This is a genomic window from Stenotrophomonas sp. ZAC14D2_NAIMI4_7 (genome assembly GCF_003086675.1).
Lineage (GTDB): Bacteria > Pseudomonadota > Gammaproteobacteria > Xanthomonadales > Xanthomonadaceae > Stenotrophomonas.
The window spans coordinates 1607258-1660975 of sequence record NZ_CP025995.1; the positions used below are offsets into that span (position 1 = coordinate 1607258).

At 67.4% G+C, this 53718-nt stretch carries 60 protein-coding genes, 6 tRNA genes, 1 pseudogene and 1 riboswitch (2 of these 68 only partly in view); of the genes and pseudogenes, 45 read left to right on the forward strand and 22 right to left on the reverse strand.

Translation table 11 applies throughout. The features are described 5' to 3' along the window. The 7 genes from lpxK to C1922_RS07480 all read left to right on the forward strand — a co-directional run. Positions 1–874, forward strand: the 3' portion of a protein-coding gene (gene lpxK / locus C1922_RS07450) for a tetraacyldisaccharide 4'-kinase (protein ID WP_108749185.1). Its footprint begins 146 nt before the window's first position; only the last 874 of its 1020 coding nucleotides appear in the window; its start codon lies off the left edge, out of view; its stop codon occupies positions 872–874. A 75-nt stretch (positions 875–949) separates the two neighbouring features. Beyond that, positions 950–1723, forward strand: coding sequence for a 3-deoxy-manno-octulosonate cytidylyltransferase (gene kdsB / locus C1922_RS07455; protein WP_108751516.1), 774 nt, complete (start codon positions 950–952; stop codon positions 1721–1723). Then, positions 1720–2205, forward strand: a complete 486-nt coding sequence (locus C1922_RS07460; protein ID WP_108749186.1) for a low molecular weight protein-tyrosine-phosphatase — start codon at positions 1720–1722, stop codon at positions 2203–2205. Before kdsB ends, C1922_RS07460 begins: the two co-directional genes overlap by 4 nt. After that, positions 2202–3614, forward strand: a complete 1413-nt coding sequence (locus tag C1922_RS07465; RefSeq protein WP_108749187.1) for a hypothetical protein — start codon at positions 2202–2204, stop codon at positions 3612–3614. Before C1922_RS07460 ends, C1922_RS07465 begins: the two co-directional genes overlap by 4 nt. Further along, positions 3611–5455 carry an excinuclease ABC subunit UvrC gene (uvrC, locus tag C1922_RS07470; protein WP_108749188.1) on the forward strand — a complete coding sequence of 615 codons (1845 nt, stop codon included), beginning with the start codon at positions 3611–3613 and terminating at the stop codon, positions 5453–5455. The genes C1922_RS07465 and uvrC overlap by 4 nt, the downstream gene beginning before the upstream one ends. Before the next feature lie 17 nt (positions 5456–5472). Beyond that, the gene (gene pgsA, locus C1922_RS07475) at positions 5473–6099 is read left to right on the forward strand and encodes a CDP-diacylglycerol--glycerol-3-phosphate 3-phosphatidyltransferase (RefSeq protein WP_108749189.1); all 627 of its coding nucleotides are present in this window, start codon (positions 5473–5475) and stop codon (positions 6097–6099) included. A 237-nt stretch (positions 6100–6336) separates the two neighbouring features. After that, positions 6337–6412: transfer RNA gene (locus tag C1922_RS07480), tRNA-Gly, on the forward strand. Positions 6413–6817: 405 nt separating this feature from the next. Here the strand turns inward: C1922_RS07480 and C1922_RS07485 are convergent. Next, complete coding sequence (locus C1922_RS07485; RefSeq protein WP_108749190.1) at positions 6818–7249, reverse strand: hypothetical protein; 432 nt, start codon at positions 7247–7249, stop codon at positions 6818–6820. 196 nt (positions 7250–7445) lie between these two features. Here C1922_RS07485 and C1922_RS07490 point away from each other — a divergent pair, with 196 nt between their 5' ends. Together C1922_RS07490 and C1922_RS07495 are read left to right on the forward strand one after the other, a co-directional pair. Continuing rightward, positions 7446–8552 carry an NAD(P)/FAD-dependent oxidoreductase gene (locus tag C1922_RS07490; protein ID WP_108749191.1) on the forward strand — a complete coding sequence of 369 codons (1107 nt, stop codon included), beginning with the start codon at positions 7446–7448 and terminating at the stop codon, positions 8550–8552. Positions 8553–8657: 105 nt separating this feature from the next. Further along, a tRNA-Gly gene (locus tag C1922_RS07495) sits at positions 8658–8733 on the forward strand. Between the two features lie 142 nt (positions 8734–8875). Here the strand turns inward: C1922_RS07495 and C1922_RS07500 are convergent. Next, entirely contained in the window at positions 8876–9328 is a 453-nt protein-coding gene (locus C1922_RS07500) for a hypothetical protein (RefSeq protein WP_108749192.1), read from the reverse strand. Next, complete coding sequence (locus tag C1922_RS07505; RefSeq protein ID WP_108749193.1) at positions 9321–9728, reverse strand: hypothetical protein; 408 nt, start codon at positions 9726–9728, stop codon at positions 9321–9323. Before C1922_RS07505 ends, C1922_RS07500 begins: the two co-directional genes overlap by 8 nt. A 130-nt stretch (positions 9729–9858) precedes the next feature. On the opposite strand from C1922_RS07505, the gene C1922_RS07510 reads away from it, so the two are divergent. The 5 genes from C1922_RS07510 (at position 9859) to C1922_RS07530 (ending at position 11756) form a co-directional block, all read left to right on the forward strand. Continuing rightward, positions 9859–9934 (forward strand) — tRNA-Gly (locus C1922_RS07510). Positions 9935–10076: 142 nt separating this feature from the next. After that, positions 10077–10152: transfer RNA gene (locus C1922_RS07515), tRNA-Gly, on the forward strand. Positions 10153–10217: 65 nt separating this feature from the next. Further along, positions 10218–10291, forward strand: a tRNA-Cys gene (locus tag C1922_RS07520). Between the two features lie 116 nt (positions 10292–10407). After that, the gene (locus C1922_RS07525) at positions 10408–11325 is read left to right on the forward strand and encodes an ADP-ribosylglycohydrolase family protein (RefSeq protein ID WP_108749194.1); all 918 of its coding nucleotides are present in this window, start codon (positions 10408–10410) and stop codon (positions 11323–11325) included. Positions 11326–11486: 161 nt separating this feature from the next. Further along, entirely contained in the window at positions 11487–11756 is a 270-nt protein-coding gene (locus tag C1922_RS07530) for a hypothetical protein (RefSeq protein ID WP_108749195.1), read from the forward strand. 12 nt (positions 11757–11768) lie between these two features. Here C1922_RS07530 and C1922_RS07535 read toward each other — a convergent pair whose 3' ends face one another. From C1922_RS07535 to C1922_RS20795, 3 genes and pseudogenes are all read right to left on the reverse strand, one after another. After that, positions 11769–12533, reverse strand: coding sequence for a thioesterase family protein (locus C1922_RS07535; protein WP_108749196.1), 765 nt, complete (start codon positions 12531–12533; stop codon positions 11769–11771). Between the two features lie 25 nt (positions 12534–12558). Then, positions 12559–13641, reverse strand: coding sequence for a hypothetical protein (locus C1922_RS07540; RefSeq protein WP_108751517.1), 1083 nt, complete (start codon positions 13639–13641; stop codon positions 12559–12561). A 51-nt stretch (positions 13642–13692) separates the two neighbouring features. Then, positions 13693–14349, reverse strand: a pseudogene (locus C1922_RS20795) (DUF6265 family protein); the annotation flags it as partial. Here C1922_RS20795 and C1922_RS07545 point away from each other — a divergent pair. Then, entirely contained in the window at positions 14230–15057 is an 828-nt protein-coding gene (locus C1922_RS07545) for an AraC family transcriptional regulator (RefSeq protein ID WP_108749197.1), read from the forward strand. The pseudogene C1922_RS20795 and the gene C1922_RS07545 sit on opposite strands and share 120 nt — an antisense overlap. A gap of 3 nt (positions 15058–15060) precedes the next feature. On the opposite strand, the gene crcB is transcribed toward C1922_RS07545, so the two are convergent. Then, complete coding sequence (crcB, locus tag C1922_RS07550; RefSeq protein WP_108749198.1) at positions 15061–15453, reverse strand: fluoride efflux transporter CrcB; 393 nt, start codon at positions 15451–15453, stop codon at positions 15061–15063. A gap of 73 nt (positions 15454–15526) precedes the next feature. Beyond that, a riboswitch (Fluoride riboswitch) is annotated at positions 15527–15587 on the reverse strand. 22 nt (positions 15588–15609) lie between these two features. Continuing rightward, on the reverse strand, positions 15610–16050 hold the full coding sequence (locus tag C1922_RS07555) for a helix-turn-helix domain-containing protein (protein ID WP_233614986.1): 441 nt from the start codon (positions 16048–16050) through the stop codon (positions 15610–15612). A gap of 78 nt (positions 16051–16128) precedes the next feature. On the opposite strand from C1922_RS07555, the gene C1922_RS07560 reads away from it, so the two are divergent. Beyond that, a complete protein-coding gene (locus C1922_RS07560) occupies positions 16129–16338 on the forward strand; it encodes a hypothetical protein (RefSeq protein WP_108751518.1) in 210 nt (69 codons plus the stop codon). Positions 16339–16664: 326 nt separating this feature from the next. After that, complete coding sequence (locus C1922_RS07565; RefSeq protein WP_108749200.1) at positions 16665–16901, forward strand: hypothetical protein; 237 nt, start codon at positions 16665–16667, stop codon at positions 16899–16901. Position 16902: 1 nt separating this feature from the next. On the opposite strand, the gene C1922_RS07570 is transcribed toward C1922_RS07565, so the two are convergent. Both C1922_RS07570 and C1922_RS07575 read right to left on the reverse strand, forming a co-directional pair. Further along, the gene (locus tag C1922_RS07570; RefSeq protein ID WP_108749201.1) at positions 16903–17946 is read right to left on the reverse strand and encodes a 4Fe-4S dicluster domain-containing protein; all 1044 of its coding nucleotides are present in this window, start codon (positions 17944–17946) and stop codon (positions 16903–16905) included. Next, positions 17943–18227 (reverse strand): hypothetical protein, encoded by a 285-nt coding sequence (locus tag C1922_RS07575; RefSeq protein ID WP_108749202.1) that lies wholly within the window; start codon positions 18225–18227, stop codon positions 17943–17945. Before C1922_RS07575 ends, C1922_RS07570 begins: the two co-directional genes overlap by 4 nt. Before the next feature lie 182 nt (positions 18228–18409). Here C1922_RS07575 and C1922_RS07580 point away from each other — a divergent pair, with 182 nt between their 5' ends. Together C1922_RS07580 and hemN are read left to right on the forward strand one after the other, a co-directional pair. Next, positions 18410–18850, forward strand: a complete 441-nt coding sequence (locus C1922_RS07580; protein ID WP_108751519.1) for a group III truncated hemoglobin — start codon at positions 18410–18412, stop codon at positions 18848–18850. A 44-nt stretch (positions 18851–18894) separates the two neighbouring features. Further along, positions 18895–20301, forward strand: coding sequence for an oxygen-independent coproporphyrinogen III oxidase (gene hemN / locus C1922_RS07585; RefSeq protein ID WP_108749203.1), 1407 nt, complete (start codon positions 18895–18897; stop codon positions 20299–20301). 9 nt (positions 20302–20310) lie between these two features. On the opposite strand, the gene C1922_RS07590 is transcribed toward hemN, so the two are convergent. After that, a complete protein-coding gene (locus C1922_RS07590) occupies positions 20311–21399 on the reverse strand; it encodes a DUF1176 domain-containing protein (protein WP_108749204.1) in 1089 nt (362 codons plus the stop codon). Between the two features lie 22 nt (positions 21400–21421). Continuing rightward, a tRNA-Leu gene (locus C1922_RS07595) sits at positions 21422–21508 on the reverse strand. Positions 21509–21638: 130 nt separating this feature from the next. Here C1922_RS07595 and C1922_RS07600 point away from each other — a divergent pair. From C1922_RS07600 to C1922_RS07620, 5 genes are all read left to right on the forward strand, one after another. Further along, a complete protein-coding gene (locus C1922_RS07600; RefSeq protein WP_159091886.1) occupies positions 21639–22643 on the forward strand; it encodes a TraB/GumN family protein in 1005 nt (334 codons plus the stop codon). Positions 22644–22706: 63 nt separating this feature from the next. Further along, positions 22707–23150, forward strand: a complete 444-nt coding sequence (locus tag C1922_RS07605; RefSeq protein WP_108749206.1) for a BLUF domain-containing protein — start codon at positions 22707–22709, stop codon at positions 23148–23150. A gap of 123 nt (positions 23151–23273) precedes the next feature. Then, positions 23274–24560, forward strand: a complete 1287-nt coding sequence (locus C1922_RS07610) for a nucleotide sugar dehydrogenase (protein ID WP_108749207.1) — start codon at positions 23274–23276, stop codon at positions 24558–24560. 55 nt (positions 24561–24615) lie between these two features. Next, positions 24616–26238, forward strand: coding sequence for an FMN-binding glutamate synthase family protein (locus C1922_RS07615; RefSeq protein ID WP_108749208.1), 1623 nt, complete (start codon positions 24616–24618; stop codon positions 26236–26238). Between the two features lie 85 nt (positions 26239–26323). Continuing rightward, positions 26324–26785 (forward strand): GNAT family N-acetyltransferase, encoded by a 462-nt coding sequence (locus C1922_RS07620; RefSeq protein WP_108749209.1) that lies wholly within the window; start codon positions 26324–26326, stop codon positions 26783–26785. A gap of 105 nt (positions 26786–26890) precedes the next feature. On the opposite strand, the gene C1922_RS07625 is transcribed toward C1922_RS07620, so the two are convergent. Together C1922_RS07625 and C1922_RS07630 are read right to left on the reverse strand one after the other, a co-directional pair. Beyond that, positions 26891–28138 (reverse strand): TIGR03862 family flavoprotein, encoded by a 1248-nt coding sequence (locus tag C1922_RS07625; RefSeq protein WP_108749210.1) that lies wholly within the window; start codon positions 28136–28138, stop codon positions 26891–26893. Continuing rightward, positions 28125–28559: an FKBP-type peptidyl-prolyl cis-trans isomerase gene (locus tag C1922_RS07630; protein ID WP_108749211.1), complete on the reverse strand. Its 435-nt coding sequence runs from the start codon at positions 28557–28559 to the stop codon at positions 28125–28127. The genes C1922_RS07625 and C1922_RS07630 overlap by 14 nt, the downstream gene beginning before the upstream one ends. 66 nt (positions 28560–28625) lie before the next feature. Between C1922_RS07630 and C1922_RS07635 the strand changes: the two genes are divergently transcribed. From C1922_RS07635 to C1922_RS07650, 4 genes are all read left to right on the forward strand, one after another. Next, complete coding sequence (locus tag C1922_RS07635) at positions 28626–28991, forward strand: DUF6164 family protein (RefSeq protein WP_108749212.1); 366 nt, start codon at positions 28626–28628, stop codon at positions 28989–28991. 313 nt (positions 28992–29304) lie between these two features. Beyond that, positions 29305–30072 (forward strand): sulfurtransferase, encoded by a 768-nt coding sequence (locus C1922_RS07640; RefSeq protein WP_108749213.1) that lies wholly within the window; start codon positions 29305–29307, stop codon positions 30070–30072. A gap of 158 nt (positions 30073–30230) precedes the next feature. Then, the gene (locus tag C1922_RS07645) at positions 30231–31226 is read left to right on the forward strand and encodes an LLM class flavin-dependent oxidoreductase (RefSeq protein WP_108749214.1); all 996 of its coding nucleotides are present in this window, start codon (positions 30231–30233) and stop codon (positions 31224–31226) included. Positions 31227–31295: 69 nt separating this feature from the next. After that, positions 31296–31793 carry a pyridoxamine 5'-phosphate oxidase family protein gene (locus C1922_RS07650; protein WP_108749215.1) on the forward strand — a complete coding sequence of 166 codons (498 nt, stop codon included), beginning with the start codon at positions 31296–31298 and terminating at the stop codon, positions 31791–31793. 87 nt (positions 31794–31880) lie between these two features. Here the strand turns inward: C1922_RS07650 and C1922_RS07655 are convergent, their stop codons facing one another. Both C1922_RS07655 and C1922_RS07660 read right to left on the reverse strand, forming a co-directional pair. Then, positions 31881–32540, reverse strand: a complete 660-nt coding sequence (locus C1922_RS07655) for an exopolysaccharide biosynthesis protein (protein WP_108749216.1) — start codon at positions 32538–32540, stop codon at positions 31881–31883. Continuing rightward, positions 32524–33828, reverse strand: a complete 1305-nt coding sequence (locus tag C1922_RS07660; RefSeq protein WP_108749217.1) for a hemolysin family protein — start codon at positions 33826–33828, stop codon at positions 32524–32526. The genes C1922_RS07655 and C1922_RS07660 overlap by 17 nt, the downstream gene beginning before the upstream one ends. A gap of 292 nt (positions 33829–34120) precedes the next feature. Here C1922_RS07660 and C1922_RS07665 point away from each other — a divergent pair, with 292 nt between their 5' ends. Continuing rightward, positions 34121–34747 (forward strand): DUF47 family protein, encoded by a 627-nt coding sequence (locus tag C1922_RS07665; RefSeq protein WP_079221423.1) that lies wholly within the window; start codon positions 34121–34123, stop codon positions 34745–34747. 13 nt (positions 34748–34760) lie between these two features. Continuing rightward, entirely contained in the window at positions 34761–35882 is a 1122-nt protein-coding gene (locus tag C1922_RS07670) for an inorganic phosphate transporter (RefSeq protein WP_108749218.1), read from the forward strand. Between the two features lie 494 nt (positions 35883–36376). Here C1922_RS07670 and C1922_RS07675 read toward each other — a convergent pair whose 3' ends face one another. The 3 genes from C1922_RS07675 to parE all read right to left on the reverse strand — a co-directional run bounded on the left by C1922_RS07675 (position 36377) and on the right by parE (position 40624). Beyond that, the gene (locus C1922_RS07675; RefSeq protein WP_108749219.1) at positions 36377–37870 is read right to left on the reverse strand and encodes a S10 family peptidase; all 1494 of its coding nucleotides are present in this window, start codon (positions 37868–37870) and stop codon (positions 36377–36379) included. Positions 37871–37991: 121 nt separating this feature from the next. Then, positions 37992–38567: a GNAT family protein gene (locus tag C1922_RS07680; RefSeq protein ID WP_108749220.1), complete on the reverse strand. Its 576-nt coding sequence runs from the start codon at positions 38565–38567 to the stop codon at positions 37992–37994. 167 nt (positions 38568–38734) lie between these two features. Further along, positions 38735–40624 (reverse strand): DNA topoisomerase IV subunit B, encoded by a 1890-nt coding sequence (gene parE / locus C1922_RS07685; protein WP_108749221.1) that lies wholly within the window; start codon positions 40622–40624, stop codon positions 38735–38737. Between the two features lie 160 nt (positions 40625–40784). Here parE and C1922_RS07690 point away from each other — a divergent pair, with 160 nt between their 5' ends. The 10 genes from C1922_RS07690 (at position 40785) to truD (ending at position 48760) form a co-directional block, all read left to right on the forward strand. After that, complete coding sequence (locus tag C1922_RS07690; RefSeq protein ID WP_108751520.1) at positions 40785–41021, forward strand: hypothetical protein; 237 nt, start codon at positions 40785–40787, stop codon at positions 41019–41021. Between the two features lie 399 nt (positions 41022–41420). Further along, on the forward strand, positions 41421–43085 hold the full coding sequence (locus C1922_RS07695; RefSeq protein ID WP_108749222.1) for a CTP synthase: 1665 nt from the start codon (positions 41421–41423) through the stop codon (positions 43083–43085). Between the two features lie 88 nt (positions 43086–43173). Beyond that, positions 43174–44004, forward strand: a complete 831-nt coding sequence (gene kdsA / locus C1922_RS07700; protein ID WP_108749223.1) for a 3-deoxy-8-phosphooctulonate synthase — start codon at positions 43174–43176, stop codon at positions 44002–44004. Continuing rightward, positions 44001–44357 (forward strand): hypothetical protein, encoded by a 357-nt coding sequence (locus tag C1922_RS07705; protein ID WP_108749224.1) that lies wholly within the window; start codon positions 44001–44003, stop codon positions 44355–44357. The genes kdsA and C1922_RS07705 overlap by 4 nt, the downstream gene beginning before the upstream one ends. Before the next feature lie 46 nt (positions 44358–44403). Then, entirely contained in the window at positions 44404–44799 is a 396-nt protein-coding gene (locus C1922_RS07710; protein ID WP_159091888.1) for a hypothetical protein, read from the forward strand. A 58-nt stretch (positions 44800–44857) separates the two neighbouring features. After that, a complete protein-coding gene (eno, locus tag C1922_RS07715) occupies positions 44858–46150 on the forward strand; it encodes a phosphopyruvate hydratase (RefSeq protein ID WP_108749226.1) in 1293 nt (430 codons plus the stop codon). Between the two features lie 4 nt (positions 46151–46154). After that, positions 46155–46505 (forward strand): cell division protein FtsB, encoded by a 351-nt coding sequence (ftsB, locus tag C1922_RS07720; protein WP_108749227.1) that lies wholly within the window; start codon positions 46155–46157, stop codon positions 46503–46505. Further along, complete coding sequence (gene ispD / locus C1922_RS07725; protein WP_108749228.1) at positions 46502–47200, forward strand: 2-C-methyl-D-erythritol 4-phosphate cytidylyltransferase; 699 nt, start codon at positions 46502–46504, stop codon at positions 47198–47200. The genes ftsB and ispD overlap by 4 nt, the downstream gene beginning before the upstream one ends. Before the next feature lie 34 nt (positions 47201–47234). Then, entirely contained in the window at positions 47235–47732 is a 498-nt protein-coding gene (ispF, locus tag C1922_RS07730; RefSeq protein WP_108749229.1) for a 2-C-methyl-D-erythritol 2,4-cyclodiphosphate synthase, read from the forward strand. After that, positions 47729–48760, forward strand: coding sequence for a tRNA pseudouridine(13) synthase TruD (truD, locus tag C1922_RS07735; RefSeq protein ID WP_108749230.1), 1032 nt, complete (start codon positions 47729–47731; stop codon positions 48758–48760). The genes ispF and truD overlap by 4 nt, the downstream gene beginning before the upstream one ends. A gap of 4 nt (positions 48761–48764) precedes the next feature. Here truD and C1922_RS07740 read toward each other — a convergent pair whose 3' ends face one another. Further along, on the reverse strand, positions 48765–49304 hold the full coding sequence (locus tag C1922_RS07740) for a Smr/MutS family protein (RefSeq protein ID WP_108749231.1): 540 nt from the start codon (positions 49302–49304) through the stop codon (positions 48765–48767). 209 nt (positions 49305–49513) lie between these two features. Here C1922_RS07740 and surE point away from each other — a divergent pair, with 209 nt between their 5' ends. From surE to C1922_RS07760, 4 genes are read left to right on the forward strand one after another with little or no spacing between them, the layout of a single operon-like run. Beyond that, complete coding sequence (surE, locus tag C1922_RS07745) at positions 49514–50293, forward strand: 5'/3'-nucleotidase SurE (protein ID WP_108749232.1); 780 nt, start codon at positions 49514–49516, stop codon at positions 50291–50293. Further along, on the forward strand, positions 50290–50967 hold the full coding sequence (locus C1922_RS07750; RefSeq protein ID WP_108749233.1) for a protein-L-isoaspartate(D-aspartate) O-methyltransferase: 678 nt from the start codon (positions 50290–50292) through the stop codon (positions 50965–50967). Before surE ends, C1922_RS07750 begins: the two co-directional genes overlap by 4 nt. A 19-nt stretch (positions 50968–50986) precedes the next feature. Next, entirely contained in the window at positions 50987–51601 is a 615-nt protein-coding gene (locus C1922_RS07755; RefSeq protein ID WP_108749234.1) for a YqaA family protein, read from the forward strand. Continuing rightward, positions 51598–52383: a peptidoglycan DD-metalloendopeptidase family protein gene (locus tag C1922_RS07760; protein ID WP_108749235.1), complete on the forward strand. Its 786-nt coding sequence runs from the start codon at positions 51598–51600 to the stop codon at positions 52381–52383. The genes C1922_RS07755 and C1922_RS07760 overlap by 4 nt, the downstream gene beginning before the upstream one ends. Before the next feature lie 47 nt (positions 52384–52430). Here C1922_RS07760 and C1922_RS07765 read toward each other — a convergent pair whose 3' ends face one another. Both C1922_RS07765 and yhbY read right to left on the reverse strand, forming a co-directional pair. Beyond that, positions 52431–52805, reverse strand: coding sequence for an Mth938-like domain-containing protein (locus C1922_RS07765; protein WP_108749236.1), 375 nt, complete (start codon positions 52803–52805; stop codon positions 52431–52433). A gap of 12 nt (positions 52806–52817) precedes the next feature. Beyond that, positions 52818–53123, reverse strand: coding sequence for a ribosome assembly RNA-binding protein YhbY (gene yhbY, locus C1922_RS07770; protein WP_108749237.1), 306 nt, complete (start codon positions 53121–53123; stop codon positions 52818–52820). Positions 53124–53187: 64 nt separating this feature from the next. Here yhbY and rlmE point away from each other — a divergent pair, with 64 nt between their 5' ends. Further along, on the forward strand, positions 53188–53718 hold the 5' portion of the coding sequence (gene rlmE / locus C1922_RS07775) for a 23S rRNA (uridine(2552)-2'-O)-methyltransferase RlmE (protein ID WP_008265654.1). 102 nt of this gene lie beyond the right edge of the window; 531 of the gene's 633 nt are visible here — the first part of the coding sequence; it begins with the start codon at positions 53188–53190; the stop codon falls past the right edge of the window.

The window sequence follows — 53718 nt, forward strand, 5'->3', positions numbered from 1 at the left end:
GCTGCCGGTCCCGGTGATCGTGGTCGGCAATATCACCGCGGGCGGCACCGGCAAGACGCCGCTGACGATCGAACTGGTCAACCGCCTGCGCGAGGCTGGCTGGAAGCCTGGCGTGGCCAGCCGTGGCTATGGCCGCGACGACGCCGGTACGGCGCGCTGGGTGGACGCCGATACGTCCACCGCACTGGGCGGTGACGAACCGGTGTTGATCGCCTGGAAGACCGGTGTTGCCGTGCGCGTGGACAGCGACCGCGTGGCCGCGGGCAAGGCGCTGGTGGACGCCGGCTGCAACGTGATCGTCTGTGACGACGGCCTGCAGCATTACCGCTTGGCCCGCGACATCGAGATCGAAGTCGTGGACGCACAGCGCCGCTACGGCAACGGTCGGATGATCCCGGCCGGGCCGTTGCGCGAGCCGGTCAGCCGCGCCGAGCACTGCGATTTCCGCGTGGTCAACCTGGGCCAGGCCGATGCGGCCGCGGCCGCGCAGGCCTGTGGGTTCGGCCAGTGGCCGATGGCCCTGCAGATCGACAGCGCGCAGCCGCTGCCGGGTGGGCGCAGCCGGCCACTGTCCTCGTTCGCCGGGCAGCGCGTGCACGCCGTGGCCGGCATCGCGCACCCGCAGCGCTTCTTCGACATGCTGCGCGCGCGCGGCATCGGCGTAGTGCCGCACGCGTTCGCCGACCACCAGGTGTACCAACCGCAGGACCTGTCCTTCGGCAGCCAGTTGCCGGTGCTGATGACCGAAAAAGACGCAGTGAAGTGCCGTGCCTTCGGCAACGACTGGCACTTCGCGGTGCCGCTGCGCGCCGATCTGCCTGCCGCGTTCTGGGTGGCCCTGACCGACCGCCTGGACAAGCTGCGCCCGAACTGAGCGGCCGCCGGGCACTTGCATCTGCGCGTTGCCGGCCGCATTCCTGCTGTATCGCGCCTGCCGAGTACTGCCTGCATGAATGATTTCGTCGTCGCCATTCCCGCCCGCTACGCTGCTTCGCGGCTGCCCGGCAAGCCGCTGCGGCTGCTGGGCGGCGAACCGCTGGTGCTGCACGTGGCGCACCGCGCGCTGCAGGCCGGTGCGCGCGAGGTCTGGGTCGCCACCGATGACACCCGCATTGCCGACGCGCTTGCCGGGCTGGGTGAGGTGAAGGTGGCCATGACCGCCAGCAGCCACGCCTCCGGTACCGACCGCCTGGCCGAGTGCGCGCGCATGGCCGGCTGGGCCGATGACACCGTGGTGGTCAACCTGCAGGGCGACGAACCGTTTGCGCCGGCCGCGGGCATCCGTGCCGTGGCCCAGGCGCTGGTCGAAGGTAATGCGCCGATGTCGACCCTGGCCACGGCCGTGGAAGACGCCCATACCCTGTTCGATCCGAACGTGGTGAAGCTGGTGCGCAACGTGCGCAACGAAGCGTTGTACTTCAGCCGCGCGCCCATCGCCTGGCATCGCGACGGCTTCGCGCGCAACCGCGACGTACTGCCGGAAGGCCATCGCTGGCTGCGCCATATCGGTATCTATGGCTACCGCGCCGGCTTCCTGCAGCAGTTCGCGGCAATGCCGCCGGGCCAGCTGGAGCAGGTGGAAGCGCTGGAGCAGCTGCGTGTGCTGGAGGCCGGCCATGCGATCAGCGTGGCAATCTCGCCCGAAGCGTTCCCGCCGGGCATCGATACGCCGGAAGACCTGGAACGCGCCGAGGCACGCCTGCAGGCCATGGGCGGCCGATGAAGCTGCTGCTGGTCTGCCTGGGCAACATCTGCCGCTCGCCGATGGCCGAAGGGGCGCTGCGCGCGCGCCTGCAGGCCTCGCCCCTGGCGGGGCGGGTGCAGGTGGATTCGGCCGGCACCGGCGACTGGCATGTTGGCGAGCCGCCGGATCGGCGTGCGATCGCCTGCGCGGCACGCCATGGCGTGGACATCAGCGCCCTGCGCGCACGCCAGCTGCAGGCCGTCGATTTCGGCCGCTTCGATTGGGTGCTGTGCGCGGACGAGGCCAATCTGCGCGACGCGACTCGGCTGGCCGGTACAGAGGCTGGCGACCGCCTTGCGCTGTACCTGCCGTGGGCCGGGCTGCGCGGTGGCGCCATTCCCGACCCCTACACTGGCGGCCAGGATCACTTCGAGCAGGTCTGGGCGATGGTGGATGACGCGGCGAAATCTGTCGTGGCACGACTGTTGCATGACGCCGACTCCGGCATAATCGAGCCATGAACGTCCAGCCCGTCCCGGACCTGCCGGAATTCGCCACGTGGCTCAACGCCGCGCCCTGCACCCTGACGGAGCTGCGGGGCCGGCCGGTCGCGTTGTTGTTCGTCAACGCCGCCTCGGCGTGGAGTGCGCAGCGCCTGGCCGAGTTCGGCCAATGGCTGTCGCGCAATCCCGGCAAGCTGCAGCCGCTGGTGCTGCAGGTGCCGCGCTTCGATTTCGAGCGTGAAGCGCCTGCCGCATTGAAGCTGCTGCGCCGGCAGGGGCTGGTGATGCCGGCCCTGCTGGACGCCGACTGGGACGGCTGGCGCCGCTTCGGCGTGACCGCGTGGCCGACCCTGGTGCTGCTGGACGCGCAGGGGCGCGAGCAGCAGCGACTGGTGGGCATGGGCGCACCCGGCGAGCTGGAGCGGGCGCTGAACGCGCTGTGCGAAGGCGCGCCGGCCGCACCACCACGTGGCGGCAGCGAACTGCAGCCCGAGCCCCGACACCCGCTGCGCTTCCCGCTGGGGCTGGCGGTCAGCCAGGAGCGGCTGTACATCGCCGACAGCGGCCACCACCGCATCCTCGAATGCAGCCATGGTGGGCGCGTGCTGCGCCAGTTCGGCCTGGGCACCGCCGATTTCATGGACGGCAACCTGGCCGAGGCGGCCTTCCACCGCCCGCAGGGCCTGGCCCTGGAGCGCGAATCGCTCTACGTGGCCGACACCGGCAACCACGCCGTGCGCCGCATCAACCTGATGACCGGCCAGGTCGACACGGTGTGTGGCAACGGCCGCCCCGGCGCCCCGGTGGAGGGGCCGGTGGCGCAGGCCCGCCAGGTCTCACTGGACCACCCGGTGGGGCTGGCCATCGCCGACAACCAGCTGCACATCGCCATGGCTGGCGACAACCGCCTGTGGAGCTTCCACCTGGGCCTGCGCAGCCTGCAGTGGCGCGCAGGCAGCGGTGCCATCGACGAGCGCGATGGCAGCGGCCACCTGGCGGCATTTGCCCAGCCCACGGCGGTGGCGGTGGTGCAGCAGGTGCTGTACGTGGCCGACGCGCTGGGCTCGTCGATCCGTGCGCTGCAGCTGCGCGGCGACCTGGTGCAGACCCTGATCGGCCAGGGCAATTGGCGCTTCGGCGATGACGATGGCCCGCGCGCGCAGGCCAGCCTGCAGTTCCCGCAGGCGATCGCGCTCAGCCCCGATGCGCCGCTGCTGTGGATTGCCGATACCGGCAACGGCCGCCTGCGCACGCTGCGCCTGGGCGGTGGCGAACTGGTGACCCAGCCGCTGCCGCGTCGCCTGCAGGGTCCCGCCGGGCTGGCGGTGGGTGCTGGCGCAGTATGGATTGCCGAAACCGACGGCCACGCCGTGCTGCGCTTCGATCCCGACAGCGGCGTGCTGAGCGAAGTGCCCATCAGCGAATGAGTTCCGCATCTGCCCCGGCCTTCGACGGCAAGGCCTTCGCGGGCCAGTTGAGTACTGCGCCCGGCGTCTACCGCATGTACGCCGCCGACGACACCCTGCTGTACGTGGGCAAGGCGCGTGCGCTGCGCAATCGCGTCGGCAGCTACTTCAACGGCAGTCCGAAGAATGCGCGCATCATGTCGATGCTGTCGCAGATCGCGCGCATGGACGTCACGGTCACGCGGTCGGAAGCCGAAGCGCTGCTGCTGGAAAACCAGCTGATCAAATCGCTGTCGCCGCGCTACAACGTGTCCCTGCGCGACGACAAGACCTACCCGCACGTGCTGCTGACCCGCGAAGACTGGCCGCGCATCGCCCTGCATCGCGGACCGCGCGCCATTCCCGGGCGCTACTTCGGTCCGTACCCGGGGGTCACCGCGGTGCGCGAAACGCTGAACCTGATGCACAAGCTGTTCAAGTTGCGAAGCTGCGAAGACAGCGTGTTCCGCAACCGCTCCCGGCCCTGCCTGCAGTACCAGATCGGTCGCTGCAGCGCGCCGTGCGTGGACCTGGTGCCGGCCAATGAATATGCCGAATCGGTGCGTCGCGCGGCACTGTTCCTGGAAGGCAAGAGCGATGAGCTGACCCGCGAGCTGGGGGAACAGATGCAGCAGGCCAGCGAGGCGCTGGAGTTCGAGCAGGCTGCGCGCCTGCGCGATCTGATCGCCTCGCTGCGCAGCATGCAGATCCGCCAGTACGTGGACGGCCGCGCCGCCGACCTGGATGTGCTGGCCGTGGCCATGCAGGGTTCGCAGGCCTGCGTGCTGCTGCTGGCGTTCCGTGATGGCCGCAACCTGGGCACACGCCCGTTCTTCCCGCGCACCAACGGCGAAGAGAGCCCGGAAGAAGTGCTGGCGGCCTTCGTGTCGCAGTACTACATCGAGTTCGAACCGCCGCGCGAGATCCTGCTCGACCGCGAGATTCCCGATGCCGATCTGCTGGTGGCGGCGCTGTCCGCCTCGGCCGAGCGCAAGGTGCAGTTGAAGTGGAACGTGCGCGGCGAGCGCGCCGGCTATCTGGAGCTGGCCAGCCGCAACGCCCAGCTGACCCTGGCCACCGAACTCAACAGCCGCAATGCGCAGCACGCGCGCAGCGAAGCTCTGCGCGAAATGCTGGGCCTGGCCGAACCGGTCAAGCGGGTGGAATGCTTCGACATCAGCCACACCATGGGCGAAGCCACCGTGGCGTCGTGCGTGGTGTTCGATGCCGCCGGCCCGGTGCGTGCGCAGTACCGCCGCTACAACATCAGCGGCATCGAACCCGGCGATGATTACGCGGCCATGCGCCAGGCCATCGACCGCCGCTTCCGCCGCGCGGTGGAAGAGCAGGGCGTGCTGCCCGACGTGCTGCTGATCGACGGTGGCGCCGGCCAGCTGGCCCAGGCACAGGCCGCGCTGGCCGACCTGGGCGTGGAGGGCGTGCTGCTGGTGGGCGTGGCCAAGGGTGTGGAGCGCCGTGCCGGCCACGAAGCGCTGGTGATGCCTGATGGCCGCGAGCTGCGCCCGGGCGCGGCCAATCCTGCACTGCAGTTCATCCAGCAGGTGCGCGACGAAGCGCACCGCTTCGCCATCACCGGACATCGGGGCCGCCGTCAGAAGGCCCGGATGACCAGCAAGCTGGAAGACATCCCCGGTATCGGCCCGCGTCGGCGCGCCAGCCTGCTCAAGCATTTCGGCGGGCTGGTCGGGCTGAAAGCCGCCGGTGAAGCGGAAATCGCCAAGGTTGAAGGCATCAATGACGCCCTCGCGGCGCGCATCTACGCTAACCTGCACGGGTTGGCCACGCCTGACCCGGCCGAGTAGAGAGAGAAGCAAGCCGCATGAAGTTGACCCTGCCCACCTGGCTGACGTTGTTGCGGATCGTGATGATCCCGGTGCTGGTGCTGGTGTTCTACCTGCCCTACACCTGGACCAATTTCGCGTCCGCGGCGATCTTCGGCCTGGCCGCGATCACCGACTGGCTGGATGGCTGGATTGCGCGCCGCTATGGCCTGGAATCGGCGTTCGGCGCCTTTCTCGATCCGGTGGCAGACAAGCTGATGGTGGCCGTGGCGCTGTTCCTGATCGTGCAGGGCCACCCGACGCCGTGGATGGCGTTCTGGGCGGCGGTGATCGTCGGCCGCGAAATCGCGGTGTCGGCGCTGCGGGAGTGGATGGCCGAGCTGGGCCAGCGCGCCAAGGTACGTGTGGCCATGATCGGCAAGGTCAAGACCACCGCACAGATGGTCGCGCTGCTGTGCCTGCTGTATTCGGTGGCACCGAACGTGCCGGTCAATGACATCTGGATGGGCCCGCCGGTGTTCCATATCGGCGACTGGACCCTGGCCATCGCCGCCGTGCTGACCCTGTGGTCGGGCCTGCAGTACCTGCACGCCGCGTGGCCCAGCCTGCGCGAAGACGAACGTGCCGCACGCGAGCGCTCGCGGCAGAAGAAGCTGGGCAACTGAGCCCCAGGGTCGGATCCCTTTCGCAGGAAAGGGCTCTGACCCCAAGCGTGGCTCCATCCGCGCATGGCGTGGATCTACTGGCCGATGCATCTCCGTTTGGCCTGTGGATCAACTGATGCATCGCGCGGCGTAGTAGATCCACGCCATGCGTGGATACGCGATGCCGAAGTGCAGAGACATCCGCTTGAAAAAATCGCTTGACGCCATTCCCAGAACAGGTAGAATTTCGCCTCCCAAGCGGGAATAGCTCAGTTGGTAGAGCGCAACCTTGCCAAGGTTGAGGTCGCGAGTTCGAGTCTCGTTTCCCGCTCCAGATTCAAGAGAAACGCTCCCGGAAGGGGGCGTTTTTCGTTGTGGGCAGCGTGCGCTTCATCCCCACTTCACCGCCACCCCATCGCACCGCCACGCGCGCCGGCGAAGCTGCAACACCGTTCCAACCGGTGATGCCGCGATGCCCCACATGCCCTCTGCCTACGACCACGATCTGGTCATCGTCGGCGCAAGCTTCGCCGGTGCGGCCTGCGCATCGGCCGCCGCGCAGTACGGCCTCCGTGGCGGCGTGCTCGAACACTGAACCGACCCCGGCGGGCGGCTGCACACCACCGGTATCGTGAGGGGTGAAGGAGATGCAGCAGGATTTTCTTGGCGTCGTGCAGGAATATGCCGCTGAGCGTGATCCGTTGCTGGACAGCTTCGCTTCGTGGTGCGCTTGCATTGATCATGCTGATTTGGTTTCTTTGAATATTGATTCAATATCCATTGTGTACTTTTCTGGGTCGGGCATTCGAATCTTCCTCATGTACTGCAGTAGTGCCATTCTTCCGTGCAGAAGCAGGTGGTACTCAATGATGTGGCCAATCGGAAAATTTTTCTTCGGTGCGTGACTGATCATGTTGTCCCTGCCGCCGTTCGGCTTGCTGTATGCAGCTTGCTTCTCTACGATGTAGGCAACCAGATGCTCTTGGTGGTTCAGTGCGGTGTGTAGTAATTCATCGCAGGAGAGCGATGCGTGCTGCATCCACTTCTCCATCAGGTTGATAATGGAGCCGTGAACTTCTGACCTTCTGTCAATTTTCTCTGGAATGTGCCTGTCTAGTTTGTCGAGCAGGATTGCGTAGGTGTCGGACTGCATGAATTCGGGGATTTTCATTGCTGCAGTGGGGCGATAGAGTCGGCTGGAAGCAAAGGACTGTCAGTCCAGATCCGATCAAAATCCATGCAATTTGTCTGAAACCAGCGATTTTCATCCGGGTGGGCAATCGCTTCATCCTCACTTCACCACCACCCCATCGCCCCGCCACGCGCGCCGGCGAAGCTGCAACACCGTTCCAACCGGTGATGCCGCGATGCCCCACATGTCCCCTGCCTACGACCACGATCTGGTCATCGTCGGCGCAAGCTTCGCCGGTGCTGCCTGCGCATTGGCCGCCGCGCAGTACGGCCTGCGCGTCTGCGTGCTGGAGCGCAAGGCAGATCCCGGCGAACGCCTGCACACCACCGGCATCGTGGTGAAGGAAGCGATGGAGCAGACCTGGCTGGGGCGCATGCCTGAAGATCTGCTGCAGCGTGTCGCGCGCGTGCGCCTATACGCGCCGAACCTGCGCAGCGTGCAGCTGGCCGCGCCCGGGTATTACTTCCTCACCACCGACACCCCGAACCTGATGCGCTGGCTGGCCGACGAACTGCGTGCCAGCGGCGTGGATCTGCGCCTGCAGCAGTCCTTCAGCAATGCCGAGGTCGATGGCGATGGCTGGCAGGTGGACGGGGCAGGGCGCTGCGCCTATCTGGTGGGTGCCGATGGCGCGCGATCACGCGTGGCCCGGCGTGCCGGCCTGGGCCAGGTGCGTGACAACCTCTACGGCGTCGAGCGCGAGTTCGATGGCCTGCAGTTGCCGCAGGGCGATGCGCTGCACTGCTTCGTCAGCAAGCGCTATGCGCCGGGCTACATCGGCTGGGTCGCGCAGAATCCTACGGGCGTGCAGGTCGGGCTCGCCCTGCGTCATGATGCGATGCAGGCGAGGGTGCCGGACATCGATGGCTTCATCGAGCACGTGCGCGACATCGTCGGCATCGCACCCTCATTGCAGCCGTCATCCACCCGCGCCGGGCTGGTTCCCTGCGGCCTGCCGGATGGACCGATCATCGGCCAGCGCCTGATCCTGACCGGTGATGCGGCCGGCATCGTCTCGCCGCTGTCGGCTGGCGGCATCCACTCGTCGTGGCGGCACGGCTGGGCGGTCGGCGATGCCATCGGCCTGCACCTGCGTGGCCACGGCCCCGCCGCCGAGCAGGTGGCGAGGCGGGTGGCACCGACCTTCCGCCGCAAGCGCCTGCTGCGCTGGGCGATGGACCATCTGCAGCAGGACTGGCCACTCAATGCGCTGCTGCGCACCGCCGCGACGCGGCGCGTGGCCGAGCAGATCTACTTCCACCGGCGCGGGGTGCGGGCCTGACCGCCAAGCTGAACGACGCGGCGCAGGCGACCCGAAAAATCCGGTTGACGCCGTGCAGCAATATCGACACAATAGCGCTCCTTCGACGCAGGTCGAACGGAATCTGCGGGAATAGCTCAGTTGGTAGAGCGCAACCTTGCCAAGGTTGAGGTCGCGAGTTCGAGTCTCGTTTCCCGCTCCAGATTGCAGAAAAACGCTCCCGGAAGGGGGCGTTTTTCGTTTGCGTCAGTCCCTCGATACCAGCTGGGTCGAAAGGCAGACTGAGAGCGCGCATGCTGCGAGCATCAGGCCCGTGGCGATGTCGGCATGGCGTAGCGCTGCGCTCACGGTGAAGGGTGTCCGCGTGCGGCGGAAGCGCGGCGGCGAAACGCCTGCCACGCACTGATGACGGACACCGCGCACAGGGCCAGGAACAAGCCCAGATCCAGCAACAGCAACCACAGCAGGTGCGTGCCGTAGACCGGCGATTGGTGCATCGCGCCCATTGCGAACGGTACCGACCACGTCAGCAGCAGCGCGAAGGCGATCAGCAGGCGCAGCCAGAGCCGACGCCATCGCCATGGGCGCACGATCAGTAGGGCAACCGCGATTTCGACCGTGCTCATCAAAGCGAACGTGACAACCATGCCGGTGGCATAGGGCTGGGGCGCGTCTGCATCGAGACTGCGCTGCAGCCAGTAGTCATGCTGCGCGCCGGCATGAATCAGCGCGGCCATCACCGCCAGCCAGATCACGGCTGCCGCCAGGCAATACAAGCGAGGGCTGCGGTCACTCATGCGCGGGCTCCTTGCGCGTGCTGCGGGTGGTTGTGGTGCGCGCAGCGAAGCGCATGCTCGCGGCGATCGCGGCCAGTGCAAGCACGCCCGGGCCGACAGTGAAGTACAGCATGCGCAGCGGGTTGTTGTGCATCAGCGTCCAGGTCGCGAATGCGAGCGGGATGGCCAGCACCAGCAGTTTCGCTGCCAACGGTCGTAGTACGGCGATCAGCGGCTGCGCGCCAATGAACAGCACGAACGCGTAGTACTGCGCGAGGCCCAGGCCGATGTTGCCGTGCGAGCTGAAACCGACATGGTCGCGATACCAGTTCATGCCCAGCGGCATCAGCGTCCAGTAGAGCGCGCCCACCAGCAGGTGCAGCAGCAGGGAGACCAGCAGGGATTTGCCGTGCAGGAACATGGGTCAAGGCGTCCGGGCGGGGCAGGGTACCCCACCGCGCAGGGCCCGGATCGCGGTGCGTGAAGACTGTTGACGGCGTGAAGGAATTTGGACACAATAGCGCTCCTTCGACGCAGGTCGAACGGAATCTGCGGGAATAGCTCAGTTGGTAGAGCGCAACCTTGCCAAGGTTGAGGTCGCGAGTTCGAGTCTCGTTTCCCGCTCCAGATTCTACAGGGCCCCGGTAGGGGCCTTGTTTTTCTCCCGCCTCGGCAAGGCGGGGCGTGTTGGGCCCCAAGGCTTTGCGCGCAGTCAGAAAGGTGAAATCGCTGGTGTGTGTTCCGGATTTCCGGTACCATGGCGGCTTACGCGGGAATAGCTCAGTTGGTAGAGCGCAACCTTGCCAAGGTTGAGGTCGCGAGTTCGAGTCTCGTTTCCCGCTCCATGTTCCGACAGAGCCCCATCACGGGGTTTTGTCATATCAGGGCCACCCCCTGGTAGCAGTACGTTGGCCTCATGGCAGAGTGGCTATGCACCGGATTGCAAATCCGTTTACAGCGGTTCGATTCCGCTTGAGGCCTCCAGATAAAAAGCCCTGACTACGGTCCGGGCTTTTTTTTTGCGTTGCGCGTGTTCACCACGCGCAGCAGTGTGTCGCAGCGCTCAGTGCCGCCGCACCACCGCGGCGTACACTGAGCCGATGAACCCGATCGACAACTTCCGCGGCGCGCTGCTGGGCCTTGCCTGCGGTGATGCCGTTGGCACCACCGTGGAATTCAAGCCACGCGGCAGCTTCACGCCGCTCACCGACATGGTGGGCGGCGGTCCGTTCAACCTGCAGCGCGGGCAATGGACCGACGACACCTCGATGGCCATGTGCCTGGCAGAAAGCCTGCTGCGCTGTGATGACTTCGATGCACGCGACCAGATGAACCGCTATGCGAACTGGTATCGGCACGGCTACTGGAGCGCCACCGGCGAATGCTTCGATATCGGCATGGCCACGCGTTCGGCGCTCGATCAGTTCCTGCTGACCGGTCAGCCGCTGGCCGGCAACGACGATCCGCGCAGTGCCGGCAATGGTTCGATCATGCGTCTGGCACCGGTGGTGCTGCGCTACGCCGGCCTGCCGGAACTGCCGGTCATGGCCGAACAGAGTTCGCGCACCACCCACGCTGCGCGCGAATGCCCGGATGCGTGCCGCCTGTTGGCCGCCGCGCTGCAGCGGGCACTGGCCGGTGCCAGCAAGGCGCAGGTGCTGGATCTGCGCGACGTGGCCGTGGAGAGCAAACGCCTGCGCGACATCGCCGCCGGTGGCTACGGTGCGCGCAGTCGCGAGCAGATCCGTGGCAGCGGTTACGTGGTGGACAGTCTGGAAGCAGCGTTGTGGTGCTTCGCGCAGCACGATGATTTTGCTGCGGTGGTTCTGGAAGCCGCCAATCTGGGTGACGACGCCGACACCACCGCCGCAGTGGCGGGGCAGCTGGCCGGCGCCTTCCATGGCATGGCCGGCATTCCGCCGCAGTGGCTGCAGTGGCTGGCGCTGCGCGCGCAGATCCAGACGCTGGCCGATGGTCTGTTCCAGCGCAACGTCGTGGCGAACGCGGCAACGGTGTGATCGGGCTGCATCGTTCACATTTGCCGCCGGCCCGTGGGGCGCCGTCCCAGTCTCAAACCGCCAAGACATGCCATGGCGCTATGGTCGGGGTCCAGGTAGTCAGGAGCGGCGATGGCAGGCAAGCACATGAACACCGAAGGGCTCCGCGCGGGGGACTGCGCATGAAACAGCCGATTGCCGATGTCCGCTGGCTCACGTTCCGGCTGAAGAACGGGCAATCCATCGGGCCCGACCAGTTGAAGGATGGCTGGGTAACGGCTGCGGGAACCCGCCACTGCGGGGTGCGGCGCGAACGCAACGAAGGCCACGGCACGGTCTATGCGCTGTACGCGCCGGCAGACCTGGCATCGCCGCGCACCGCCGAACTGCGCATGCGCGATTTCCTGATGCGGTCCGGCTACATTTTCACCATGGGGACGCTGGGCGGCTGAGTACCGCGGGGATTACGGCCGCACGGTCAGCACCTGGCCGATGCTGCCGATCGGGCCGTGCATGTCGTGCAGCACGGTACTGGTCAAACCGACACCCTGCGGGCCGAACGATACCGAGGTATCGAAGCCCAGCCACTCGCCCTGCGGCAGCGTGAACAGATGCGCGGTCAGGTCCAGGTTGGGGAAAGCGACGTCCTTCGGGTCGGCGCGCACGGCCATGCCGTTGGACAGATCGAACAGGGTGGCCGCGCGCGCCAGCGCACTGACCGGCTCGTCGGCCAACAGCGGCTGCAGCGCCCGCGCCCAATACTGTGCGCGGCCGGGCCCGTGCTCCAGGCGGCGTACCTGCACGTTCTGGATGAAACCGCCCGGCCACACGCTGGCCGGATCCCACGCCGGCATGCTCTCGGCCGAGGGCAGGGGCGCAATCGGCGTTCCGGCGATGGCGCCGGTCGCGTTCGGGCGCAGCAGCCAGGCGCGCGCGCGCAGTGCAGCCCGACCGTCGTGCAGCAGCGTGGCCTCCACCAGTTCGATGGTGCGACCGCCGCGCAGGACCTCGACGCGCGCATCCATCGCGTCGATCGGAATCGTGCCAAGGATGTCGTAGGACAGACGCCCGATCACGAAGCCATGCCCGCGCGCGGCCGCGTCGCGCTCGATGTGGTGGGCCAGCAGGCCGATCGCAGGTGCGATGTGCTGTTCGTGGATGTTCCACGCGCCGCTGGTGTGGGCGGTGGGCAGGTAGCGGGTATCGCTCAGTCGTTCGAAAAAGGCCATCACTGCAGCAGCATGAGGAAACGCTCTATCGTAGCGCGGCGCCTTCGCTGTGCAGGGCGGCGGGTACGACCGCGGCGCGTACGGTCTGCAGGGCATGCAGCACCTGTGCATCGCTGAAGCCGCAGTGGCCTTCCCCTGCCGCCGGCAACTGCCGCAGTCGCGCAGCCGCGCCGACGCGCGTTGCCAGCTGCGGATACACCGCCTGCATGTGCGGCACGATGGTCGGATCGCCTGCGTTGAACTGCAGTACCACCGGTCGTTGCAGCGCGCCGGTCAGGGCCAGCGGTCCGCGCATGTAGCGCTGTGCGGCCGGCGCGGCACGCACGCGTGCGACGCCGGCATTGAACGCGGCGTCATCGCCGAAGCCGCTGTAGCGCATGCCGATGTTGCCCACCGGCATGCCGCCGGCACGTTCGATCAGCTCGTGCAGCACCAGCGCATGCAGGCTGATTGTGCCCGCCAGCGCATCGGGCCGCACCTGCAGGCGCGTGGCCAACACTGCGGCGGCGTCCGCATCGCGCTGCAACGCGGTGGCGATGCCCTGGTACAGCGTCGCCTGTGGCAGAGCGGCGGTTTCGGCAGCCAGCAATCCGCCACGCGGCAGGCCGTCGGGCTGGCGGAAGAAATAGTCGAACGCGACGAGGGTGGTCAGCAGATCGTTGGCCAGTACCTCACCCGGCAGGTTGGCGCCGCACAGCGCCACACCGCCGTTGTAGCCTTGCGGCGTGCGTTCAAGGGTGGCCAGGGTCACCGCGCCGCCCATGGAAAGGCCCAGCAGCCACGTGTGCCGCAGCCCCGGCAACTGCGCCAGCACATGGCGGCGCAGGCGTTCGGTATCGGCGATCGCATCGGCAACGGCCCAGCCCTGCGAGGCATAGGCACTCTGGGCCACGGCAAACCCCGCGCCGGTCAAGGCGGCGGTGGCATCGTTGGCGGGCATTGGTGTCGGCCGCGCCCCCCCCTTGGGCTCATAGCCGTGGGCGAGCATCACCAGCTCGCCGTTCCAGGCGGCAGGAACGTCCAGCCGCCAGGGGGCGCTCTGCAGCACGCCGTCCAGAGTGCGTGCGGTGCCTGCGGTCGCGCCGTCGGCGCAGGCCACGCGCTGCATCGGGAAGTCGATGGCCCTGCCGGGTTCGTCACGGGCGATGTCGATCCGTGCCAGCAGGTGCTGCGCGTCCACGCGGCGGTAGTGGATGCGCTGCGGAAAATCGTTGTCGCGGTTCTCGAACACCGCGTTGTCGGCATCCACGCGTGTGGCGGTGAAGTCGGTTGCATCACGGCCGTTGGGCAGGGCGGTGAACACCAGGCGTCCGTTGTCGTGCTGGCGCAGCTGCATGAATTCAAACCCCACCGTCTGCCCGTCGCGCAGCGTGCGGCTGCTGCCCAGCAGGGTGCCCCCGGCCAGGCTTGACCACTGCTCGCCCGATCCGCTGGGCGCACCCTGCAGTTGCCAGCAGCCACTCAGCCACTGCAGCTGGGTGATCGATGGCAGGTCTGCGGCCTGGCTGACCGTCGTGGCCAGTAGCAGCGGCAGGCTGGCCAGCAGGGTCCGGATCGACATCGGTGCCTCCGTGCGAGATGGGGTGATGCCTGTATAGCGTCGCCCCTGCGCGCGGACCAGTGCCCAGCGCGGACAGGCCGTTTCCGATACGATTTGTTGTATATAGCACCGCAGTGCTTGATCCGGAGTCTGTCCATGGTCGATCGTCTTGCCATCCTGCTCGACCGCTTCGCGGTCACCGCCTCGGTCTTCCACGCCGGCGCACTGTGTGGCATCAACAGTCTGCAGGGCGAGGATGAGCTGGGTCAGCTGCATCTGGTCCGGCGCGGGCCGCTGCAGGTCAGCCACGGCCAGCAGACGTTGCAGATCGACGCGCCCAGCCTGCTGCTGTACCCGCGACCGATGCCGCATCGCTTCCACACCGACCCGCAGCAGGGGGCGGACATGGCCTGCGCCAACCTGTCCTTCGAGGGCGGGCGGTTGAACCCGATCAGTGCCGCGCTGCCGGACTTCCTGTGCATGCCGCTGGCCGATCTGCACGGCGGTGGGACCGCGCTGGAGCTGCTGTTCGAGGAGGCCTTCGAGCAGCGCTGCGGCCGCACGGCAATGGTCAACCGCTTGTTCGAGGTGGTGATGATCCAGGTGCTGCGCCAGCTGATGGAAGGCGGCGAGATGCGCGGTGGTCTGTTCGCCGGCCTGGGCCATCCACGGCTGCGGCTGGCGCTGGTGGCGATGCACGAGGCGCCGGCCCAGGCCTGGACGCTGGAAACCCTGGCCGACGTGGCCGGCATGTCGCGCAGCGTGTTCGCGGCCAGTTTCCGCCAGGCGATGGGCACCACGCCGGGCCACTACCTGCAGGGGTGGCGGGTGGGCCTTGCGCAGCAGGCGCTGCGCCAGGGGCGGCCGTTGAAGATCATTGCCGACGAAGTGGGCTACGGCAGCGAGGCGGCCCTGTCGCGCGCCTTCAAGGCGCACACCGGCCAGTCGCCCCGCCAGTGGCGCGGGCAGGCACGCGCGGCCTAGGCCTCAGCCCAACAGCAGCCGGCTCAGCTTCATGCCGACGAACAGGCCAGCCACGCCCAGCGCCACCGAACCGCCCGCATACAGGGCGGCCAAGCCGTGTTGTCCGCGCTGAAGCAGCAGGCCGATTTCCAGCGCATAGGTCGAAAACGTCGTATACCCGCCCAGCACCCCGGTGGCCAGCAGCAGCCGCAGCTGCGGTGAAGCGCCGTGGCGCAGTGCGAAGGCTTCCACCACCGCGCCCATCAGCACGGCGCCGCTCAGGTTCACCAGGAACGTGGACCAGGGCCAGCCGCTGCTGGCCGCCACCCGCGCGCCCAGCAGGTTGCACGCATGGCGCAGGCAGGCGCCGGCGCCGCCGCCCAGGAAAACCAGGAAATAATTGTTCATTGTCTGCATGGCAGGCCTCGTCTGTGCGCGGAGGCGTGGGCGATGGCGGGCACAGGCCTGCCATCAACGAACGCCGGTTCGTTGTACGGCAGGAGCCATCAGCCATCCGGCGGTTGTCGGGGAGCCCCATCCCCATCACCCCGCATGCTACCAGTGCCGATGGCGTCAGGGCAGCGAGGTCATCACCACCCGTGCCACCTTCGTGCGGTGCAGGCCTTCCATCAGCAGATCGTGTGCCATCAGTTCCAGCGCGGCGCGGCGCCGGTAATCAACAGTCAAACCACGCTGCTCCAGCAGGCGCGCGACGATCTCGCAGGCCGTCTGCCACACATCCAGATAGGCCTCGCTGGGCATGTACATGTACGCCGTGCCGTGCTCGCCCACGCCGCGGCCTTCCGGGCCCAGCAGCAGTTCGCGCGGGTCGAGCTTCACCGCATCAGCAATGCGGAACAGCTGCTCGGCCTTCACGTGGCCGGGTTTGACGTGGTCGTTGAGCCAGTTGCTGATCGTGGCCGTGGTGGTATCGGCGGCGCGGGCCAGGTCGGCCGGGCGGGGGTGCCCGGCGTCCTTCATGGCGGCGGCGAGTCGTTGTCCAAGAGTATTCATCTATGCAAGCCAGCTTAACGCGTGGATGCAGAAGGATCCTTGGCGCACCATCGGGCCGATTGATGAATGGAGCAGCGCATGCCCGACTTCTGGAACAAGCGACAAGTCCGCAACCGGTTGGGGTTCCGCACCGACGCCGAGCTGGCCCGATTCTTCGGTGTCAGCCGTTCTGCGGTGTCCCAATGGCCCCGGGACTTCCCCATACCGCCGCTGCGGCGCTACATCCTGCAGCAGCGCTACCCGCATCTTTTCCCGGCCAATCGAAGCCCTGAGGGCGAAACGATCTGATTAGCGACAGGGTTTGACGCGTTCAACTCGGTTTGCAGAAAACGCTAAGTACGCTTAACAAAATAGGGAAATTCAATCGAACCATGGCTTGTGATTGGCCGCCCGACCCACCGCGCGGGCGATCTGTCGTCTATGGACCGCTCGGCGCGAGCGCCCAGCAGCATGAACCATTAATAATTTCAATCGAAAAACGTGCAGGCTGTAATTGACCTGTCGTGAAAATTGTGACTAATTGGCATCAACCGGTTGTGAAGGCCGGGAGTGGCAGCAGCAGGATCACAAGTGGTCGTCCGTCACTGATGCAGAACAAGTCCAACGGAGGTCGTATGGAATACGGCATGCATGGCTTGGCTGAACGGGTACGCCGCGAACTGGAAGCCAGCTACCACAGACACGGATGCGGCCCCGCGTTCTGGGATACCTACCAGCAGGTGCTCAACCGTCTGGTACCGCAGGGCACTGCGCGCACCGAAGTGACCAATGAAATGGCGCTGATCATCGAGCAGCTCGGCATCGTCCGCCGCGCCCAGCTGGTGCCGCCGGACGCCGATCGTACGCGCTGATTCACAGCAGCCGCCAGGCTCCACATCCCAGCAGCGCCAGCAGCAGGGCCAGCAGCCCCAGGGTGCGGGGTCGCCACCATCGCCGTGGCTGGCCTGCCATGGTCTGCGGGCTGCAGTAGCGCACCAGGGCGGCACCGAAACCCGTGTCCTGCTGCCGCGCGGCACAGGCATCCAGGCAGGCGCCACAGGCCAGGCAGTCGGCCTGCGGGCCATGGCGGATGTCCAGCTGCATCGGGCAGGCGGCCACGCAGGCCGCGCAGTCCAGGCAGTCGCCCAGGCGATCGTCCGGGAACGACGGCAGCGGACCGGCCAGCAGCGGATGCGCGGCACGAAACACGTAGTCCTGTGCCGTGGTCGCATCCAGCAAGCCGCGACCGCGTTCCAGCACGCCGCCCAGCCCGGCCGGCCGCCGGCCGCGGGGTTCGCCGCGCGGCGCGTCGTACAGCATGCGCGGGGTATGCGGATCGGTCAGCAGCGGCTGCATCCGCGCGAACGGGCACAGCAAACGACACACCTGCTCGCGCAGGAAGCCCGCATTGCCCCAGGTGGCGGCCGCGTAGAACAGCACCCAGAACGTTTCCCAGCCGCTCCAGCCGGCGTGCGGGGCGGCCGCCAGCAGCGCGCGGATCGGGCTGAACAGACCCACGAAGGTCAGCCCGGTCCACAATGACAACAGCAGCCACGCCGTCTGTGTGGCGGCAGGCGCAAGCGATGCCGGCAGGGCGCTCCTGGCCGCCCGCGCCAGCGTGTCGAAGGCCGCCGACCACAGCGTCTGCGGGCAGGCATGGCCACACCAGACCCGCCCGGCCAGATGGGTCAACAGGGCCAACGCAACGGCCGCCACCGCCAGCAGGCCCAGCAACACCCCCACGTCATCGGGCCACAGGGTCCAGCCGAACAGGTCGAAGCGGCGCGCGGCCAGATCCAGCAGCAGCGCCTGGCGTCCATTCCACTGCAGCCACGGCAGGGCGTAGAACAGCGCCAGCAGGCCCACCCGCAGGGGGCCGCGCCAGCGCCAGTGGCGGGAGCGGACGGGCGCGCTCATCCCAGCGGCAGCTCGTCGTCGTCCTCAGCCATGGGACGCAGCAGGTATCCGGTCACCGCGCTGGCCAGCGCGGTGACCGACCAGAACATGAAAAAGCCCACGCTGTAGCCCAGCTCACGGCTGATCGGCGTGCCTGGGAAGCTGATCGCCTGCAGCCGGATCGGGTCGACGAAGGCGAAGAAGATCACGCTGGCCAGGCCGGCGGCGACGAAGCTGGGCCACAGGATCGCGCCCCAGTGCTGGATCAACCGCTGGCGGCGGCTGGAATGCGGTGTGTTCATGTGGCGCGGGCTCGAGGTGGTGGGCGGCGCGTATACTTCGCCGTGGCGGGCGCGGCATGCGCGGGGCGTGGGTCCTGCAAGCGCGTCAGCCTATGCGCGGTGCCCGGCGCCGACATTGATCTGGATCAACGGTGGCGGTGAAGGCTGGCACCACACTGCTGCAACGCTTCTGGTGCCCCTGCATGAACGCAACGTCCCCGCCTGAACTTCCCACCGCGTCGCTGGAGCTGTGCAGCGAAGCCGAGGTGACCCGACTCGTGCACGATTTCTACGCGCGGGTGCGCCAGGAAGACCGCCTGGGCCCGGTGTTCGGTGGGCACGTGCACGACTGGCCTGCACACCTGGAGCAGCTGGTCGATTTCTGGTCGGCCATGCTGCGCGGTACGCGCCGTTTCAAGGGCTCGCCGATGTCCAAACACATGGCCATCGCCCTGGACAAGGACCTGTTCGACCGCTGGCTGGTGCTGTTCCGGCAGACCACGGCCGAATGCGGGAACCCGCCGATGCAGGCGCTGGCCGACGACGTGGCCGCGCGCATTGCCGATACCTTCTGGCGCCGCTACCAGATGCTGCGCTGGCCGCAGGTGGGCCTGCCGGTCCTGGGTGTTCCCGGCCGCGATTGATCTGGGTCAAGGCGTGCGGCCCGGGGCAGGGCGATGCTGGGCCCATGGACACGTTCTCTCCCACCGCCGGCGGCCTGGCCTGGACCTTCGACCCCGACCTGCTGCGCCGGCATGACCGGCCCGGGCCGCGCTATACCTCGTACCCTACCGCGCCGCACTTCCACGACGGCTTCGATGCGTCCGCGCTGCGCCAGGCCATCGCCGACAGCAACCCGCTGGCGCGCGCGCTGTCGCTGTACGTGCACGTGCCGTACTGCAGCAGCCCCTGCTTCTACTGTGGCTGCAACCGGATCATCACGCGTGACCGCAGCCGCGGCCACAGCTACGTGGCGCGCGTGCTGGCCGAGGCGGACCTGCTGGCGCCGCAGTTCGCCGACGGTCGCGAGGTGATCCAGCTGCACCTGGGCGGGGGAACCCCTAACTTCCTCGATGCCGAGGCCATGACCACGCTGGTGGAAGGGCTGCGCAGACGCTTCGACTTCAGCGAATCGGCCCACCGCGATTTCTCCATCGAGCTGGACCCGCGCTTCATCGATGTGGGCGACGTGGCTTTGTTGGCCAGGCTGGGCTTCAACCGCGCCAGCCTGGGCGTGCAGGATTTCGATCCGCAGGTGCAGGAATCGATCAACCGCGTGCAGGGCGTGCGGCAGACCCTGGACATCCTGCGGGCCTGCCGTGACAACGGCATGCGCTCGGTGAACGTGGACCTGATCTATGGCCTGCCCGGGCAGAGTCTGGAGGGCTTCGGGCGCACGCTGGAACTGGTGCTGGCACTGCGCCCGGATCGGCTGGCGGTATATGGATACGCGCACCTGCCGCATCTGTTCCGCGCGCAGCGGCAGATCGACGAAACCCGGTTGCCGTCGCCGGAGGACAAGCTGGCATTGTTGGGCCTGGCCGTGGAGCGCCTGTCCGCTGCCGGCTACCAGTACATCGGCATGGACCATTTCGCCCTGCCCGAAGAAGACCTGTCGCGCGCCCAGCGTGCCGGGCAGCTGCACCGCAATTTCATGGGCTACACCACCCACGCCGATATCGATCTGCTGGGCCTGGGCGTGAGTGCGATCAGCCACGTGGGCGCCACCTACAGCCAGAATCCGCGCGAACTGCCGGCGTGGGAAGCGGCTGTGGACCAGGGCCAGCTGCCGGTCTGGCGCGGCGTGGCCCTGAGCGCCGATGACCAGCTGCGCGCCGAACTGATCCAGCAGCTGATGTGCCAGGGCGAAGTGGATGGGGCAGTGCTGGGGCAGCGCCACGCTGTGGATTTCGAGCAGTACTTCGCCGAGGACCTGCAGGCCGTGCAGCGGCTGCAGGGTGACGGACTGGCCGAGTACCGCGATGGCGTGGTGCGCGCCACCGAGCCGGGCCGGCCACTGCTGCGGTTGCTGGCGATGTGTTTCGACCCGTACCTGCGCGCGCAGCAGCAACCGCGTTACTCGCGGGCGATCTGAGCGGCTACGTCATTTGGCCCGCAGCGGGCCGTACTGGCGGGCGACATTGGTCGGGCCGCCCACGCTGCGCCACAGCAGCGGCCAGTCACCGGGCTCGCCGCCGATGCAGTTGCGCTGCAGCTGCAGGGTCTCGATCTGGAACTGCCTGCCATCCCAGCGCCAGCTGGCTGCGTGGCCGCAATCGGCGGCGCCGCGGAACAGGGTGGTTTCGGCCAGGCGGCCCTGTGCGGCATCAAAGCGTGGCCAGCCCAGCTGCGGCAGCACGAAGTGGGATTCATCGTCGCTGACCGCCGGGGCGTCGGCCACCTCCAGCTGTAGTGGTTGTGTTTGCGGCAACTGACCGTCGGCGACCACGAAGGCCACCACGTTGGCGTTGTACATGCCGGCCTGGCAGCCGATGAACACCAGATCGTGGGTGGCGTCGATCGCCCAGGCGTCGTCGTACGCGCGGGACAGGCTGTCGTCGTCCGCATCGCAGTGCAGCTGAGCCAATGCAGGTGCCTGCAGCCTGCGCAGATCGGCGATGACGTTCGCGCGCGCGGTCGCCGACAGCACGCGCCGGTCAAGCGCCGGCGTCGACAGGGTGGGCAGGGCGTCGCGCGGGTGTGCCTGCGCCGCAGCGCTTCCGGGCAGCAGCCCATCGTCGGTGCCGCTGCGCCCCTGCGCACGGTCGAAGGCCTGCAGCAGCGCGTCCACCCCGCTCAGGGAAATCGATTCAATGTTCTGCATGCCGTAATTCAATACGCGGCCGCCGTGCAGGCTCTGCAGGCGGGCGCGTACGGCTGCCATGCCGGTCCACTGCTGGTGGCCGGGCGCCAGGACACGGCCGGGATCGTCGAAGGTGGGTGTCTCATCATCGACCCGCCAGTGCGGCGCGGAAACGCCCGGCGCGATCAGTTCAAGCTGCGGCACGCTGCGCAGGCCGCCCGCGCGGCTGATGCGCAGATGCCCGGCATAGCCCACCGCGCGGGCCACGGCCACGCAGTCATTGCGGTTGTCGCAGGTCAGTTGCCAGTCGCCCAGGTCGCTGTAGACCGGCGTGGCGGCGCGCGCGCTGGGGGCAAGCACCAGCAACAGCAGCAGGCACGTCCTGTGCATGGGAATCCTTGGTTGACCTGGGTGGTGCCCGGAGCCGGAATCGAACCGGCATGGGGTTGCCCCCGGCGGATTTTAAGTCCGATGCGTCTACCAGTTTCGCCATCCGGGCCTGCAGCGCGCGCCGATTGTAGCCGAATCGACACGGCCGGCAGCGGCTAACGCGGCTTTTACGCAGCGCCGTGCGCGCCCCGCTACAGTCCGCCAACGCACACAGGAAGGGCGACATGGCACGACGGCGCATGCGAGGGATGGTTCTGGGGCTGTCGGTGCTGTTGCTGGCTGCGGACCCATTGGGCGCGCAGCAGCGCCCGCTGCCGGCCGATGGGGTGGTGGACATGGCCACCGTGCAGGTGACCGGCGAGCAACCCGGCCCCGGGCTGTGGAAAGTGACCGCGCCGCAGGGGCATGTGCTGTGGATACTGGGCACGGTTTCGCCCTTGCCGGCGGGCGTGGAATGGCGACCGGACGAGGTCGAGCGCACCATCGCCGGGGTCGATCATGTGCTGGGCGAGCCGGGCTTCAAGGTCGATGCGCAGGTGGGGCTGCTGAAGGGCCTGACCCTGCTGCCGCTGGCACGCCGCAGTGCGCGCGATCCGCAGGGACGCACGCTGCAGCAGGTATTGTCGGCACCGGCTTACGCGCGCTGGCTGCAGCTCAAGCAGACCTACCTGGGCAGTGATCGCGGCGTCGAGAAGGAGCGCCCGCTGGTGGCGTCCGGTCGCCTGTACCAGGCCTTCCTGAAACGCAACGGGTTGCGCGACGGCAAGCAGGTGGACAAGGCGCTGCAGCGGCTCTACAAGGCGCGCGACCTGCAGCCGGAGGCGCTGAAGGTCACCCTGAAGATCGACGATGCGCGGGCCACGCTGAAGGAACTGCAGGTGACCGAAGTGGATGACCGCGCGTGTTTCGAGCGCACGCTCGATACCGTCGAGTTCCAGGCCCCAGTGCTGCGTGAGCGTGCCAATGCGTGGGCACTGGGCGATGTGGCAGCGTTGCGGCGTCTGTCCGGCTCGGCCATGGCGCAGACGTGCCGCGAGGTGCTGCAGGAGTCGGACTTCGTGCGCCGTCGCGGCTGGAGCAACCTGCCCGAGCAGGTACGCCAGCGCTGGTTGCAGGGCGTGGACAACGCGCTGCAGAAGCATGCGGCCACCTTCGCCACCGTGCCGGTCAGCCTGCTGCTGGGCGAGGGCTACCTGCAGGCGCTGCAGCAGCGTGGCTATCAGGTGGAAGCGCCGCTGGAATAGCGGCCGTAGGCAGTGCGTCCGCTTCGTGGCATAGTCCCATTCATCCAGCAGGGGGGATGGGCCATGTCGTTGCACGCGTTCGCCTACGTCAGTACGGCCTGCGAAGGGCTGGACCTGCCTGCGCTGGACGCCTTGCTGGCCGATGCCACCGCCTTCAACCGCATGGCCGGGGTGACCGGTGTGCTGATGTACGACGGCACCCGTTTCCTGCAGTACGCCGAAGGTCCGCGCGATGGCCTGGCGTCGGTCCATGCCCGCATCGTCAACGCGCGCCGCCATGCCTGCCTGACCGAACTGGCCGCAGGCCCGCTGCGGGCGCGCTGGTTCCCGCGCTGGACCATGGCCAACCGCATGATCGAACCCGGTGCGCTGGCCAGCATCGTGGCAGCGCCGTGGCAGGGCTTCGACAACGATCCGCATTGGCCGGGAAACGGCTTCCCGCTGCTGCTGCGTTCCTGGATGGGCGGGCACGGCGAACTGGAGCCGGCCGCCGTCAGCCTGGGCTAGGGCCGGGACTCGCGCGGGCGTGACCTGCAGCGCCCATGGCCGTTACTCTTGTATGCATGTTTGAACGCCTGCGGATGCCCGGATGAGCCCTTGCACCTTGATGATGCCCATGGGGTATTGCGCTTGAGCGCGCCGATCAGTGCGGCGCTGGCGCCTGCGCCGGCCGTAATCGGCCTGGGTTATGTCGGCCTGCCACTGGCGGTGGCCTTCGGCCAGCATCTGCCCACGCTGGGCTATGACATCGATCACGCGCGGATCGCCGAGCTTCGTGGCGGCCAGGACCATACCCTGGAAATGGAGCCCGACGAGCTGGCCACGGCCACGCTGCTGCGTTACAGCAGTGACCCGGCGCAGCTTGACGCCTGCAATGTGTACATCGTGACTGTGCCGACCCCGATCGATGCCTACGAGCAGCCGGACCTGGAGCCGCTGCGCTCGGCCACGCGCCTGATTGCCAGCCATCTGCGCCGTGGCGACGTGGTGGTCTACGAATCCACCGTTTACCCCGGCACCACCGAGGAAGTGTGCGTACCCCTGCTGGAGCAGGGCTCGGGCCTGCGCTTCAACGAAGATTTCTACTGCGGCTACAGCCCGGAACGGGTCAGCCCCGGCGATCGCGCGCGGCGGCTGGCGGACATCCGCAAAATCACCTCCGGTTCGACGCCCGACGTGGCGGCGGTGATCGATGGGCTGTACCGGCAGATCATCCGCGCGGGCACCTTCCCGGCGCCCTCGATGCGCGTGGCCGAGGCGGCCAAGGTGGTGGAGAACATCCAGCGCGACGTCAACATCGCGCTGGTGAACGAGCTGGCATTGATCTTCGACCGCCTGGGCATCGATACCCAGGATGTGCTCGACGCGGCAGGCAGCAAGTGGAATTTCCTGCCGTTCCGGCCGGGCCTGGTCGGTGGCCATTGCATCGGCGTGGACCCGTACTACCTGCTGCATAAATCCGAGAGCGTGGGCTACCACCCCGATCTGATCCACACCGCCCGCCAGGTCAACAACCGGGTGGGCGAACATGTGGCCGCGCGGGTGCTGGCGATGCTGGACGAGCGGGGGCGCAGCCCGGCGCAGTCGCGCATCCTGGTGCTGGGCGTGACCTTCAAGGAAGAATGCCCGGACCTGCGCAACAGTCGTGCGCTGGAGCTGGCGCAGCGGTTGCAGGAGAGTGGCGCGCAGGTGGATGTGAGCGATCCCTGGGTGGGGCCGGCGGCGCTGGCCGGCACCGGCGTGCAGTGGTTGCAGCAACCTCAGCAGGGCGTCTATGACGCCGTGGTGCTGGCCGTGGCGCATGCCGCCTTCACCGCGCTGGACGAGGGGCAGATCCGCGCGCTGCTTGTGCCGGGCGGGCTGGTGTACGACGTGAAGTCTGCCTGGCCGCGCAGCGTGGTCGATGATCGCCTGTAGCGGGCGTACACCCGTGGCGGGGTAGACTCGGGGGCAGTTGCAACCGAGGAACGCCATGCACCGCTACATTGTCTTCGTGCTCGCCATCCTGATGCTGCCGGTCAGTCTGTGGCTGGCGACACTCTGGCCCGCCTGGTACTGGGGCGTTGGCCTGTCCGCGGCGATGGTGGTGCTGGGCTGCTGGGACCTGCTGCAGAAGCGCAGCACGCTGCGCCGCAATTACCCGGTCATGGCCCATTTCCGTTACGGGCTCGAATCGATCGGCCCGGAGATCCGCCAGTACTTCGTGCAGAGTGACCTGGAGGACGTACCGTTCTCGCGCCAGCAGCGCGCGCTGATCTACCAGCGCGCCAAGAATGAAATGGACACGGTGCCGTTCGGTACCCTGCGCAGCACCTACGCGGTGGATTACGAGTGGATCAACCACTCGCTGGCGCCGACCACGATCGGCAAGCACGACTTCCGTGTGCTGATCGGACCGACCTGTGCGAAGCCTTATTCGGCCAGTGTGTTCAATATTTCGGCGATGAGTTTCGGTTCGCTGTCGGCCAATGCGATCCGCGCGCTGAACGACGGTGCGCGCCGCGGTGGCTTCTACCACGACACCGGCGAAGGCTCGATCTCGCCTTACCACCGCGAAATGGGCGGGGACCTGGTCTGGGAGATCGGCTCGGGCTATTTCGGTTGCCGCGACGACAAGGGCGGCTTCAGCGAAGAGCGCTTCGTCGCCAACGCCACCCACGATCAGGTGAAGATGATCGAGATCAAGCTGTCCCAGGGTGCCAAGCCCGGCCACGGCGGCGTGTTGCCGGCACCGAAGGTCACCGCTGAGATTTCCGCCACCCGCGGTGTGCCGATGGGCGTGGACTGTGTGTCACCGTCGCGCCATTCGGCATTTTCCACACCGGTGGAACTGCTGCAGTTCGTTGCCCGCCTGCGCGAACTGTCCGGCGGCAAGCCGGTGGGCTTCAAGCTGGCCATCGGACACCCCTGGGAATGGTTCGGCATCGCCAAGGCCATGCACGAAACCGGCCTGCGCCCTGATTTCATCGTGGTGGATGGCGCCGAGGGCGGCACCGGCGCGGCACCGGCCGAGTTCGTCGATCACGTGGGCGTGCCCATGCACGAAGCGCTGCTGCTGGTGCACAACACGTTGGTTGGGCTGGACCTGCGCGAACACATCCGCATTGGTGCGGCCGGCAAGATCACCAGTGCGTTCGACATCGCGCGCACCATCGCGCTGGGCGCGGACTGGTGCAATGCCGGCCGTGGCTTCATGTTCGCGCTGGGCTGCATCCAGTCGCTGAGCTGCCACACCGACAAATGCCCGACCGGCATCGCCACCCAGAACCCGGCCCGCTGGAAGCACCTGGACGCACCGGACAAGGCCACGCGCGTGTACAGCTACCACGAGCACACGCTGCACGCGTTGAAGGAACTGCTGTGTGCCGCCGGGTTGAACGACCCGGCAGAGTTGGGGCCGGAACACATCCTGCGTCGCGTTTCGCCGGTCGAGATCCGTTCGCTGGCCACGCTGTACCGCTATCTGGAACCGGGCGAGCTGCTGCACAAAGTGCCCGATCACGCGGTATTCCATGCGTTCTGGGCCGATGCACGCAGCGATTCGTTCCAGCCGCCGGCGCGCATCCAGGCGCTGCGCGCCAGCAAATCGCGGTAACCGCTGTTGCAGGGTCGAGCCATGCTCGACTGCTTTTGTTGATCGAAATGCAGTCGAGCATGGCTCGACTCTACAAGGACATGCCATGCAGTTCAGGACCGGCACCACCGACGATGTAGCCACGCTGTGGGCATTGCGCACCCGTTGCGTGCGTGAGACCTGCAGCAGCCACTATCCGCCCGAGGTGATCGCACCGTGGTCGGCCTCGGCGCCACCGTCGCAGTACGCGCGGCTGCTGGGGCAGGGCGGCTGCGTGGTGGCTGAGGATGCGCAGGGCGCACTGCTGGGGTTTGGCGTGTTCGACAGCGATGCCAACGAAGTCGACGCGTTGTTCGTGGACCCCGACCGCGGCGGGCAGGGTATTGGCCAGGCGCTGATGCAGCGGTTGCTGGTGATGGCCGATCCCACCCGCGAGGTGGTGCTGTCGGCCTCGCTGAACGCCGTAGCGTTCTACCAGCGCCAGGGCTTCGTGGCCGTCCGGGAGGAGCAGTACCCGCACCCCAGTGGCGTAGCTCTGGCCTCGGTGCGCATGCACCGCCCGCTGTAGAGTCGAGCCATGCTCGACTGTTTTCCGCTCTTGTAGAGTCGAGCCATGCTCGACTGTTTTTCTCTACCGATGCAGTCGAGCAAGCTTGACTCTACAAACGCCGGGTCAGCGCGCCGCCAGCCACGCCATCACGCCTTCAGCGGCGCGCAGCCCGCTGGCATAGCACGCAGTCAGCAGATAGCCGCCGGTCGGCGCTTCCCAATCCAGCATTTCGCCGGCGCAGAACACGCCCGGCACGGCATTGAGCATCAGCTGGCAGTCCATGGCCTGCAGCCGCACACCGCCGGCGGTACTGATTACTTCGGCCATCGGCCGCGGCCGCAGCAGCCGCAGCGGCAGGCGCTTGAGCGTTGCTGCCACGGCCGGCAGATCGTTGCCTGCGTCCTTGCCCAGGTGCTCGAACACCAGCGCGGCCTTCACCGCATCCAGCCCGGCCTGGCGGCGCAGGTGCTCACCGAAGCTGCGGCCCTTGCGTGGCCGTGACAGGTCGGCCAGCAGGCGCGCCTCGTCGCGGCCGGGTACAAGATCCAGTGCCAGCACGGCGTGGCCATCGCGGTTGATCGTGTCACGCAGATCGGCAGCCAGCGCGTAGACCAGGCTGCCTTCAATGCCATAGCGGCTGGCCACGCACTCACCCTGCAGCGATTGCGGCCGACCCTGCAGGTCGGTCCAGTGGGCCACCACCGGCCTGAGCGGGGCGCCGGCATGGCGTTGGGCGAAATGCGCGCTCCAGTCCACGTCGAACCCGCAGTTGGCCGACTGCAGCGGCGCGACATCCACGCCGCGCGCCTGCAGCGGCGCCACCCAGGCACCATCGCTGCCCAGCTGCGGCCAGCTGCCGCCGCCCAGGGCCAGCACCGTGGCATCGGCATGCACGCGCACGTCGCCGTGTTCGCTGGCAAACTGCAGGGCACCGTCATCGGCCCAACCGGTCCAGCGATGATTGACGTGCAGGCGCACGCCCTGTTCCTTCAGGCGTCGTACCCAGCCGCGCAGCAGCGGGGCCGCCTTGCGGTCCACTGGGAACACCCGGCCGGAACTGCCGACGTAGGTGTCCACGCCGAACCCTGCGGCCCAGTCACGCAGTGCCTGGGCATCGAAGCCGTCCAGCCAGTCACCCACGGCGGCGCTGCGTTCGCGGTAACGGCTGTCGAACAACGGCCGCGCGTCGGAATGGGTCAGGTTCAGCCCGCCCTTGCCGGCAATCAGGAACTTGCGGCCGGGCGAGCCCTTCGCCTCGTACAGATCGACCTCCAGACCGGCGGCGCGCAGGCGCTCGGCGGCGAACAGGCCAGCCGGGCCGCCGCCGACCACGGCGACGCGGCGCGGCGGTTGCAGATCAGGGTTGGACATCGAGCAGCTCGACGTCGAACACCAGCGAGGAGCCGGCCGGGATCGGGCCGACGCCACGATCGCCATAACCATACTCCGGCGGGATCATCAGGGTGCGCTTGCCGCCCACCTTCATGCCGGCCACGCCTTCGTCCCAGCCACGGATGACCTGACCGGCGCCGAGCGCGAAGACGAAGGGCTGGCCGCGGCCGACCGAGCTGTCGAAGGTCTTGCCGTGCTTGTTCTCGGTGCGGTTGTCGTAGATCCAACCGGTGTAGTGCACGGTCACTTTCTGACCAGGCACGGCTTCGGCGCCGGTTCCCACCTGGGTATCGATGCGTTCGAAGGTGGTGAGGGTGCCGCCCGGCGGCGGGCCGGCGGGTTCGGACGAACAACCGGCGGCAACAAGGGACAGCAGCAGGGGAAGCAGCAGGCGGCGCATCGGGCGTCTCCGTAGGGTGTTCGCGGGCGGCAAGGGTAGCGCATCGGCGCCGGGTATCATGGTGGCATGGCCAAACTTCTGCTCAACCTGCGCAATGTCGGCGACGACGAGTACGCCGATGTGTGCACCCTGCTGGACCAGCACGGCATCGCCTGGTATCGCACCGAACCCAGCCCTTGGGGCATTTCCAATGGCGGCCTGTGGCTGCGCGATGACGCGGACCAGCCGCGGGCCAAGGCCCTGATGGCCGATTACCAGGCCGAGCGGGCGCCGCGCATCCGCGCCGAGCGCGAGCAGGCGCTGCGCGATGGTACGGCTGAAACGTTCGGCAGCCTGCTGCGGCGGCGGCCGCTGTTCGTGGTGCTGGTACTGCTGGGGATGGCGGGTGCGGCGGCGCTGGTGCTGCTGCCGTTCTTGCTGTTGCGGGGGTAGGGGGCTGTTGCGGCCGGGTTGCACCCGGCACCCGCCGAAGCAACGTCAACGTCAACGTCAAAAGCGGGTTTTCCGTGAACGGGCAGGGCGCTGGGGGCAGGCGGGGGACGGCAAGAGCTGCTCCTGCGTGCCTCGTAGAGCGCCATCCATGGCGCTCTGCGCCCCCGCCTGCCCCCACCGCCCCGCCTCTGACAGTGCCCCGCGGCTGTTGGTAGGTGTCGACCTTGGTCGACACAGGGAACCGCACGGGGTCGGATCCCTCTGTTGCGCAGAGGGCTCTGACCCCGATGCCTGAAGGCGGTAAAATGGCGGAATGATCGCCAATACCGCTGCCTACCATTTCGCCGTCATCGACACCCCCCAGGCCCTGTGCGACCAGCTGCTGGCGCGTGCCGAGGCGGCGGCGCTGCGCGGCACGATCCTGGTGGCGGGCGAGGGGCTGAACCTGTTCCTGGCCGGGGCGCCGCAGGCGGTGCAGGGCTTCTACGCGGAACTGCATGCCGATGCGCGGTTTGCCGACATGCGGGTCAAGACCAGCTTCAGCGAACACCAGCCGTTCGCGCGGCTGAAGGGCAAGGTGAAGGACGAGATCATCAGCTTCCGGCGCGACGATGGCCAGCCGCTGGCGTACCCGCGTGCGCCGGCGGTCGACCCGGCCACGGTGCAGCGCTGGCTGCGCCAGGGCCACGACGATGCGGGCAAGCCGGTGGTGATGCTCGATACGCGCAACCTGCAGGAGGTGGCCCATGGCACCTTCAAGGATGCGCTGGTGCTGCCCATCGAGAAGTTCACCGATCTGCCTGAAGCCTTGGCGCCGCATCGGCAGGCGCTGCAGGACAGCACCGTGGTCAGTTTCTGCACCGGGGGCATCCGTTGCGAAAAGGCGGCGCTGTGGATGGTCAACGATGGCATGGACAATGTCCTGCAGCTCGATGGCGGCATCCTGGGCTATTTCGAGGCGGTCGGTGGCGAAGGCTACGAGGGTCGCTGCTTCGTCTTCGACGAACGGGTGGCGCTGGATGCCGAGCTGAAGCCGCTGGTCGACCAGCCGCTGCCCGAGCCGCGCCCCAGCGCGTTCTGAGCTGCCCTTGAGGTCGCGCCGGGACCTGTCCGGCGCGCCCTGAACCGGTCCGGCGCGCCCTGAACCGGTCCGGCAGGAATCAGCATTCCGCCACCGTCACTGGCCGTGGCGCCGTCGCGACCCCATGCATGGGGAATCCTGTGACGGAAAACCCCCTGATGATCCCGTTGTCGATCCTCGACCTGGCCCCGGTCTGCGAGGGCAGCGATACCACCGCCGCCTTCGCCAACATGCTGGAACTGGCCCAGCACGCCGATGCGCTGGGCTACCGCCGCTACTGGCTGGCCGAACACCACAACATGCCCGGCATCGCCAGCGCCGCCACCGCGGTGCTGATCGGCCACGTGGCCGGGGGCACCCGCCGCATCCGCGTCGGCGCCGGCGGCATCATGCTGCCCAACCACGCGCCGCTGCAGGTGGCCGAGCAGTTCGGCACGCTGGCGTCGCTGTACCCGGACCGCATCGATCTGGGCCTGGGCCGTGCGCCCGGCACCGACCAGCCCACGGCGCGTGCGCTGCGCCGCTATTTCGACAGTGCCGACCAGTTCCCGCAGGATGTGCGCGAGGTGCTGCATTACTTCGAGCCGGTGCAGGCCGGGCAGGCGGTGCAGGCGGTCCCCGGCGGCGGCCTGCGGGTGCCGACCTGGATCCTCGGTTCCAGCCTGTTCGGTGCGCGCCTCGCCGCCTCGATGGGGCTGCCGTACGCGTTCGCCTCGCACTTCGCTCCCGATGCGATGGATGAAGCGCTTGCGGTCTACCGCCGTGAGTTCCGGCCCTCGGCCACGCTGAAGCAGCCGCACGCCATGCTGGCGCTGAACGTCGTGGCCAGCGACAGCGAAGCCGAATCGCGCCGACTGTTCACCAGCCAGCAGCAGAGCTTCGTCAACCTGCGCCGTGGCCGCCCCGGTCGCATCCCCGCGCCGATCGATGACATCGACAGCTTCTGGGAGCCGCATGAAAAGCTGGGCGTGGAACGCGCACTGGCCTGCACCGTGTTGGGCGATGCGCAGCAGGTGGGCGAGGGCATCGCTGCGTTCGTCGACCGCCACGCGCCGGACGAACTGCTGCTGACCGCCAACCTGTATGACCACCGCGCGCGCCTGCGTTCGTTCGAGCTGGCCATGCAGGCCTGGCACGCCCGCCACGCCGGCTGAACGTTTGCGTCACGGCGCATTGCAGGGCGACGCGTTCTGATGGGGGCTCCTGATTCCGGAGCCCCTTCCATGACCGATACCCGTGCCGAGCACATCGCCCAGTTGTCCGAACTGATCAAGGACGTGGAGGTGGCCATGTTCACCACCACCGGCGTGGACGGTCGGCTGTACAGCCGGCCGCTGGGCACCCAGCAGGTCGATTTCGACGGCGACCTGTGGTTTGCCACCGCCGCCGACAGCCCGAAGGTGGCCGAGATCGCCTTGAACCCGCAGGTCAACGTGGCCTATGCCTCCCCATCGAAGAACACCTATGTGTCGGTGTCCGGGCGGGCGCGCATCGTCGATGACCGTACGCGGATCGAGGCGCTGTGGTCGCCGGCGATGAAGCTGTTCTTCCCCGGTGGCAAGGATGATCCGAGCCTGCGCCTGATCCAGGTACGTGCGGAGACCGCCGAATACTGGGAAGGCCCGGGCACGCTGCTGGGCAAGGCACTGAGTTTCGTGTTGTCGGCGGTGCAGGATGATCCGTCGCAGTTGGGCGATAACGGATTCATTGATCTGCGGTGAAGCACCCCGCCGGGCATGGCCCGGCGCTACCGATCGGGTCGTGGTGGGTAGCGCCGGGCCATGCCCGGCGAACCCAGCGGCCAACGCTCAGAACCAGCGCTGGAACAGGTCGGCGGTGTAACCGACCAGCTGGCCGGAGCTGAAACCGAAGAAGGCCACCGCCACCACGCCGCCGATCCAGTTGAACAGCATCAGTGCGCCATCGCGTTCCAGCAAGGCCAGCGAGAACAGCAGCAGCTGGAACCCGAACAGGTAGTTGGTGAAGGGAATTGGCAGCGACAGCAGCAGCCCCAGCAGGACCAGCAGCAGACCGGTGAAGGCGTGCGCCGGCGCTGGCGCCACACACTGCGGCATGCGCGGCTTCAGCATGCGGTCCAGCCGCCGCAGCGGCCGGTCGATGCGGTCCAGGAACCGGTGCATGGTGCCGCGGCGGGGCCCACGGCGGGCGATGAAGCCCGGCAGCCAGGGCTTGCGCATGCAGAACAGCATCTGCAGCCCGATCAGGATGACCAGCGGACCGCTGACCGCGCCGCCCAGCCCCGGAATGGGGATGAAGGCGGGCAGGATGGCCACGAACAGGAACACGCCGAACGCGCTCTGCTGCAGGTCCTGCAGGATCTGGCCCAGCTTCATGTGCTGGGCCGGATCACCGAATTCGAACATCGCCAACAGGGTGCGGATGCCCTCGTTGCGATAGCTCGGGCGCTCTTCGCCCGCGCCGTGGCCTGGATCAGGCGGTGAGCTCATCGGCCTGCTCGTCCGACAGGGTGCGCAGCAGCAGCTTGTCCACGCGGGCGCCGTCCAGGTCGACGACTTCAAAGCGCCAGCCGGCCCAGTCGAAGTACTCGCCCGCATGCGGGATGCGGCCGAAGTAGTGGATGCACATGCCGGCCAGCGTGTAGTAATCGCCTTCCTCGGCATCGGGCAGCTCGTTGCTGCCGATCAGTTCGCGCAGGTCTTCGATCGGCAACGAACCATCCACCAGCAGCGAGCCGTCTTCGCGGGTCACCACCAGCGCATCCTCGTCGGCGTTCTCCACCGCCTGCAGGCGGCCGACCACCGCGCCCATCAGGTCGCTGATGGTCACCAGGCCCTGGATTTCACCGTATTCGTCCACCACCAGCGCCATCGACTGCTGTTCCTCGCGGAAGATTTCCAGCAGCTTCATCGCATGGGTCGATTCGGACACATACAGCGCTTCGCGCAGGGTCTGGAACAGGGCGTTGTCGCCACGTGCCATGCGGGTGGCCAGCGATTTCAGTTCCAGCACGCCGACCACGTCCTGGTCGTTGTCGCGGAACACCGGATAGCGCGAGAACTCGTGCTCGGCCATGATTTCCAGATTGCGCTCCAGGCCGGCCTGGGTGTCCAGCCAGGCAATGCGGTTGCGCGGGGTCATCAGGCTGTCGGCGGTGCGGTCGCCCAGGCGCATCACGCGGTTCATCATGTCGCGCTCGTGGGCGTCGATCACGCCGGCCTCGTGGCTCTCGGCCACCAGCATGCGGATTTCTTCTTCGGTGACCGAGGCAGCTTCGTCATTGCCCAGCCCCAGCACCTTCAGCACCAGCTGGGTGGTCTTGGACAGCAGCCAGACGAAGGGGAGTGCCAGCTTGGCCAGCCAGCTCATCGGCATGGCCACCAGGCCGGCGATGGTCTCCGAACGGGTAAGGGCCAGGCGCTTGGGCACCAGTTCGCCAAAGATCAGCGTGATGAAGGTGATCAGGCTGACCGCCAGCACCGTGCCGATCTTGCCGGCGTAGGCAAAACCGGGCATCAGGCCCTGGATCCAGCCGGCGAACGCCTCGCCCAGCGCCTCACCGCCCAGGTAGCCGGTCAGCACGCCGATCACGGTGATGCCGATCTGCACGGTGGACAGGAAGCTTTCCGGCTTTTCGGACAGTTCCAGCGCCTTGGCCGCGCGCTTGGAGGTGCTGGCCATCTGCTTCAGGCGGCTCTTGCGCGAGGTCATGACCGACATCTCGGACATGGCGAAGAAGCCGTTCAGCAGAACAAGCGCGAACACAATCAGGATCATTTCAAACACGGGCGTCGTCCCCGGTTGGTGGCAGGGAGGGCGGGTGCTTGCGGTGGCGGCTGGCGCTCAGGAACGGGGTCCGGCGCGGCGCGGGGGGATAAGGGTCGTCGTCCATAAGGTGCGCCCGGGGGCGCGCTGGCATCTTAGCAAAGGGGCGTGGCGGGATGGCAACTGCCTGTTCAGGTTGGGGGTTTTCCACCCCCGGAAGCGGGCGGGTATACCCGTGATGGTCATCTAGCCGTCATAATTCCCTCTGGTGCCGTCCTTCCCGCGACGGCTGACAGGTTTCTCAATGTTCTCTCTGCAGACCATTTTCGGTTCCGGCAAACAGTTCTACACCCTGCTTGATGAGGCTGCCGTCGCGGCCAACGATGCCGCCAAGGCGCTGCATTCCATGCTGCGCGAGGCCGACCGCCAGCCGGCACTGGACGCCTTCAAGCTGGCCCGCCTGCGCGAGCGCGCGGCGTCGGACAAGATCAGCCAGGCGCTGGTGGACAGCTTCATGACCCCGATCGAGCGCGAAGACATCGAAGCGCTGGGCTCGGCCCTGTACAAGATTCCCAAGCAGATCGAGAAGTTCGCCGATCGCTATTCGCTGGCCACCACCCATCTGGAACACATCGACTTCGCGCCGCGCGCGGCGATGCTGGAACAGGCCGCTGGTGTGGTCGTGGAAATGGTGGCCGACCTGCGCCACATGAACCTGGACCGGATGACCGCGCTGAACGAGAAGCTGCGTTCGCTGGAAAACGAAGCCGACCGCCTGATGCTGGAGCTGTACCGCGACATCTACTCCGGTCGCTTGGACAACCTGCAGATGTTCCTGTTGAAGGAATTCTTCGAGATCCTGGAAAAGGCCATCGACCGTTGCCGCGAGGCCGGCGTGGTGGCGTACCAGATCGTGTTGAAGAACAGCTGACGGACGCCGCCGCATGTTGACCCTTGTCCTGGTGGTGATCCTGGCCGCGCTCGTCTTCGAGTTCATCAACGGCTTCCACGACACCGCCAATTCCATTGCCACCGTGGTGGCGACCAAGGTGCTCTCGCCCGGCTGGGCGGTGATGCTGGCCGCCTTCATGAACCTCATCGGCGCGCTGACCGGTACCGCGGTGGCGCTGACCATCGCCTCGGGCCTGCTCAACACCAACGTGGTCGATGTCACCCCGCAGGTGATCCTGTGCGCGCTGCTGGGCGGCATCATCTGGAACCTGATCACCTGGTGGAGGGGCCTGCCGTCCTCGTCCTCGCACGCACTGATCGGCGGCCTCTGCGGCGCTGGCCTGGCGGCTGCCCACAACAACTGGGATGCGCTGATCTGGTCCGAACGCCTGGGCAGCTGGGCGCAGAACAAGGGCCTGCTGTGGAAGGTCTTCGTGCCGATGATCACCTCGCCGATCGCCGGCTTCCTGCTGGGCATCGTGGTGATGGTGCTGCTGTGGGCCCTGATCGCCGGCCTGGCCAAGATCGGCGGTGCCATCGGCCGCCTGGCCCGTCCGCGCATCGTCAACGCGTTCTTCGGCAAGGCGCAGATCGCCTCGGCGGCCTACATGGGCTTCGCCCACGGTCACAACGACGCGCAGAAGACCATGGGCATCATCGCCATGACCCTGATCGGCGCTGAAGCCACCGGCGCGCTGGACAACCTGCCGTCGTGGCTGGCCTTCATGCACCCCGATGCCAGCGCCGGCGACGGCATTGCCATGTGGATCGTGCTGACCTGTGCAGTGGTGATGGCTGCCGGTACCGCCTCGGGCGGCTGGAAGATCATCAAGACCCTTGGCCACAAGATGGTGAAGCTGCACCCGATCCACGGCTTCGCCGCGGAAACCAGCTCGGCCACCATCCTGACCCTGGCCGCCCACTTCGGCATGCCGGTCTCGACCACCCACAGCATCTCCACCGCGATCATGGGCGTGGGCTTCGCCAAGAACCCGCGTTCGCTGAAGTTCGGTGTGATCGAACGCATCGTCTGGGCCTGGATCCTGACCATCCCGGCGGCAGGCGGCTGTGCGTACCTGATCCTGAAGCTGTTCGAGCTGGCCGGCTGGACTTGACGCCAGCAGCCTTGGGGTCAGAGCCCTTTCCCTGCGGGAAATGGATCTGCCCCCCCGGAAACAGAAAAAGCCCGCCGGATTCCGGCGGGCTTTTTCATGGGAGAAACGATTCATCCGGTCCCATCGTGTCGACCAAGGTCGACACCTACCAGAGCAGAACGAGGGTAAGAGCCCGTGCCGACCAACGGTCGGCACCCACCAACAGCGCCCGGAAAGTGTCAGCGGCGGGGTGGGATGGGCTGGCGGGGGCGCAGAGCGCCATGGGCCCGGGGCATGCGTCGGGCGGGTTGGGCAGGACGCCCAACCCCGGTCTTGCCGTGTGCGCAGGACAGCGCACACGAGCAAGGCGCTCTACGCGGCACGCAGGAGCAGTTTTTGCCGTCCCCCCGCCTGCCCACCCCATCCCGCCGCCCCCGCGAGATGCAGGCTTTTGCCGTTGCCGTTGCTGTTGCCTTCAGCGGGTGCCGGGCCGCAGGCCCGGCCTGCAACCCCCCTCAGTTGCGCTGGAACAGAGCCTGCACATCGCGACGGAACGCGGCCTGGCTGTCCGCCCGGCTGTAGAACATATGCCCGCCGGGATAGCTGCGCACCTGCACCCGGTCCGGGTTGCTGCCCATCGCCGGCATCTGGTCCACCGTCAGGATCGAACCCATGAACGGGCACGACAGGTCGTTCCAGCCATGCACGATCAGCACCTGCAGGTGCGGGTCGATCGCCACCGCCTGGCGCAGCTGGGTCACCGCCCCCTGGCGCAGGTCGCCATTGCGGTCCCACAGCCGGTTCACGTCGTAGTTCAGTGCCTGGTAGCGCGCATCCACCTTCCAGCCCACTACGCGGGTCACGAAGTCGACCATGGCCGTGGTGGTCGGCGCGATGATGCTGTCCAGCAGCGGGTCGTTGGCGCGCTGCTCGGGATCATTCGGGAACGGATCGAAGGCGGTCACGTTGGAATCGTAGCGGCTGCCCAGCGTGCCCTTGTCACGGAACACCTCGCGCAGGTACGCCTGCGTTTCCAGCCGCCCGCCGGCGCGGCGCACGAACTGCGGGTCCAGCCCGGTCAGCTCACTCACCCGACGCAGCATCGCTTCGGTGGCCTGCGGATCGCTGCGGCCCTTCATCAGGGCGCTGGCATAGTCGCCACGGGTGTATTCGACCACCTCGCGCATGGCCGCATCGGTCAGCTTGCCCTGCCGCTCCAGGTGCGCGGCGGCAATGGACGGCAGGGTCTGCATCCATGCCAGCGGCGAGACATCGGCGTTGTCTTCCAGGGTCGGGCTCAGGTAGGGCGACACCAGCACCAGGCCGTTCATCGCCACGCCCAGCCGGGTCTGCAGATAGTGGGTGATGCGCGGGCCGCGGTAGCCACCGTAGCTTTCACCGGTCAGGTACTTGCGCGAGGCCATGCGCTGGTTGCGCAGCAGCCAGTCGTAGATGGTGCGTGACAGGTACTCGACGTCGGCGCTGGGGGTGTACAGCTGCTTCTTCGCCTCGTCGTCGCCGATGCGCGCGCGGCTGAAGCCGGTGCCGACCGGATCGATGAACACCAGGTCGGTGAAGTCCAGCCAGGTGCCCGGGTTGTCATGCAGGGTGGCCGGTGCCGATGCACTGTCGCCTTCCGAACCGAAGGTGACCACCTTCGGGCCGATCGCACCCAGGTTGAGGTAGACCGACGAGGCACCGGGACCGCCGTTGAGGGCGAAGGTGACCGGGCGGTCTTTGCCGGGCATCGTGTAGGCAGTGAAGACCACATCGGCAATCACCTTGCCCTTGTCATCGCGTACCGGCAGGGTGCCGACGCTGGCGGTGTAATCCAGCGTGCGACCGCCCAAGCGCATGCTCTGCCGCACCGATGCATCGGCGGGCAGGGCCGCCGCTTCGGTGGCAGGGGCCTTGGTTTCGGCGGCGTCGGCAGCAGGCGCGGCGTAGGCGCTGGCCGGGGCAACGAGCAGGCCGGCGCAGAGCGCGGCAGTATGCAGCAGGAACTTCATGGCACCAGAGCGGTAGCGGAAGGGGACTGCGATGCTAGGTCGCCACGCCGCGCGCGGTATGTGTCCAAAGGCATGGCCCGCCCGCGCACGCCGTTGCGGCCAGCGTTGCGGCCAGATTCGGTCAAGCCGGTCGCGGGGCGCGGTCGTCGTCGGCCAGCAGGCCGTACACCACCGAATCGGCCAGTTCGCCCTGGATGCGCCAGCGCTGCCGCAGCAGGCCTTCGCGGGCGAAACCCAGTCGTTCCAGCACGTGTGCCGAGCGCGCATTGCGCGGATCGAGCTCGGCTTCCACGCGATGCAGCCGCAGCGTCTGGAACAGGTAATCCAGCAGCCGCTGCAGCGCTTCATGCATGTAGCCCTGGCCCTGCTGTGCCGGTGCCAGCAGGTAACCAATCTCGGCCCGCCGTGCATCACGGTCCAGCGCGAACACCACGCAGATGCCCAGCAGCGGGCCCTCGATCGATTCGCGCACGGCCAGCTTCAGCTGGGTGCCGGTGGCCTGTGCGGCCAGGTCATCGTCTATCTGCGCACGCGCTTCGGCCGGGCGGGTCCAGGCCGGGTGGTTCCACCAGCGCATCACCTCCGCATCGGACTGCAGGGCATAGAGCGCGGCGGCGTCGTCGCGGCGGATCGGGCTCAGGACCAGGCGTGCGCTGTGCAGCGGCAGGCCCGGAAACAGCAGCGAGTGGCTGGGCAATACGGTGGTCCGCGCGGGTGAACGCGCATTATCGCGCTGCCGGCTTTGCCGATGGCGGCGGAAGGGCGGGGTGGATCCCTTTCCAAAGGAAACGGCTTTGACCCCGGAGCCGGGAAGCTGGGGTCAGAGCCCGTTGCTGCGCAACCGGATCCGACCCCGCGCCAGGATCAGGCTTCCAGCGAAGCCAGGTCGCCCTTGCTTTCCAGCCAGCCCTTGCGATCGCTCGCGCGCTTCTTGGCCAGCAGCATGTCCATCAACGAGCGGGTCTGCTCGCCATCGTCCACGGTCAACTGCACCAGTCGGCGCGTGTCGGGGTGGATGGTGGATTCACGCAGCTGCGGCGGATTCATTTCACCCAGGCCCTTGAAGCGGGTCACGTTCACCGCGCCCTTGATCTTCTCGCGCTCGATCTTGTCCAGCATGGAACGCTTCTCTTCCTCGTCCAGCGCGTAGAACACCTGCTTGCCCACGTCGATGCGGAACAGCGGCGGCATCGCCACGAACACGTGGCCGGCATCGACCAACGCCGGGAAGTGCTTCAGGAACAGTGCGGTCAGCAGGGTGGCGATGTGCAGGCCGTCGGAGTCGGCGTCGGCCAGGATCACCACCTTGCCGTAGCGCAGGCCGCTGATGTCATCCTTGCCCGGGTCACAGCCGATGGCGATGGCCAGGTTGTGCACTTCTTCGGAGGCCAGCACGCTGTTGGACGACACTTCCCAGGTGTTCAGGATCTTGCCGCGCAGCGGCATGATGGCCTGGAAATCCTTGTCGCGCGCCTGCTTGGCACTGCCGCCTGCCGAATCACCTTCCACCAGGAACAGTTCGGTGCGCGACAGGTCCTGGCTGATGCAGTCGGCCAGCTTGCCGGGCAGGGCCGGGCCCTGGGTGACCTTCTTGCGCACCACCAGCTTTTCGGTCTTCAGGCGGGCACTGGCGCGTTCGATGGCGATCTGCGCGATCTTCTCGCCCAGCTCCACGTTCTGGTTCAGCAGCAGGCTGAAGGCATCGTGGGCGGCGCCTTCGACGAAGCCGGCGGCCTGGCGGGAGGACAGGCGTTCCTTGGTCTGGCCGCTGAACTGCGGGTCGGTCATCTTCAGCGACAGCACGAAGGAAACGCGGTCCCACACGTCTTCCGGGGCCAGCTTGACGCCGCGCGGCAGCAGGTTGCGGAAATCGCAGAACTCGCGCAGCGCCTCGGTCAGGCCGGTGCGCAGGCCGTTCACGTGGGTGCCGTGCTGGGCGGTGGGAATCAGGTTGACGTAGCTTTCCTGTACCAGTTCACCTTCCGGCAGCCAGGCCACGGCCCAGTCCACCACTTCGGTGTCCTTTTTCAGGTTGCCCACGAACAGGTCGGCCGGCAGCGATTCGCGCTCGCCCAGTTCCAGCTTCAGGTAATCGCGCAGGCCGTCTTCGTAGTACCAGGTGTCGACTTCGCCTGTGGCCTCGTCGGTCAGCTTCACGGTCAGGCCCGGGCACAGCACGGCCTTGGCGCGCAGCAGGTGCTTGAGCGCCCGCACGGCGAACTTGGGCGTGTCGAAGTACTTCGGGTCGGGCCAGAAGCGTACGCGGGTACCGGTGTTCTTCTTGCCGACCGTGCCGACCACTTCCAGCGGGGTAGCGCGGTCGCCGTTGCGGAAGGTGATGCGGTGCTCGGCGCCTTCGCGCTTGATGTGCACTTCCACCAGGGTGGACAGCGCGTTGACCACGCTCACGCCCACGCCGTGCAGGCCGCCGGAGAAGGTGTAGTTGTTGTTGCTGAACTTGCCGCCCGCATGCAGGCGGGTCAGGATCAGCTCCACGCCGGGAATCTTTTCTTCCGGGTGGATGTCCACCGGCATGCCGCGGCCGTCATCGCTGACTTCCACGCTGCCATCCTTGTACAGGGTGATCTCGATGGAGCGGGCATGGCCGGCCAGCGCCTCGTCCACCGAGTTGTCGATCACTTCCTGCGCCAGATGGTTCGGGCGCGCGGTGTCGGTATACATGCCGGGACGGCGCTTGACCGGGTCAAGGCCGGACAGGACTTCAATATCGGCGGCGTTATAGCGGGCGTTCATCTATGTTCGGAAGCTTGGAGCGACGCGCAAGTGTGCGGTCTGGAACGCGATTTTGCACGCCTGCGGTTCAGCCTCGGCCGCCACAAGGGGGTAAAATGGGCATCGCTGGAATCCAGACGCCGGCACCCCCATGTCGAAGCGATACCGCGAGGAGGACTCCATGAAGAAGTTGCTGACCATTGCGATCCTGGCCGCCGCCGCCGTTGCCGTGCCCCTGGTCATGGCGCAGAACGCCGGCCAGCCGGCCCCGCAGCAGAACGACCAGGCCGACAAGGCCGCGCAGTCCGAAGCCGATGCCAAGGCCAAGCGCCGGGCCCAGGCCAACGCCGAAATGAAGGCCAAGGGCCAGCCGGTCCCGCAGCAGGAAGAGGAAGAGGAAGCGCGGAAGAAGCGTTAAGGCTTTCGCTCCCAAGGCCCTTGGTACAAGGGTTCTGATCCTGAACGCCCCGCATTGCGGGGCGTTTTCTTTTGCCCGTGCCGCCATCTGCCCCTTGGGTTGGGGGCCTTCTATCTGTAAACTATGGCTTTCCGGGAGTAAGTGCGTGTCCACCCTTTGCGAATGGGCTGGAAGGGCCAGGTCTGGCCTCCAGCAATGCGGGTCGCAGGTGACGGTCGAAATGGCCGGCACGGCCGCCCCGACCTCGCACGAAGGTTCCCGCCCGGTGCCAGCCGCCGGCCAGGTCCGCGCCTCCCTCGCTGTCCCAGCGAACCGGAAAACCCCCTTTCTGCACCCTGTCTGCCCCCCGGGCAGGCGTGGTGCTGCCGTTTTCCATTTCCAGACAGGATGCTTGCAGCCATGACTCCCTTGATTTTCGTAACCGGCGGCGTGGTGTCCTCGCTCGGCAAAGGCATTGCCGCTGCGTCGCTGGCCGCCATTCTTGAAGCGCGTGGCCTGAAGGTCACGATGATGAAGCTCGACCCGTACATCAACGTGGACCCGGGTACGATGAGCCCGTTCCAGCACGGTGAGGTCTACGTCACCGACGACGGCGCCGAGACCGACCTCGACCTGGGCCACTACGAGCGCTTCGTACGTACCCGCCTGAGCCGCAAGAACTCGGTCACCACCGGTCGCATCTACGAGAACGTGATCCGCAAGGAGCGCCGCGGCGACTACCTGGGCGCGACCGTGCAGGTCATTCCGCACATCACCGACGAGATCCGCCGCTGCATCGACGAAGCCACCGAGGGCTACGACGTGGCCCTGGTCGAGATCGGCGGCACGGTCGGCGACATCGAGTCGCTGCCGTTCCTGGAGGCCATCCGCCAGGTGCGCACCGAGCGCGGCCCGGAGAAGGCGCTGTTCATGCACCTCACCCTGGTGCCCTACATCGGCGCCGCCGGTGAACTGAAGACCAAGCCGACCCAGCATTCGGTGAAGGAACTGCGTTCGATCGGCATCCAACCGGACGTGCTGCTGTGCCGTTCCGAGCAGGCCGTGCCCGATTCGGAGCGCCGCAAGATCGCCCAGTTCACCAACGTTTCCGAGCGCGCGGTCATCAGCGTGCCGGACGTGGACGTGCTGTACCGCATTCCGTCGGGCCTGCACGCGCAGGGCCTGGACGAGATCGTGGTCAACCAGCTGAAGCTGGCCGACAAGGTCGGTCCGGTCGACCTGTCGATGTGGGAGGACGCGGTCGACGCGACCCTGCACCCGCTGGATGAAGTGACCATCGCCGTGGTCGGCAAGTACGTCGACCATCAGGACGCCTACAAGTCGGTGGGTGAAGCGCTCAAGCACGGTGGCCTGCGCCAGCGCACCAAGGTGAACCTGAAGTGGCTGGAAGCGCAGGACCTGGAAGGCACCGACATGGCCGCCCTGGCCGACGTCGACGGCATCCTGGTGCCGGGTGGCTTCGGTGACCGTGGCTTCGAAGGCAAGGTGCTCACCTCGCAGTTCGCGCGCCAGAACAGCGTGCCGTACTTCGGCATCTGCTACGGCATGCAGGCCGCGGTGGTGGACTACGCACGCCACGTGCTGGGCCTGGAGCAGGCCAACAGCACCGAGAACGACCGCCAGTCGCCGGACCCGGTGATCGGCCTGATCACCGAATGGCGCACCGCCACCGGTGATGTCGAAAAGCGCGACGACAAGAGCGACCTGGGCGGCACCATGCGCCTGGGCCTGCAGGAGCAGCGCCTGAAGCCGGGCACCCTGGCCCGCGAGCTGTACGGCAAGGACGTGGTCTCCGAGCGCCACCGCCACCGTTATGAGTTCAACAACCGCTACCGCACCCAGCTGGAAGATGCGGGCCTGGTGATCTCGGGCAAGTCGATGGACGACACCCTGGTGGAAGTCGTCGAGCTGCCGCGTGATGCGCACCCGTGGTTCCTGGCCTGCCAGGCGCACCCGGAATTCCTGTCCACGCCGCGCGACGGCCACCCGCTGTTCATCGGCTTCATCCGTGCCGCGCGTGAGCGCAAGGCCGGCGGCGCACTGCTGGCCGAAGCCCGCGCCTGACTTGTGAAGGGGGGCTTCGGCCCCCATCCTGCATGCTTCAACCCCAGCGCGCTGGCTTGCCCGGCGCGCGGACCAACAAGGAAACGCCATGAAACTGTGTGGATTCGAGGTCGGGCTGGACCAGCCCCTGTTCCTGATCGCCGGCCCCTGCGTGATCGAGTCGATGCAGCTGCAGCTCGATACCGCCGGCAAGCTGAAGGAGATCACCGACAAGCTTGGCGTCAACTTCATCTTCAAGTCGAGCTTCGACAAGGCCAACCGTACCTCGGGCACGGCCTTCCGCGGCCCGGGCATGGAAGAGGGCCTGAAGGTGCTGGCCGAAGTGAAGAAGCAGATCGGCGTGCCGGTGCTGACCGACGTGCACGAATACACCCCGATGGACGAAGTGGCCTCGGTGGTGGATGTGCTGCAGACCCCGGCGTTCCTGGTCCGCCAGACCGATTTCATCCGCAAGGTGTGTGCGGCCGGCAAGCCGGTCAACATCAAGAAGGGCCAATTCCTGGCGCCGTGGGACATGAAGCCGGTGGTCGAGAAGGCCAAGTCCACCGGCAACGAGCAGATCATGGTCTGCGAGCGTGGCGCCAGCTTCGGCTACAACAACCTGGTCAGCGACATGCGTTCGCTGGCGGTGATGCGTGACACCGGCTGCCCGGTGGTGTTCGACGCCACCCATTCGGTGCAGCTGCCGGGCGGGCAGGGCACCAGTTCCGGTGGCCAGCGTGAACACGTGCCGGTGCTGGCGCGCGCTGCCGTGGCGGTGGGCATTTCCGGCCTGTTCGCCGAAACCCATCCGGACCCGTCCAAGGCGCTGTCCGATGGCCCCAATGCGTGGCCGCTGGACCAGATGGAAGCACTGCTGGAGACCCTGATGGAGCTCGATGCGGTGACCAAGAAGCACGGTTTCTCGCGCTTCGCGTGAGTCTGGACCCGTGGGCGGCGCTGGAAGCCCAGCGTCGCCGGCGGCATTGGCGCAGCTGGCCGTGGGGCTGGGTGGCGCTGGCGCTGGGTCTGCTCACCTGGGCGGCATTCGGCTACGCCGTGTTGCTGGGCGCTGCCGGCATGCGCATGCCTGGCGATGGCGCGGCCCCGCACTGGCAGGCCACGATGTTCAAGGTTGCCTTCTGCGCGGCTGCCGTGATGTATGCGGCAAGTACCGCAAGCACGGTGCTGGGCTGGCGCCTGCAACGCGCGCGCGTCGCCGCTGCGCTGGCCGCGGTGCTGCTGGTCGTGCCTTCCATCCTGCTGGCGTGGATGCTGCTTGCCCAGCTGTGATGATTCGCCCGTGGCCCCTGCGCCCATTCATGCGGTACCCATTCAGATGACCAGCCCGACCTCTCCCGCGCGTAGACCGCGCCGACCCTGGCCCTGGGGCACCTACGCGCTGGGTCTTGCCGTGCTCGCCTGGGCCGCCCTGGGTGCCGGGCTCATGGTCTTCCTGTCTGCGATCGGCATGCCGGGCGACGGCAGCCACGCGCTGGCCTCGAAGCAGTGGCTCCTGATGCTGGCGATGGCCGTGCTGGCGCTGTCCGCGCTCGGCAGTGGCGTGGCCTCGGTACTGGCCTGGCGCACGCAGCGTGGCCGTGGCAAGGCTGCGGTGGCGGCGTTGCTGCTGGCGCTGCTCGGCATGCTGATCGCGGTGCCGCTGCTGGCGCAGGGGGGCGATCCGGTCGTGGCCGACGACACCATTTGGCAAGCGGCGGGCAGCCGGGGATAATCACGCGGCATTTCACATTTGTCGCATTCCCTCCTCCAGACAGGTAACCGGTCCGCTCATGAGTACGATCCGCAGCATCCACGCCCGTGAAATCCTCGACAGTCGTGGCAACCCCACACTGGAAGCCGAAGTCATCCTGGAGGACGGTTCGTTCGGTCGCGCCGCGGTTCCCTCCGGCGCCTCGACCGGCACCAAGGAAGCGGTGGAACTGCGTGACGGCGACAAGACCCGTTACCTGGGCAAGGGCGTGCGCAAGGCCGTCGACAACGTCAATGGCGCCATCGCCAACGCGCTGAAGGGCTTTGAAGCCACCGACCAGGCCGGCCTGGACCGTCGCCTGATCGATCTGGACGGCACCGAGAACAAGGGTCGCCTGGGCGCCAACGCGCTGCTGGGTGTTTCCATGGCTGCCGCGCACGCTGCCGCCGCATCCAGCAAGCAGGCCCTGTGGCAGTACCTGGCCAGCAAGACCGGCGCCACGCCGTCGCTGCCGGTGCCGATGATGAACATCATCAACGGCGGTGCGCATGCCGACAACAACGTCGACTTCCAGGAGTTCATGGTGCTGCCGGTCGGCTTCACCTCGTTCTCCGAAGCGCTGCGCGCCGGCACCGAAATCTTCCATTCGCTGAAGTCGGTGCTGAAGGGCCACGGCCTGAGCACCGCCGTGGGCGACGAAGGCGGCTTCGCGCCGGACTTCCGCAGCAACGTCGAAGCGCTGGACACCATCCTGGAAGCCATCGGCAAGGCCGGCTACACCGCCGGTGAAGACGTGCTGCTGGGCCTGGACGTGGCCTCCAGCGAATTCTTCGAGAACGGCAAGTACAACCTGGTGGGCGAGAACAAGCGCCTGACCTCCGAGCAGTTCGTCGACTTCCTCGCCGACTGGGCCGCGCAGTACCCGATCATCACGATCGAAGATGGCCTGGCCGAGAACGACTGGGCCGGCTGGAAGCTGCTGACCGACCGCATCGGCAAGCAGGTGCAGCTGGTGGGCGACGATCTGTTCGTCACCAACCCGAAGATCTTCCAGGAAGGCATCGATTCGGGCACCGCCAACGCGATCCTGATCAAGGTCAACCAGATCGGTACGCTCAGCGAAACCCTGGAAGCGATCGCCATGGCCGACCGTGCCGGCTACGCCGCCGTGGTCTCGCACCGTTCGGGCGAAACCGAAGACACCACCATCGCCGACATCTCGGTTGCCACCACCGCGACCCAGATCAAGACCGGTTCGCTGTGCCGCAGCGATCGCGTGGCCAAGTACAACCAGCTGCTGCGCATCGAGGAAGCCCTCGGCGCCGGCGCGCGTTACGCCGGTCGTGACGCGTTCGTTTCGCTGAAGCGCTGAGCCCATGCGCGATTGGCGCTGGCTGCTGCTGGTGCTGGCCCTGCTGCTGGCATGGCTGCAGTACCGTTTCTGGTTCGGCCCGGGCAATTCGGGTGAAGTGATGATGCTCGAAGCCCAGGTCGCCAACCAGGAGCGGGACAACGAGGGTCTGCAGCAGCGCAACGATGCGCTGGCTGCCGAAGTGAAGGACCTGAAGGAAGGCCAGGCCGCCATCGAAGAGCGCGCTCGCAGCGAGCTGGGCATGATCAAGCCCGGCGAGAAGTTCTACCGCGTGGTGGAGGACGCCGCCTCGCGTCCGCCGGCGGCTGCGCCGGTGGCTGCACAGACGGGCGACCACGCGGCGGACGTGCCATGAGCGCGGCCATCTGGGTGGTGGTGCCAGCGGCGGGCCGCGGCAGCCGCTTCGGCGCGCCGCTGCCCAAGCAGTACCTGCTGGCAGGCGGAAGGATCCTGCTGGCCCACACCCTGGATGCGCTGCTGGCGCACCCGGCGGTGGCCGGGGCGATGGTGGTCATCGGCGAGGATGATGCCGACTGGCCGGGCTGGACCGAGTTCGCCGGCAAGCCGGTGCTGACCTGCATCGGCGGCGCCACCCGTGCCGCGTCGGTGCTGGCCGGCCTGCAAGCGTTGCCCGAGAGCGTGCGCGCCGATGAATTCGTGCTGGTGCACGATGCCGCGCGCCCGAACCTGTCGCCGGCCGATCTGGGCCGGCTGCTGGAAGTGGGGCGTGCCGACCCGGTCGGTGCCATCCTGGCCGCGCCGGTGCGCGACACCTTGAAGCGTGCCGGCGACGACGGCGGCATCGATGCCACCGAGCCGCGCGCACGCCTGTGGCGCGCGCTGACCCCGCAGCTGTTCCGTCGCCACCAGCTGGCCCGCGCGCTGGCCGATGCCGCCGCTGCCGATGTCGAGGTGACCGACGAAGCCATGGCCATGGAGCGCCAGGGCCACCGCCCGCTGCTGGTGGAAGGCAGCGAGGACAACTTCAAGATCACCACGCCGGCCGACCTGGACCGTTTCGAATTCGTACTTTCCCGCCGCGCCGGTTGAGTGACCGCGCGGCCCTGCTGCAAGGGTTGCATCCATGAGCACCGCTCCGTTCCCGCCCGTCCGTATCGGCCAGGGCTATGACGTCCATGCCTTCGGTGAAGGCGATCACATCATGCTTGGCGGCGTGAACGTACCGCACAGCTGCGGCGTGCTGGCCCACAGCGATGGCGACGTGATCCTGCACGCGCTGTGCGATGCGATGCTGGGCGCGCTTGCGCTGGGTGACATCGGCCAGCACTTCCCGCCCAGCGACGACCGCTGGAAGGGCGCCGACAGCAGCGACTTCGTGCGCCACTGCGACAGCCTGCTGCGCGAGCGTGGCTGGCGGGTCGGCAACACCGACATCACCGTCATCTGCGAGCGCCCCAAGGTCGGTCCGCATGCGCTGGCCATGCGTGAGTGCATCGGCGGCCTGTTGCAGCTGCCGCTGGACGCAGTCAGCGTGAAGGCCACCACCTCGGAGAAGCTGGGCTTCACCGGGCGTGGCGAAGGCATCGCCGCGCAGGCGGTGGTGCTGCTGGTGGCCGCATGATTCCGGTGCCGTTGGCGTTCGGTGTGCCGTTGCTGCGCGCCCGCATCCGCAGCACGCCGGAAGATTTCCAGGTGGACGAACTGCCGGCTTTCGAGGCCACGGGCGAGGGCGAGCACCTGCTGCTGCACATCCGCAAGCGCGGCGCCAACACGGTGCATGTGGCCAAGCTGCTGGCGGCCTGGGCCGGCCTGCCGGAAATGGCGGTCAGCTATGCTGGCATGAAGGACCGCCACGCGGTCACCACCCAGCGTTTCAGCGTGCACCTGCCCAAGCGGGTGGCGCCTGACCTGGCCGCACTGGCCAGCGATGAGATCGAAGTGCTCGACGCCACCTGGCACAACCGCAAGCTGCAGCGCGGCGCGTTGGCCGGCAATCGCTTCAAGCTGGTCCTGCGCGACGTGCAGGGCGATGCCGCCGCGATCAGCGAACGCCTGCAGCAGATCGCCAGCCGTGGACTGCCCAACTGGTTCGGCGAACAGCGCTTTGGTCGCGACGGTGGCAACGTGCCGGCGGCCCTGGCCATGTTCGGCGGTCGCCGCATGCGCAAGGACCAGCGCTCGTTGCTGCTGTCGGCCGCTCGTTCGGCGCTGTTCAACCGGGTGCTGGCTGCCCGGGTGGAGCAGGGCAACTGGGATCAGCCGCTGCAGGGTGAGGTGTGGATGCTCGATGGCAGCCGCAGCGTGTTCGGTCCGGAACCGTACACCGATGCGTTGGCCGATCGCTTGGCACGGTTCGACATCCATCCCAGCGCGCCGTTGTGGGGCGAGGGCGAACTGCGCAGTACCGATGCCGCGCGCGCGCTGGAACTGGGCGCGCTGGATGATGAAGAGTCCAGGGCACTGCGCGCGGGGCTGGAAGATGCGCGCCTGAAGCAGGAGCGGCGCGCGCTGCGCCTGCGCCCGGCGTTGCTGCAGCACCAGTGGCTGGCCGAAGACGTGCTCGAACTTTCCTTCGCGCTGCCACCGGGCTGCTACGCCACGGCGGTGCTGCATGAGCTGGGTCCGGTGGAGGACGCCTCGCAGGGGTAATGCCTCACCGCCGCGCCAACAACACCAGCACCGCACCGGTGCCGCCCTGGCCTGCCGGCGCCGAATGAAACGCCAGCACATCGTTGCGCAGCCGCAACAGACGGTCCACGAGGTTCTTCAGTACCGGCGCGCCGCCGTCAGACTGCAGCCCCTTGCCGTGGATGATGCGCACGCAACCGAACTCATGTGCGTGCGCTTCCAGCAGGAACTGGCGCAGCAGCGCTTCGGCCTGCGCGGCAGTCGCGCCATGCAGGTCCAGTTCGTCCTGCACCGAATACTGGCCGCGCTTGAGCCGCTGGAACATGCGCGGCGGCAGCGTGTCACGCCGGTAGCTGGCGGTATCGCCCGCCTCCAGTGGGCTGCTGTCGCGCAGCAGCCGGGCAAACTCCCCGGCGGCTTCCTGCTCGTCGCGTTCGGCCATGCGGGCACGCGGTTTCGGCCGAGGCGCGGCAGGCGCCGGTTCGGCATCCTTGCGCAGCGGGGTGACTTCGCCGATGGCCGCGCGGAACAGCGCGGCGGGGTCTTCATCTTCTGGGTGCGACATGTGCACAGGGTAAACCGCCGGTGATGCGGTGCCTACGGCATTTCAAGCGCGTCCGTGACCGCCGGCAGGGTAGGACCGGCGCCCCGCTTGCGGCACAATAGTGGACGCACTTGCGAGATCGCCGGTTCCCGAGGGGGCGGCTGCCGGTCCCGCCCACGCGGCAAGGTGATGGAATCGAATTCTTGGAAAATCAAGCGGTTGAATCGAACATGCGCATCCTGGTCAGCAACGACGACGGCGTAGACGCTGCAGGCATCCGGATGCTGGCACAGGTGCTGCGCGAAGCCGGCCATGAAGTCACGGTGGTTGCCCCCGACCGCGACCGGTCCGGTGCCAGCAATTCACTGACGCTGGATCTGCCGATCCGGCTCAAGCGCATCGACCACTACACCGTCTCGGTGGCGGGCACGCCCACCGACTGCGTGCATCTGGCGCTGACCGGCCTGCTCGAGTTCGAACCGGATATCGTCGTGTCGGGCATCAACAATGCCGCCAACCTGGGCGACGATGTCATCTACTCCGGCACGGTCTCGGCGGCCATGGAAGGGCGGTTCCTGGGCCTGCCGGCAGTGGCGGTCTCACTGGTCAGCCGCAACCATGACCCGAAGCATTTCGAAACGGCGGCGCGTGCGGCGGTGGAAATCGTGGCCCGGCTGAAGGCCGACCCGCTGCCGGCCGATACCATTCTGAACGTGAACGTGCCTGACCTGCCGTGGGGCGAGGTGAAGGGCTTCGAAGTGACCCGTCTGGGCAACCGCCACCGCGCCGAAGGATGCATCGCGCAGAAAGATCCGCGCGGCAACGAGGTGTACTGGATCGGGCCGGCCGGTCGCGAGCAGGATTCCGGTCCCGGCACCGATTTCCACGCGGTACGCACCGGCCATATTTCGATCACCCCCATCCAGGTCGACCTGACCCGGTATCAGGCGCTGGAGAAGGTGGCCAGCTGGGTCGGTGGCCTGAGCGCCGCGCTGGACCAGCCGGCATGAGCCCGCGCCTGCGCCTGCAGCCGGAAGCCGTGGGGATCGGCATGACCTCGCAGCGCGTGCGCGACCGCCTGGTCGATCGCCTGCGCGAGGTCGGCATTGCCGATGAGGCCACGCTCAATGCCATCCGCATCGTGCCGCGCCATCTGTTCATTGATGAAGCCCTGGCCTCGCGTGCCTATGAGGACACCGCGCTGCCGATCGGCCACGGCCAGACCATTTCCCAGCCGTGGGTGGTGGCGCGGATGACCGAAGCGGTGCTGCAGGTTGCACCGAAGACGGTGCTGGAAGTGGGCACCGGCTCGGGCTACCAGGCCGCCGTACTCGGCGCCGTCGGCCTTGAGGTCTACACGGTCGAACGCATCGGCGATCTGCTGCGGCAGGCGCGCAAGCGCTTCCGTGCGCTGGGCATGAACATCCGCACCAAGCATGACGACGGCCGGGTGGGCTGGGCCGAGCACGGCCCGTACGACGCCGTGGTGGTTACCGCGGCCGCACCGGCGCTGGTCGATGCACTGGTCGAGCAGTTGGCCGTGGGCGGCCGCCTGGTGGCGCCGGTCGGCGGCCCCGGTGGGCAATCGCTGGTGCAGCTGGATCGCAAGGCCGACGGCAGCATCGAACAACGCGTGCTGGCGCCGGTCACTTTCGTGCCGCTGCTGTCCGGCATGCTCGACTGAATCCAGGGAGCAGGGTTGCATGAAGATTTTCGGGCCGCTGTACGAGCGGGCGATGAAATGGGCGGCGCACGAGCGCGCGCCGACCTATCTGACCGTCTTGAGTTTCTTCGAGGCCATCATCTTCCCGGTCATGCCGGAAGTGATGCTGGCGCCGATGTGCGTGGCCCAGCCCAAGCGTGGCTGGTGGTTCGCCACCCTCAGCCTGGCCGGCTCGATGGTGGGCGCTGTGATCGGTTACGCCCTGGGCCACTACGCCTTCGAGGCGGTGAAGCCGGTGTTCGAGATGCTGGGCATGCTGCCGGCCATTGAAGACGGCATTGCCACGGTGCAGGCCAAGATGGCCGAGTCGCCCTGGGCGGTGTTCACCTTCCTGGTGCTGGGTGGCTTCATGCCCATCCCGATGAAGGTCTTCACGTGGGCATCGGGTATCGTCGGTGTGCCCATGCCGCAATACCTTTTGAGCATGCTGATCGGTCGCGGCAAGCGTGTGTACGTTCTGGCCGCCGTGATCCGCATTGGCGGCCCGCGCGCGGAAGCCGCGCTGCGGCGCTGGATTGAACCGCTGGGCTGGATCGCCACCGCGCTGGTGGTGGTGCTGGTTGCCTGGCTTGTATGGAGGTCGAAGTTCGCATGAATGCAAATGGTCTGGGCAAGGGAGTGCGCATCGGCGCGCTGGCATTGCTGGTTTCCTCGCTGGCTGCCTGTGGCACCGCCACGGTGGTCCGCCCCGGTGGCAGCAGCGCTGCGGCCAGTACGCCCAAGACCTCGGTGCCCAAGCCGGGGCAGACCGTGGTCGTGCGCAAGGGCGACACCATCTATGCACTCGCGCGTATCCACGACATCACCCCGGCCGACCTGATTGCCTGGAACCGCCTGGACAACCCGTCGCAGATCTATCCGGGGCAGGTCATCCGCCTGTATCCGCAGGGTGCCGGCAGCGGCCGCGTGCCCACCACGGTGGTCACCGCGCCGCGCCCGTCCACCGGCAATGGCAGCACGCCTTCGACGGCGCCGAGCGCCGCGCCGGCCACGCCGGTGAAGAGCAGCATTGCCTGGCGCTGGCCGGCCGACGGTGCGGTGGTGGGTCGCTATGTGGCTGGCGATGCCACCAAGCAGGGCGTCGACATTGCAGGCAGCAGCGGGGCCCCGGTGCGCGCATCGGCCAACGGCGTGGTCGTGTACTCCGGCGCAGGCCTGGTGGGCTACGGCGAGCTGATCATCATCAAGCACAGCGACCAGTGGCTGTCGGCGTATGGCCACAACCGCAAGCGCCTGGTGAACGAAGGGCAGAACGTGAAGGCCGGCGAGCAGATCGCGGAAATGGGCCGTACCGGTGCGAACCGCGACATGCTGCACTTCGAGATTCGTTACAACGGCAAGCCGGTCGACCCGCAGCAGTATCTGCCGGCGCGCTAGCGCGGGCAGATACGGGTAGCGCCGGGCCACGCCCGGCGGCTCCCGCCTCAACCTTCCAGGATGAAGGCCGCGGCGACCTTGCGGCCTTCGCCGGCAAGAATGTTGAACGTGCGTGCGGCGGCCGGATTGTTCATCACTTCCAGGCCGATTCCGCGCGACAGGCACGCGGCCATCACCACGGCCGGCGGGAATACCTGACGATCGCCGGTACCCAGCACGATCAGCGCCGGGCCCAGGGCCAGGATGGGTTCCAGGTCGGCCACCTGCAGATCGGCGGCGCGCAGGACCGGCCAGTCCGTTGCCAGCTGTTCAGGCGTCAGGAAGAAGCTGCTGGACAGCGACTGGTCGTTGACCCGCGCCGAGCGGCCATCGGCCGCGCGCAGGCTGTAAGCGTAATCAGGCGGTTCGTGGTTCAGCTGCATGGGGCAGGGCGATCAGCCGCGCGGAAGCACGATCTGGCGCTGTTCCTTGCTCGGGCGGTAGAGCACGGCCACGTGGCCGATACGCTGTACCAGCGCGGCTTCGGTCGCTTCGACGATCTCGCCGATCATCGCGTCGCGGGCGTCGCGATCTTCAGCGGCCACCTTCACTTTCACCAGTTCGTGGCGCTCCAGCACCTCGTTCAGCTCGGCGATGAACGCGGGCGTGATGCCCTTGCCGCCGGTCTGCAGCAGTGCCTTCAGATCGTGGGCTTGGCCGCGCAGGAAACGGGTCTGGGAAGCGGTCAGGGCGATGGGCATGCAGAAAACACGGTTGAATGGGGTGATCAGGGTATCATGACGACCCCGTAACCCCCTATTTCCAATGGCTACCCGCAGCAAAAGCAGCCAGCGCTGGCTCAAGGAACACTTCTCCGACCCCTTCGTGAAGAAGGCGCAGGCCGAAGGCATGCGCTCGCGTGCCGCCTACAAGCTCGAAGAGCTGCTCGAACGTGACCGGCTGCTGAAGCCGCACATGGTCGTGGTCGATCTCGGCGCCGCCCCGGGTGGCTGGTCTCAGCAGGTGCGGAGACAGATTGGTGACACCGGCCGCGTGCTGGCCCTGGACATCCTGGACATGCCGCCGCTGGCCGGGGTGGAGTTCCTTCACGGTGACTTCAGGGAAGAAACCGTCCTATCGCAGTTCGAGGCCATGCTGGGCGATCAGCCGGTAGACCTTGTGCTGTCGGACATGGCCCCCAATAAGAGTGGTGTAGGCGCGGTCGACCAGCCGCGGATGATGCACCTGGCAGAGCTGGCCCTGGATTTCGCCGACAACCACCTCAAGACCGGTGGGGCGTTCCTGATCAAGCTGTTCCAGGGCGAAGGCTTCGATGACTACGTGCGTGAAATGCGC

Bases quoted from the DNA above. Each gene is read 5' to 3' on its own strand.
- C1922_RS07555 (WP_233614986.1), bottom strand. From the start codon at position 16,050: ATGAATACTCTTGGACAACGACTCGCCGCCGCCATGAAGGACGCCGGG.
- C1922_RS07750 (WP_108749233.1), top strand. From the start codon at position 50,290: ATGAGCCCGCGCCTGCGCCTGCAGCCGGAAGCCGTGGGGATCGGCATG.
- yhbY (WP_108749237.1), bottom strand. From the start codon at position 53,123: ATGCCCATCGCCCTGACCGCTTCCCAGACCCGTTTCCTGCGCGGCCAA.
- ispF (WP_108749229.1), top strand. From the start codon at position 47,235: ATGAGCACCGCTCCGTTCCCGCCCGTCCGTATCGGCCAGGGCTATGAC.
- C1922_RS07660 (WP_108749217.1), bottom strand. From the start codon at position 33,828: ATGATCCTGATTGTGTTCGCGCTTGTTCTGCTGAACGGCTTCTTCGCC.
- C1922_RS07635 (WP_108749212.1), top strand. From the start codon at position 28,626: ATGGCCAAACTTCTGCTCAACCTGCGCAATGTCGGCGACGACGAGTAC.
- uvrC (WP_108749188.1), top strand. From the start codon at position 3,611: ATGAGTTCCGCATCTGCCCCGGCCTTCGACGGCAAGGCCTTCGCGGGC.
- C1922_RS07640 (WP_108749213.1), top strand. From the start codon at position 29,305: ATGATCGCCAATACCGCTGCCTACCATTTCGCCGTCATCGACACCCCC.
- C1922_RS07655 (WP_108749216.1), bottom strand. From the start codon at position 32,540: ATGAGCTCACCGCCTGATCCAGGCCACGGCGCGGGCGAAGAGCGCCCG.
- C1922_RS07645 (WP_108749214.1), top strand. From the start codon at position 30,231: ATGATCCCGTTGTCGATCCTCGACCTGGCCCCGGTCTGCGAGGGCAGC.
- C1922_RS07560 (WP_108751518.1), top strand. From the start codon at position 16,129: ATGCCCGACTTCTGGAACAAGCGACAAGTCCGCAACCGGTTGGGGTTC.
- C1922_RS07490 (WP_108749191.1), top strand. From the start codon at position 7,446: ATGCCCCACATGTCCCCTGCCTACGACCACGATCTGGTCATCGTCGGC.
- C1922_RS07765 (WP_108749236.1), bottom strand. From the start codon at position 52,805: ATGCAGCTGAACCACGAACCGCCTGATTACGCTTACAGCCTGCGCGCG.
- C1922_RS07590 (WP_108749204.1), bottom strand. From the start codon at position 21,399: ATGCACAGGACGTGCCTGCTGCTGTTGCTGGTGCTTGCCCCCAGCGCG.
- surE (WP_108749232.1), top strand. From the start codon at position 49,514: ATGCGCATCCTGGTCAGCAACGACGACGGCGTAGACGCTGCAGGCATC.
- C1922_RS07630 (WP_108749211.1), bottom strand. From the start codon at position 28,559: ATGCGCCGCCTGCTGCTTCCCCTGCTGCTGTCCCTTGTTGCCGCCGGT.
- C1922_RS07505 (WP_108749193.1), bottom strand. From the start codon at position 9,728: ATGTTCCTGCACGGCAAATCCCTGCTGGTCTCCCTGCTGCTGCACCTG.
- C1922_RS07675 (WP_108749219.1), bottom strand. From the start codon at position 37,870: ATGAAGTTCCTGCTGCATACTGCCGCGCTCTGCGCCGGCCTGCTCGTT.
- kdsA (WP_108749223.1), top strand. From the start codon at position 43,174: ATGAAACTGTGTGGATTCGAGGTCGGGCTGGACCAGCCCCTGTTCCTG.
- C1922_RS07710 (WP_159091888.1), top strand. From the start codon at position 44,404: ATGACCAGCCCGACCTCTCCCGCGCGTAGACCGCGCCGACCCTGGCCC.
- pgsA (WP_108749189.1), top strand. From the start codon at position 5,473: ATGAAGTTGACCCTGCCCACCTGGCTGACGTTGTTGCGGATCGTGATG.
- kdsB (WP_108751516.1), top strand. From the start codon at position 950: ATGAATGATTTCGTCGTCGCCATTCCCGCCCGCTACGCTGCTTCGCGG.
- C1922_RS07580 (WP_108751519.1), top strand. From the start codon at position 18,410: ATGAACGCAACGTCCCCGCCTGAACTTCCCACCGCGTCGCTGGAGCTG.
- crcB (WP_108749198.1), bottom strand. From the start codon at position 15,453: ATGCAGACAATGAACAATTATTTCCTGGTTTTCCTGGGCGGCGGCGCC.
- C1922_RS07530 (WP_108749195.1), top strand. From the start codon at position 11,487: ATGAAACAGCCGATTGCCGATGTCCGCTGGCTCACGTTCCGGCTGAAG.
- C1922_RS07545 (WP_108749197.1), top strand. From the start codon at position 14,230: ATGGTCGATCGTCTTGCCATCCTGCTCGACCGCTTCGCGGTCACCGCC.
- C1922_RS07500 (WP_108749192.1), bottom strand. From the start codon at position 9,328: ATGAGTGACCGCAGCCCTCGCTTGTATTGCCTGGCGGCAGCCGTGATC.
- ispD (WP_108749228.1), top strand. From the start codon at position 46,502: ATGAGCGCGGCCATCTGGGTGGTGGTGCCAGCGGCGGGCCGCGGCAGC.
- C1922_RS07540 (WP_108751517.1), bottom strand. From the start codon at position 13,641: ATGCAGCGCGTGGCCTGCGCCGACGGCGCGACCGCAGGCACCGCACGC.
- C1922_RS07625 (WP_108749210.1), bottom strand. From the start codon at position 28,138: ATGTCCAACCCTGATCTGCAACCGCCGCGCCGCGTCGCCGTGGTCGGC.
- parE (WP_108749221.1), bottom strand. From the start codon at position 40,624: ATGAACGCCCGCTATAACGCCGCCGATATTGAAGTCCTGTCCGGCCTT.
- C1922_RS07665 (WP_079221423.1), top strand. From the start codon at position 34,121: ATGTTCTCTCTGCAGACCATTTTCGGTTCCGGCAAACAGTTCTACACC.
- C1922_RS07740 (WP_108749231.1), bottom strand. From the start codon at position 49,304: ATGTCGCACCCAGAAGATGAAGACCCCGCCGCGCTGTTCCGCGCGGCC.
- eno (WP_108749226.1), top strand. From the start codon at position 44,858: ATGAGTACGATCCGCAGCATCCACGCCCGTGAAATCCTCGACAGTCGT.
- C1922_RS07670 (WP_108749218.1), top strand. From the start codon at position 34,761: ATGTTGACCCTTGTCCTGGTGGTGATCCTGGCCGCGCTCGTCTTCGAG.
- C1922_RS07690 (WP_108751520.1), top strand. From the start codon at position 40,785: ATGAAGAAGTTGCTGACCATTGCGATCCTGGCCGCCGCCGCCGTTGCC.
- C1922_RS07605 (WP_108749206.1), top strand. From the start codon at position 22,707: ATGTCGTTGCACGCGTTCGCCTACGTCAGTACGGCCTGCGAAGGGCTG.
- C1922_RS07615 (WP_108749208.1), top strand. From the start codon at position 24,616: ATGCACCGCTACATTGTCTTCGTGCTCGCCATCCTGATGCTGCCGGTC.
- C1922_RS07465 (WP_108749187.1), top strand. From the start codon at position 2,202: ATGAACGTCCAGCCCGTCCCGGACCTGCCGGAATTCGCCACGTGGCTC.
- C1922_RS07650 (WP_108749215.1), top strand. From the start codon at position 31,296: ATGACCGATACCCGTGCCGAGCACATCGCCCAGTTGTCCGAACTGATC.
- C1922_RS07485 (WP_108749190.1), bottom strand. From the start codon at position 7,249: ATGAAAATCCCCGAATTCATGCAGTCCGACACCTACGCAATCCTGCTC.
- C1922_RS07620 (WP_108749209.1), top strand. From the start codon at position 26,324: ATGCAGTTCAGGACCGGCACCACCGACGATGTAGCCACGCTGTGGGCA.
- truD (WP_108749230.1), top strand. From the start codon at position 47,729: ATGATTCCGGTGCCGTTGGCGTTCGGTGTGCCGTTGCTGCGCGCCCGC.
- C1922_RS07460 (WP_108749186.1), top strand. From the start codon at position 1,720: ATGAAGCTGCTGCTGGTCTGCCTGGGCAACATCTGCCGCTCGCCGATG.
- hemN (WP_108749203.1), top strand. From the start codon at position 18,895: ATGGACACGTTCTCTCCCACCGCCGGCGGCCTGGCCTGGACCTTCGAC.
- C1922_RS07755 (WP_108749234.1), top strand. From the start codon at position 50,987: ATGAAGATTTTCGGGCCGCTGTACGAGCGGGCGATGAAATGGGCGGCG.
- C1922_RS07695 (WP_108749222.1), top strand. From the start codon at position 41,421: ATGACTCCCTTGATTTTCGTAACCGGCGGCGTGGTGTCCTCGCTCGGC.
- C1922_RS07565 (WP_108749200.1), top strand. From the start codon at position 16,665: ATGGAATACGGCATGCATGGCTTGGCTGAACGGGTACGCCGCGAACTG.
- C1922_RS07760 (WP_108749235.1), top strand. From the start codon at position 51,598: ATGAATGCAAATGGTCTGGGCAAGGGAGTGCGCATCGGCGCGCTGGCA.
- C1922_RS07575 (WP_108749202.1), bottom strand. From the start codon at position 18,227: ATGAACACACCGCATTCCAGCCGCCGCCAGCGGTTGATCCAGCACTGG.
- C1922_RS07535 (WP_108749196.1), bottom strand. From the start codon at position 12,533: ATGGCCTTTTTCGAACGACTGAGCGATACCCGCTACCTGCCCACCGCC.
- ftsB (WP_108749227.1), top strand. From the start codon at position 46,155: ATGCGCGATTGGCGCTGGCTGCTGCTGGTGCTGGCCCTGCTGCTGGCA.
- C1922_RS07600 (WP_159091886.1), top strand. From the start codon at position 21,639: ATGCGAGGGATGGTTCTGGGGCTGTCGGTGCTGTTGCTGGCTGCGGAC.
- C1922_RS07525 (WP_108749194.1), top strand. From the start codon at position 10,408: ATGAACCCGATCGACAACTTCCGCGGCGCGCTGCTGGGCCTTGCCTGC.
- C1922_RS07570 (WP_108749201.1), bottom strand. From the start codon at position 17,946: ATGAGCGCGCCCGTCCGCTCCCGCCACTGGCGCTGGCGCGGCCCCCTG.